Below are 57,671 nucleotides of genomic sequence, written 5' to 3' on the forward strand. Positions count from 1 at the left end.
ACAATTTAACTAACTGAATCAGCTAGTGATTTCAACTACTGATTCGCATTATTTATTATCTTTAGGGCAATAACAATAGATATGAATAATCCTTTTGTGACTAATGGTTATGTTTCTGCCAGGTATTTCTGCGATCGGGAATAAATGAAATAAAGCAAAATAGCGCCAATTGGCGCTATTTTGCTTTATTTCTAACCCTTTTTGAATGATAATTATCCCCTCCTTTTTAGGTGAATCGCCTACCTTTGCCGTATACTATTAAAATTCTATTTTTGAATAAACCATGAAAAACAAAATTATTGCTTTACTGGTACTTTTTACAGTTATTCTCTTTAGTAGTGCACAGGCGCAAACCACTGCCCACAAATTTGAGGCGGGCAAGAACACATTCCTGCTTGATGGAAAACCATTTGTAGTGAAGGCGGCTGAATTGCATTACACCCGTATCCCACAGGCTTACTGGAGTCATCGCATAGAGATGTGCAAAGCATTGGGAATGAATACGATTTGCATTTATATTTTCTGGAATATCCACGAACAGGAAGAAGGAAAGTTCGACTTCTCCGGGCAGAATGATATTGCCGCTTTCTGTAAACTTGCGCAGCAACATGGAATGTACGTCATTGTCCGTCCCGGTCCGTATGTGTGTGCGGAATGGGAGATGGGAGGACTTCCCTGGTGGCTGTTAAAGAAAAAAGACGTAGCTTTGCGCACGCTTGATCCTTATTACATGGAACGGGTAGGCATTTTTATGAAAGAAGTCGGTAAGCAACTGGCTCCGTTGCAAGTGAATAAAGGAGGAAATATTATCATGGTTCAGGTGGAGAACGAGTATGGCTCTTACGGAACCGATAAACCATACGTTTCTGCCGTGCGTGATTTGGTACGTGAATCCGGTTTTACCGATGTGCCTCTGTTTCAATGTGACTGGAGCAGTAACTTTACCAATAATGCACTCGACGATTTGATTTGGACTGTGAATTTCGGAACTGGGGCTAATATCGACCAGCAGTTTAAGAAACTGAAAGAGCTTCGTCCCGAAACTCCATTGATGTGTAGTGAGTTCTGGAGCGGGTGGTTCGACCATTGGGGACGGAAACACGAAACACGTCCTGCAAAAGATATGGTACAGGGCATCAAGGATATGCTCGACCGGAATATCTCTTTCAGTCTCTATATGACTCACGGAGGAACGACTTTCGGTCATTGGGGAGGTGCAAACAACCCTGCTTATTCCGCTATGTGCAGTTCGTATGATTATGACGCTCCGATCAGTGAAGCCGGATGGACCACCGAAAAGTTTTTCTTGCTTCGCGATTTATTGAAAAACTATCTTCCGGCCGGTGAATCATTGCCTGAAGTCCCCGCTGCTTTGCCTGTTATTGAGATTCCCGAAATTCATTTCAATAAAGTGGCTCCACTATTCTCGAATTTGCCGGAAGCCAAACAAACAGTGGATATTCAACCGATGGAACAATTCAATCAGGGATGGGGAACTATTCTGTATCGGACCACATTGCCTGAAGCAACCCTCGCAGGAACCGTTTTGAAGATTACGGAAGTGCACGACTGGGCGCAAATCTATGCCGACGGCAAACTTCTGGCGCGTTTGGACCGTCGTAAAGGAGAATTTACTACGACTTTGCCCGCACTGAAAAAAGGTACGCAACTGGATATTCTGGTGGAAGCAATGGGACGTGTCAACTTTGACAAATCCATTCACGACCGCAAAGGTATCACGGAAAAGGTGGAACTAGTTTCGGGTAATCAGACTAAGGTATTGAAAAACTGGACTGTGTACAACTTCCCGGTAGATTATTCTTTTATTAAAGACAAGAAATATAACGATACAAAAATACTACCGGCTATGCCTGCTTACTACAAGAGCACTTTTAAACTGGATAAAGTAGGAGATACATTTCTGGATATGAGCACATGGGGAAAAGGCATGGTTTGGGTGAACGGTCATGCAATGGGGCGTTTCTGGGAAATCGGTCCGCAACAGACCCTCTTTATGCCGGGTTGCTGGCTCAAAGAAGGAGAGAATGAAATTCTCGTATTGGATTTGAAAGGTCCTGCCAAGGCTTCTATCAAAGGCTTGAAGAAACCTATTCTTGATGTGCTTCGTGAAAAAGCTCCCGAAACGCACCGCAAGGATGGAGAAAAACTGAAACTGGCAGGTGAGAAAGTAATACATGAAGGTGCTTTCACTCCGGGCAACGGTTGGCAGGAAGTACGATTTACTGCTCCGGCGAAAGGACGTTATTTCTGTTTGGAAGCGCTTTCTCCGCAAGCAAATGACAACATCGCAGCAGTGGCAGAGTTCGATGTCCTGGGAGCTGATGGCAAACCGGTATCTCGTGAACATTGGAAGATTCGTTATGCCGATAGCGAAGAAACGCGTAGCGGCAACCGTACAGCCGACAAAATATTCGACTTGCAGGAATCTACTTTCTGGATGACTGTGGATAATGTCCCTTATCCTCATCAACTGGTGATTGACTTGAGTAAAGTGGAAACAGTGACCGGCTTCCGCTATCTGCCCCGTGCCGAAAAAGAATATCCGGGCATGATTAAAGAATATCGGGTGTATGTGAAATCTGCCGACTTTAATTACTAAACTATTGATGTACAAGCATTGAAATGATAATAGATATGAAGAAAAATATAATCCTTTTCGCACTCCTCTTCGTAGGAGTGTTGACTGGATATTGCCAACAATCTGCCTACCTGTTTGTTTATTTCACCGGCAATCGCATGAGTGAAGAAGCCGTCAGGATGGCTGTTAGTCTCGACGGATATAATTATAAAGCTTTGAATGGAAATCAACCGGTACTTGATTCCCGGGTGATTAGTTCAACAGGCGGAGTGCGCGATCCTCATATTTTACGTTGTGAAGATGGGAAGACATTTTATATGGTAGTTACAGACATGGTATCTGCCAATGGATGGAGTTCTAATCGCGCCATGGTATTGCTGAAATCGAAAGACCTTGTACACTGGACTTCCAATATCGTAAATATCCAGAAGAAATATCCCGATCAGGAAAACCTAAAACGTGTGTGGGCGCCACAAACAATTTATGACAAGCAGGCCGGAAAATACATGATCTATTGGTCCATGCAACATGGCAATGGTCCGGACATCATTTATTATGCTTATGCTAACAAGGATTTTACCGATATAGAAGGAGAACCGAAACCGCTGTTTCTTCCGAAAAACGAAAAGTCATGTATTGACGGCGACATCATTTATAAAGACGGGCTTTATCACCTGTTCTATAAAACGGAAGGGAATGGAAATGGCATAAAGAAGGCTACTACTTCCTCTCTGACCTCCGGACAGTGGACGGAATCAGATGACTATAAGCAGCAGACGAAGGACGCAGTAGAGGGTGCGGGCATCTTTCCATTGATTGGCTCGGATAAGTATATCTTGATGTATGATGTGTATATGAAAGGCAAATACCAGTTTACGGAAAGTGCTGATTTGGAGCACTTCAAAGTGATTGACCATGCCGTTAGTATGGATTTCCATCCCCGCCACGGTACTGTTATTCCGATTACTCAAAAAGAATTGCAACGCCTTTTCAAGGCGTATGGTAAACCGGAAGGTTTCTGATCTAAAGGAGGAAGGCCAAAACCCATCTAAATTAGAAATCATCCTCGCCACAGCTTCTTGTCGCGAAGATGATTTCGTTGAAAGGAAATTTGGGCACCTCTCATCTACAAATTCAATGAATTTCAAGCGGGTAATCTTCATTTCCAGATAAATACATTCACCCTTTCGTCTTTTTTTGAGTTATTAAGATAAGGTGGATTCACTAGTGTAATCCAGGAAAATAGTATACGATATTGGAAAAAGTGTATATTTTACCCTTGTTTACTTGTTTCTTATATATTTTTAAGTGTAAAACAACCAATTATAGCTTGAAATATATCAGTTAGAATAATGAAAATCTTAACTTTGCGATTGATAATCTTAATGCAATAGATACCATGAGAAAATTATTCCTGTTTTTAGTTGTCTTGTTTTTGTCGTTTCAGCAAGTCACTTTAGCTGCAATCAAAGAAATGACGAGTACCCCCGATTCGGTTTATCTCTTTTCCTTCGCTACTTCCGGAGACGACGGACGTAGCGGGCTTCGTTTTGCCTGGAGCATGGATAAGGAAAACTGGTTTGAAGTCGGCCGGAACTACGGATATCTCCGGTGTGATTACAGCCGTTGGGGATCACAGAAGAAAATGCTCGACCCTTATTTGAAACAGTCGCCCGCTGGCGAATGGATATGTACCTGGAAATTGAATGATCGTGATGGATACGGTCAGGCCACTTCTAAAGACTTGATAAACTGGACCAGCCAGAAATATCCCCGTACTACTTCCGATTTTAACGGAACAAGAGTGAAAGCCGTAGTTGCCGGAGAGGAGCAGAAAGGAACTATCAACCGGGTAGCGTGGACTTTGGTAGATGGATTAAATAAGAATTATGGCTGGAATCAATATCGGAACTCATTGCATGGAGAACGTCCGGTACAGGATGGAGAACGTTTTGCCGGTTTGAAGCCTGTAAAAGCAACGGTCACCGTACAACCCGAACGTGCCAAGACCATCAGCGATGTCTTGTTGGGTGCTTTCTTTGAAGATATTAATTATTCGGCAGACGGAGGACTCTATGCAGAGCTGATCCAGAACCGTGATTTCGAATATGACCCTTCAGACAGGGAAGGGGATAAGAACTGGAATAGTACTCATTCCTGGACACTGAAAGGAGATAAAACCACTTTCACTATTAACACTAGCGATCCTATTCATGCCAATAATCCGCACTATGCCGTATTGAATGTAGAACGACCGGGAGCCGCGTTAGAAAATACAGGCTTTGATGGTATCGCGCTGAATGTCGGAGAGAAATATGATTTTTCCATATTCGCAAGGGTTCCGCAGGGGCAATCAAACAAATTGCAGGTTCGTTTGGTAGATGGAGAAGGAAATATATGTGGAGAGACTTCTCTGACTGTATCTTCCCGCCAATGGAAAACGTATAAAACAGTGATTACTGCCAAAGTAACCGCAGATACTCGTCTCGAAATCATTCCCCAATCTGCTGGAGAATTGAATCTGGATATGGTTTCCCTGTTTCCGCAGCATACATTTAAAGGACGCAAGAACGGACTCCGCAAGGATCTGGCTCAAGTGTTAGCTGACATTCATCCCCGTTTCATCCGTTTTCCCGGTGGCTGTGTGGCTCATGGTGATGGTCTGAAGAATATCTATCAATGGAAAAATACAGTCGGTCCGTTAGAAGCAAGAAAGGCTCAACGCAACCTTTGGGGGTATCATCAAAGCATGGGACTGGGATATTTTGAATATTTTCAATTCTGCGAAGATATTGGCGCAGAACCGCTTCCGGTATTGGCTGCTGGTGTTCCTTGCCAGAACTCTGCCTGTCACGGTGACTTGAGAGGCGGGCAGCAAGGCGGTATCCCAATGAGCGAAATGGGGGCTTATATTCAGGATATTCTTGATCTGATAGAATGGGCAAACGGCGACGCTAAGAAGACAAAGTGGGGAAAGGTACGTGCCGAAGCAGGCCATCCGAAACCTTTCAACCTGAAATACATCGGTATCGGAAATGAAGATCTCATCACCGATATCTTCGAAGAACGTTTTACAATGATATTTAATGCCATCAAAGAAAAATATCCGGAAATGATCGTTGTAGGTACAGTAGGACCGTTCAATGAAGGTACAGACTACGTAGAAGGATGGAAACTGGCCGACAAACTGGGTGTGCCGATGGTGGACGAACATTATTATCAGACTCCGGGATGGTTCCTGAACAATCAGGATTTCTACGATAAATACGACCGTTCGAAAAAGACAAAAGTATACTTGGGCGAATATGCGACTCATATCCCGGGACGAAAAGCGAATATCGAAACTGCACTGACGGAAGCTCTTTATCTTGCTGCCTTGGAACGTAATGGAGACGTTGTACACATGACTTCCTATGCTCCTCTTCTCGCCAAAGAAGGACATACCCAATGGAATCCGGATTTGATTTACTTCAATAACCGGGAAGTGAAACCGACCACCGGATATTATGTGCAGAAACTCTACGGACAGAATGCCGGAAACGAATATTTGCCGTCGAAGATCACTTTGGATAATAAAGACGATAAAGTGCAGAAACGTTTTGCTTCTTCCATTGTCCGCGATTCGGCAAGTGGAGATGTGATTGTGAAGTTGGTCAATTTACTTCCAGTAGAGGTGAATACTCATGTCGACCTTTCCAGAATCGGTGCGGTACAGCCTTCTGCAAAGAGAACCGTACTGACCGGTAAACCGGCAGATACTCCGCTACCTGTTGAAGATACGGTGGAAGTGGCAGAAAAGTTTGATTGCCAATTGTCTGCCTACTCTTTTACGGTGATCCGGATAAAAAAGGCAAATGAGAAATAACAGGAAATAAATGAAGAACATAATAACATGAATAATATGAAGAAGATAATAAGCACTCTACTGGTGGCTGGTTGCTGTCTGACTTCGCTGATGGCACAAGACGTGGTCGTGAAAGGACCGGATGAAAAACTGCAATTGGTTGTCTTTACTTCCCCTGCCGAAAAGCCAAGTTATTCCATTACCTATAATGGGAAAACCATGCTGGAGAAATCACCTTTGGGTATGAACACGAATATCGGTGACTTTGCTAAAGGAATGAAACTGACAGGGCATACGGTCACCCCGATTGATACCGTCTACCATCAGGATCGTATTAAAACCTCACAAGTGCATTATCAGGCAAACGAACTGAACTGTCATTTTGAGAATCCGAAAGGGCAGAAAATAGATGTTGTCTTTCGTGTCAGCAACAATGATGTAGCTTTCTGTTATACCCTGCCGCGTCAGGATGGAAAAGGAAGTGTAACGGTGACTGCTGAAGAAACCGGCTTCCGTTTCCCGCAACAGACTACTACTTTCTTGTGTCCGCAAAGCGATGCCATGATAGGATGGAAGCGTACAAAACCCAGTTATGAGGAAGAATACAAGGCAGATGCTCCGATGAGCGACCGTTCTCAATACGGGCATGGTTACACATTCCCTTGCCTGTTCCGTATCGGTGACGATGGTTGGGTGCTGGTTAGCGAGACAGGACTGGACAGTCGATATTGCGGCTCACGTTTAAGCGATGTGAGCGAAGGTAATCTGTATACGGTTGCTTTCCCGATGGCAGAAGAAAATAACGGCAACGGAACGGTTGCTCCGGCATTTGCCTTGCCGGGAGCTACTCCCTGGCGTACTATCACTGTCGGCGAGACTTTGAAACCGATTGTGGAAACAACTGTTGCGTGGGATGTCGTGCGTCCTCTTTATGAAACAAAATATGACTACCGTTTCGGACGCGGCACATGGAGCTGGATTCTTTGGCAGGATGGTAGTATCAACTATGACGATCAGGTGCGATATATTGATTTTGCTGCGGCAATGGGATATGAGTATGCATTGATTGATAACTGGTGGGATACGAACATCGGTCGCGACCGCATGAAGTCTTTGGTAGAATACGCACGTAGTAAAGGCGTGGAACTCTTCTTATGGTATAGCTCTTCCGGTTATTGGAATGATATTGAGCAAGGACCGGTTAATCACATGGACAACGCCATTATCCGCAAACGCGAGATGAAATGGTTACAGAGTCTCGGAGTAAAAGGCATCAAAGTCGATTTCTTTGGTGGCGACAAGCAAGAAACGATGCGCCTGTATGAAGATATCTTGAGTGATGCCGACGATCACGGCCTGATGGTGATCTTCCACGGTTGTACAATCCCTCGCGGATGGGAACGCATGTATCCGAATTATGTAGGTAGTGAAGCCGTACTGGCATCCGAGAATATGGTATTCAACCAGCACTTCTGCGATAAAGAGGCTTTCAATGCTTGTCTGCATCCGTTTATCCGTAATACGGTGGGTAGCATGGAATTCGGCGGCTGTTTCCTGAACAAACGACTGAACCGCAACAATGACGGAGGAACTACGCGTCGCACTACTGATATATTCCAACTGGCCACTACCGTATTATTCCAGAATCCGGTACAAAACTTTGCGCTTGCTCCCAATAACCTGAAAGATGTTTCTCCTGTTTGTATGGACTATATGAAAGCGGTTCCTACCACTTGGGACGAGACACGTTTCATTGATGGATATCCGGGGAAATATGTAGTCTTGGCACGTCGTCACGGTGACACTTGGTATGTGGCGGCCATTAATGCCGGGAAAGAAATAGTAAAGTTGAAACTGGATTTAGAGATGTTTGCCGGAAAAACGGTTACCCTGTATAAGGATGATAAGAAAGGAGAGCCACAGCTTGTGCCGTTGAAAGTGAAAGAGAACGGTAAAGTGCAGCTGGAGATTCTTCCACAGGGAGGTGCTGTATTGGTAAACAAATAGATGATATCTCTATCGTTTGTTGTGGGATCATGTGGCAATGATTGTTCGGTAAAAGTTTGATAGAATCAATATTTATAGCATAATTTATGTAGCACTTTTTATGCTACACAAATTGTGCTATGAATAATTGTTTGAATATAAACAATATAGACTGCTTTCTTTATTCTTTGAATGAAACCATATTTGAGAAATGTTTCGTGGATATAATTCATTCAGTTGTGGTTGCAGACATTGCCTTACGCTGGTATACTAAAATAATCATATTCAAGAAAACACCCTTCACCTTTCACAATGCCCTGTTCATCGGCATTAGCGGGTGAAGGGCTGGCTTTCACCTTCCTTTCACCTTTCTATTCTGGCTTTCACAGCTTGTCCAGTCTTCTGCTAACTCTTTCATCTATAGTTGGCAGAAGAAGTGTTAATAGATAGCTTCCAAACTATTATAGGAAAACTTCTTTTCTATAAGGGATAAACTTCCTTTGTATAGGACCCAAACTTTCTTTGCATTATAAGAAAACTATAAATGCAAGCTTTGATTATATAAATGAAACTTCCATTTATATAATTGCAAGTTTTGTTTTTATAAACGCAACTTTCATTTATAGATTGCATTTATTGAAAAGTAAGTTTACATACTGGTAATAGGAAGTTTACCTATAATCAAAAGAAAGTTTGTTATTAATGAAAGAGAGGGTAGTTAGTAATGGATAAGGAAGCAGGTAAGGTATGTTTTCAGAAGCATAGATAGAGAAGTGCCATATAGGATTAGGAAACCGGATTATCAGAAAAGCATTTTATGTGTATATATAAATGACCTGCTCGACCAGAAAATCACTTTGTGTTGAAATCGGGTAGGTTCTTTTTATTGAGTGAACTGATAGGTGAAATCCCTATCCCTATCGTATTATATGGTAAACGCGGGCTAAAATCGAAGTGCAAATGCTCTGTAATATCGTGCATTTAGCGGAGAATGATTGTTTTTTAGTCCTTTTTTGACACATAAGTGTACCTTTATATTTAATGTATCATCTATCTTTGTAAACAAGAAATCTTATTTAATATCATGAATATGAATAGACATTGCAGAATAATCAAGTGTATATTATCAGGAGTCGTTTGTGCGTTGTTACTACCTGTATCAATGCAGGCACAAAAGAACACAGCATTTATCCCCGGACAAGTGTGGAATGATACGGATGGAAATCCGATCAATGCCCATGGTGGCGGACTTCTTTATCACAATGGTACTTACTATTGGTATGGTGAATACAAGAAAGGAAAAACGATTTTGCCGGACTGGGCTACGTGGGAGTGTTATCGTACAGACGTGACCGGAGTAGGTTGTTACTCTTCTAAAGACTTGCTGAATTGGAAATTTGAAGGAATTGTGCTTCCGGCAGTCAAAGACGATCCGAATCATGACCTGCATCCGTCCAAAGTGTTGGAACGTCCGAAAGTCATCTTTAATAAGAAGACCGGTAAGTTTGTAATGTGGGCACATGTGGAAAGTGCCGATTACAGTAAGGCTTGTGCCGGAGTGGCGGTTGCCGATTCTCCTGTCGGGCCGTTCGTCTATCAGGGAAGTTTCCGTCCGAACAATGCGATGAGCCGCGACCAGACAGTTTTTGTGGATGATGACGGACGTGCTTATCAGTTCTATTCTTCGGAAAATAATGAAACTATGTATATTAGTCTTTTGACTGATGATTATTTGAAACCCAGCGGACGGTTTACTCGTAATTTCGTCAAAGAGTCTCGTGAAGCTCCGGCTGTGTTTAAATATAATGGTAAATACTATATGTTAAGCTCCGGTTGCACAGGCTGGGATCCGAATGTGGCCGAAATAGCAGTGGCCGATTCTATTATGGGAACGTGGAAAACGATCGGTAATCCTTGTACGGGACCGGATGCGGATAAAACGTTTTACGCGCAGAGTACTTACGTTCAGCCTGTTATCGGAAAGAAGGACGCATACATCGCTATGTTCGACCGCTGGAAAAAGAAAGACTTGGAAGACTCACGCTATGTATGGCTGCCTGTACTTGTAAAAGACGGAAAGATAACAATTCCCTGGCATGAAAAATGGACTCTTTCCATCTTTGACAAATAAAAAAGAAGATAAGCATGAAACGGATATTACTACTACTTTGCGGAATAATACTTGTTCCTACTCTTGTCTGTTCCCAGCGTTTGGTGGAAGTAGGAAAGGGATATAGCTGTACTTCGGTCAATACGACGGTCTTTCGGAATAACTCGCTGGTGACGCACGGTGAGGAACAATATATCAGTTATTACGATAACGACGGCTATCTGATACTTGGAAAGCGGAAACTGGATTCGAAACAATGGACTTTACACCGTACCCAATATCAGGGAAATGTAAAGGATGCTCATAATGTAATCAGTATGATGGTGGATGGAGAAGGTTACATACACGTGTCTTTCGATCATCATGGACATAAACTGAATTATTGCCGGAGCATTGCTCCCGGTTCTCTGAAACTGGGAGATAAAATACCGATGACCGGAATTGATGAAGGAAATGTAACCTATCCGGAGTTTTATTCTTTATCCGGAGGAGATTTACTGTTTGTTTATCGTTCCGGTTCTTCCGGTCGTGGTAACTTGGTGATGAACCGTTATTCGCTGAAAGAACATAAATGGACTCGTGTGCAGGATATACTGATTGATGGAGAAAATAAACGGAATGCTTATTGGCAAATGTATGTCGATGAGAAAGGAACCATCCATCTTTCGTGGGTGTGGCGCGAAAGCTGGCATGTGGAAACAAACCATGATATATGTTATGCCCGTTCGTTTGATAATGGAGTGACTTGGTATAAATCAAGTGGAGAGCAATATGAACTTCCTATCAAATTGTCTAATGCAGAGTATGCCTGTCGTTTGCCTCAAAACTGTGAGTTGATTAATCAAACAAGTATGAGTGCCGATGCAGAAGGAAATCCGTATATAGCCACTTATTGGCGGGATCCCGACAGTAACGTGCCCCAATATCGTATCGTCTGGAATGACGGGAAAGTATGGCATCAACGGCAGATCACAGATCGCAAAACACCTTTTACCTTGAAGGGTGGCGGTACGAAAATGATACCTATTGCCCGTCCGCGTATTGTGGTAGAGGATGGGGAAGTCTTTTATATTTTCCGCGACGAAGAACGGGGAAGCCGTGTCTCAATGGCACATGCGTCCGACGTCGGCATTAGTAAATGGACGATAACGGATTTGACCGACTTTTCCGTAGATGCCTGGGAACCGTCTCATGATACGGAACTCTGGAAGAAACAGCGGAAGCTTCATCTCTTTGTGCAACACACCCGTCAGGGAGATGGTGAACGCACGGCAGAAATTGATCCTCAAATGGTATATGTATTAGAAACAGATATGAATATAAATAAGTAAAGATATGAAGAAACTATCTGCAACTCTTCTTTTCGTACTCTTCCTAAGTGGTGTAATTCGTGTCTTAATTCATCATCAAGCTCATATATGGCTTTAACGGCTGGAGTATTCTATCGGTTAGTTCACTAATATTCATCTGTATATGTGTACCGGGCAGTCGCTCGGTACTATACATGCACTTCCCTTTACACAGATAATAATAACCGTTATTCACAGACAATTGCTTATCAGACAATTCCAGTTGCATTTCATCTTCGGGGAAAGCCGCGGCATAGATTTGCAGCACTTCTTTGGCATTGATGATACGTGCCATACCCAACGGATGTTGAGGCTGTTGATCTTCGGGAGGTAAGAGTTGAACCATGCGCTTATATCCGGTGTGTTGCCTGATAGCATACAATAGGCTATATTCCACATCTTTATCTTCAGCGCAAAGCTCATTGATAATGATATGTTTGTCTCCTTTATATATAATAGTCACCCCCTTGATTTCGTTTTCTTGTCTGGCTACAAATAAGTATCCTCCGCTGATGGCAAGATCAGTCATAATAACCTGAAAGTCTTCCAGCGTGTGCTGAATACAGCAAGCCCGTTCGGAAAGCTTCTTATTCAAATAAGAATAAATCTCTTCCTGAAATTCCGGAACCACACTGACCGCTATCTCTTTAGCAGGAATAAACTCCGGCAAAACGATCTCTTTAGTTGAATACTTGAATACGGAAGCATATCCCATGCGGGCATAATAGTCGAACAACCAGGGCTCTGCCGGTATCAATGTACTGAAATGTACTCCATTCCGCAGCATCCGGGCGAAAGACTGTGATAAGAGCTCTCGCATGACCCCTTTGCTTCGGAAATCGGGATGCGTACAGGCTCCTGAAATATAGGAAGTCTGCACTGTTTCTCCGCCGAAAGTCATCGGATAAGGAAGCATCTGAAGCGCAGAGATCACCTCATCGCCACTTTGGATGGCGACATTCACCTCTGTTTTATAGCGCAGTCTGAAGTACATTTCAACGAATTCTTCACTATCGTCAAAACAGATTTTCCACAATGCTTTTACTTGCTCCTTTAACATCATATTTATAATGGATTTACCATTTAACCATATTCATGGGATGCTCTTTGAGGCAAGCCATATATTTTTCCAGAATCGTCGCCGGCTGGTAAGACAGTTTGGCTTTGCGCAAACCCTCAATACCTAAATCCTCTTCCCGGTTGATATAGATATATTGTTCGGGAATCCGGTTGGCAAATTCATAATTAATCATGGCATACGCACCTTCAATACTGGTATCCGCTTTTTCTACATGTACGCCGAATGTTTCATGGTTGATAGGCATACCGAATGTGAATGCGACGATTTTACCGTTCACATGTAAGATACCTCCCGTCAGTCCGAGTGCCTCGAAGTTGTGGAGAGCATAAATCAGGGCGCGACGTTCGTTGCCTGTCCCTTCCTGTTGGTCACAATTATTCACTTTACACCACTCTGCTTCCAGATCCAGACATTCCTGAATACGGTCCGGGGTAATCGGTGTGTATTCGTAATCCGGATAAGTGTTGCGGAACCGGTTGATATGATTTCTTTTCGCTTGGAATTTCTTCCCTTTCAGCGTAGATAGATCACTTCTCAAATAAATATAATCCGCATAGTCGCGGTCTTCTGTGAAAGTGAACTGTTCCGGAAGGATAGCTTCGAGATCAGCGCGCATATTGCTGCACACTCCCAGCATACAGAAATGCTGGTTCTCTTTGCGGGCATCTTCTATCAGTTCCCACAATACTGCTTTCAAATCTCCTGTGCCTACGGGCATCATATAAGCAAGTTGTTCTCCCGCCCAGAACTTGAATACCAAAAAGTTGTCGACCACTGCGAATTGAGTGTCATATAAGAACCTCCAGCTGCAAAGATTGGAGAATGAAAGATCGCAATTGCGGCGATCACTTTTCATCGTGAATGAGGTGATTGTGTCTTTGTCTGCTAATGTGATATCTTTAAATGGAATCATAAAATTGCTTTTTGCGTTTAACTCTTTATATAACGGAAAATCAAGAGATTTTGTTTTTACAAGACACCTAATAATCGAAGGATTGTAGGTGTGAGCAGTGCAGTGAAGATTCCATTCAGTGTCAGTCCCAGACTGGCGTATGCTCCATATTTGCTGCTGATATCCATTGCGGTGGAAGTTCCGACAGCATGAGCGGCTGTCCCCATCGAAAGCCCTTGGGCGATCGGACTGCCTACACGCATGATTTTCATGGTCTTAAAACCACAGATCGCTCCTAATAAACCTACTGCCACAACAACTGCCGCCGTCAGTGACGGAATACCGCCAATGGCTTTGGTTACTTCCATCGCAATCGGAGTCGTAACCGATTTGGGAGCCAGAGACAGGATTACTTCTTGGGAAGCTCCCATGAACTTCGCAATCAGCACTACTGAAATAACTCCGACAATGCAGCCTGCCAGTTGAGACAGAAGGATAGGCAGTAACTGCTTTTTTATCATTTCCAATTGAAGATATAAAGGTACGCCTAAAGCAACAACAGCCGGGCGGAGCCAGAACTCGATCAGATGTCCTCCTTTATTATAGGTCTCGTATGAGATATTTGTCATTTTAAGGAAGATGATTAATAGGGCGATGGTCAGCAATATAGGATTTAATAATACCAGTCCTGTTTTCTTCTGAAGCAATTTGGCAAAGAAGAAAATCCCGAAGGTGATAGCCAGCAGGAAGAAATTATTCTCTAAGAAGCTCATTTGTCTTTATTCGTTAAGTTGATTTTATCTTTAAGGTGCAGTTTCTCCGACAGATGGAAATCCGTCAGGTGAAGTTTGCGTGCCAGCTTAATCTGACGTGCCAGCCTGAACTTGCGGACGATTTGGTGCACCCATCCCGTAACGACAAGTACAAGCGCGGTGCTGACAATGGTCGCTGTCACTATCGGCCAGAACTCTGCCGCAATAACATCAAAGTACAGCATAAGAGCCACACCGGGCGGAACGAAAAAGAATCCTAAGTTGGCAACCAGAAAGTCGGACAATCCCTGTACCCAGTGTAGTTTAATCCAACCTAATTTTAAAAAGAGGGTGAGCAGCAGCATACCGATGATGCTGGAGGGGAGCTTGATACCCGTAAGATAAACTATTAATTCACCCAAAGCCAAACAGCCAAATAAAATGGCGCACTGACGTATCATATACTAATAACCTATTGATTTTGTTTGAAAACACTGCAAAGGTATGAAAAATAGGAGTACAGTGTTAAATATTATAATATTTTAGACTTGGGAGAGAAAAATAGCCGAAATTGTAATGTGGATATTGCAAAATTGAGTACTTTTGCACCGCAAATTACAAATTGTAAGGACGTTTTATAATAATATTCAATATATCTATGCTCAATTTAATCAACCAAATCGTGGCGCGTGCGAAAGCAAATCGCCAACGTATTGTTCTTCCGGAAGGAACTGAAGAACGCACATTGAAAGCTGCCAATATGATTTTGACAGACGAAGTAGCCGATCTAATTTTACTGGGTAAACCGGCAGAAATTAATGAACTTGCTACAAAATGGGGATTGGGAAACATCGGTAAAGCTACTATCATTGATCCTGAAACTTCTCCGAAACACGAAGAATATGCGCAGTTATTGTGTGAACTTCGTAAAAAGAAGGGGATGACTATCGAAGAAGCCCGCAAGTTAACGAATGATCCTTTATTCTTTGGTTGTTTAATGATGAAGAATGGTGACGCTGACGGTCAGTTGGCTGGTGCCCGCAACACTACTGGTAATGTATTGCGTCCTGCTTTGCAGATTATCAAGACTGCTCCGGGAATCACTTGCGTATCTGGTGCTATGTTGCTCCTGACTCATGCTCCCGAATATGGAAAGAATGGAATTTTGGTCATGGGTGATGTGGCCGTAACCCCGGTTCCTGATGCTAATCAATTGGCGCAGATTGCAGTTTGTACAGCGCAGACTGCCAAGGCGGTTGCCGGTATCGAAAATCCGAAAGTAGCTCTGTTGAGCTTTTCAACCAAGGGTTCCGCTAAACATGAAGTGGTAGACAAAGTAGTAGAAGCAACTAAAATAGCTAAGGAAATGGCTCCGACTCTTGATTTGGACGGTGAACTGCAGGCAGATGCGGCTCTTGTTCCTGAAGTAGGTGCAAGCAAAGCTCCGGGTTCGGAGGTAGCCGGACAAGCAAATGTACTGATTGTTCCAAGCTTGGAAGTAGGTAACATTTCTTATAAGCTAGTTCAACGTTTGGGACATGCTGATGCTATCGGCCCGATCCTTCAAGGTATCGCTTGCCCGGTAAACGACTTGTCTCGTGGTTGTTCTATTGAAGATGTATATCGTATGATTGCTATCACGGCTAACCAGGCTATTGCTGCAAAGGCAAATAAATAAGTATTAGATATAAAGTAGTAAGTATTAAATCGACAACGACATGAAAATTCTGGTATTGAACTGCGGAAGTTCATCTATTAAATATAAATTGTTCGATATGACCAGCAAAGAAGTGATTGCGCAAGGTGGTATCGAAAAAATCGGTCTGAAAGGATCTTTCTTGAAACTGACTTTGCCGAATGGTGAAAAGAAAATTCTGGAAAAAGATATTCCTGAACATACAGTAGGAGTTGAGTTTATCCTGAATACGTTGATTCACCCCGAATATGGCGCTATCAAATCTTTGGATGAAATCAATGCCGTAGGTCACCGTATGGTACACGGAGGCGAGCGTTTCAGCGAATCTGTATTGCTGAATAAGGAGGTATTGGAAGCCTTTACAGCTTGCAATGATCTGGCTCCGTTGCACAATCCGGCTAACTTGAAAGGTGTGAATGCAGTTTCTGCTATTCTTCCTAACATTCCGCAGGTAGGTGTATTTGATACGGCTTTTCATCAGACCATGCCGGATTATGCCTACATGTATGCTATTCCTTATGAATTGTATGAAAAGTATGGTGTGCGTCGTTATGGCTTCCACGGAACATCTCATCGTTACGTGTCCAAACGTGTATGCGAATTCTTGGGTGTAAATCCGGTAGGAAAGAAAATCATCACTTGTCATATTGGTAATGGTGGTTCTATTGCCGCTATCAAAGATGGTAAATGTATAGATACTACTATGGGCTTGACTCCATTGGAAGGCTTGATGATGGGTACTCGCAGCGGTGACATTGATGCCGGTGCAGTGACGTTTATCATGGAAAAAGAAGGCTTGAATACTACGGGTGTTTCCAACCTGTTGAACAAGAAGAGCGGTGTACTCGGTATTTCAGGTGTATCAAGCGATATGCGTGAACTTTTGGCTGCTTGTGCGGCTGGCAATGAGAAAGCTATCCTTGCAGAGAAGATGTATTATTATCGTATCAAGAAATACATCGGTGCTTATGCTGCTGCATTGGGCGGTGTAGATATCATTCTGTTTACAGGTGGTGTAGGTGAAAATCAGATGGAATGTCGCCGTGAAGTTTGTAAGGATATGGAATTCATGGGTATCGAGCTTGACAACGATGTGAATGCTAAAGTTCGTGGTGAGGAAGCAATTATTTCTACTCCTGCTTCTAAAGTGAAAGTAGTAGTGATTCCGACAGATGAAGAACTGTTGATTGCGTCTGATACAATGGATATTCTGAAGAAGTAACAGATTTACTGATTAATAAATAAAAAAGATGGATTCAATTTCGAGTCCATCTTTTTTTATGAAGTCATCAAATAGTTATAGTCATCTGAATGTAACTTTTGACAGATTATCCTTTAGGTGATATAGTCGTTTTAAACAACGATAAGCTCAATACCCATTTCTTCAATCGCTTGCGCCATTGACTGGGAAATGCCGGAGTCTGTGATTATCACATCGATGCAGTCTAAACTACAGATTTTACCGAATCCACGTCGCCCGAATTTGGAAGAATCTGCCAGGATGATAGTACGCAATGACGCTTCTATCATTTTCTTGTTGAGGACAGCTTCTTCAATATTAGAGTTTGTGATTCCGTACTCCAAGTCGATACCGTCTACTCCTAAAAAGAGTTTTGAGCAAGTGATTTGTTCAAAAAACAAAGAAGTGTAGTCGCCAATGACGGAAAAAGAATTCTTCCGTACGATTCCCCCGAGCTGGATTACTTCGATATTATTAATGGTATTTAATAATAAGGAGGTTTTCAGAGAAGCTGTAACTACAGTTAAGTGGTTGATGGGAGTGATATGCTCGGCAAACGTATGTACGGTAGAACCGGAAGCGATGATAATAGAATCGTTTTCTTCTATTAATTTAGCTGCGGCAGTAGCGATTCTTTTCTTTTCTTCTTTTCGAAGCTTTTCTTTTTCGTGCACATCAATATCTGATGTTAATGGGTTGACCGGACTTGCACTTCCATGAGTACGGTAGAGAAGTTTTTTTTCTTCCAGATGTTTTAAATCTTTTCGGATCGTTACAGGAGTAACTTCCAATTCTTTAGCGATTTCGTTTACTTTGATGAAACCGTTTTTCGCTAAACTTTCAAGAATATACTTATGTCTTTCAGCAATACTTGTCATAATTCCCAATTTTTATCACAAAGATAAACTAAATATTAATATGTGGCAAATAAAAAGATGAAAAGTTTCATTCTATGATATAAAGCTTCCGTTTTATATATAAAATGGTCTGCTAATGAAAAATAATTTGCTTTTTGTGTTGGATGATATTTCTTTTTGTGTATTTTTGCAGTGCTGATTTATAAATAAAGAAAGAAAACGAAATATTTATAAGGAATGAAACGAAGTGATTTGCTTGAGAGGATGCTCAATTGGAAATGTGAATGTGATATCCTGGTGATCGGTGGTGGGGCTACCGGATTAGGGGCTGCAGTGGATGCAGCCTCCAGAGGGTACAGAGTTATTCTATTGGAACAGCATGATTTTGCTAAGGGTACTTCTTGCCGCAGTACGAAGCTGGTACATGGAGGAGTTCGGTATCTGGCGCAGGGAGATGTCTCTATGGTAGTTGAAGCATTACATGAACGTGGGCGTATGAGACTCAATGCTCCTCATTTGGTGAAAGATATGCGTTTTATAATCGGTAATTACCGCTGGTGGGAAAAGCCTTTTTATGCGGTGGGGCTGACTTGTTATGATTTACTGGCCGGACGCAAAGCATTGGGACGTTCGTTACCGATGTTAAAACGTTCTGTATTAAAAGAAATACCTTCTTTAAAGCATGAAGGATTGAGAGGTGGAGTGGTATATCATGACGGGCAGTTTGATGATTCGCGCATGGCTATAACGCTGGCACTGACCGCTATTGATAAAGGTGGAATGTGCTTGAATTATATGAAGGTGAATTGTTTGCTGAAAGATGCCGCTGGGAAAATAAATGGGGTGCATGCTGTCGACACACTTGACGGGAAAGAATATCAGATCAAATCGAAAGTAGTAGTGAATGCTACCGGAGTCTTTGTGGACGATGTGATGAAGATGGATGAATGTGATACGCGAAGGAAGGTACGTCCCAGCCAGGGAGTGCATTTGGTGGTTGATAGTAAATTCTTAGGTGGCCGTTCGGCACTAATGATACCTAAAACGAAAGATGGACGTGTCCTTTTTGGAGTGCCCTGGCACGGCAAGGTGGTGCTTGGCACCACGGATACTCCTCTGAATGAGGCTTCTTTGGAACCGAGGGCATTGGAAGAAGAGGTTGATTTCATTTTAGATCAGGCCGGACAGTATCTCGACCGCAAACCGACCCGTGCCGATGTGCTTTCGATTTTTGCCGGTTTGCGTCCTTTGGCTGCGCCAACGCATGCTGATTCGAAGAAAACGAAAGAGATTTCACGGAATCATAAAATCTATCGTTCGAAATCGGGGCTTTTGACAATTACCGGAGGGAAGTGGACTACTTATCGTGCAATGGCTGAAGATGTCATCAATCAGGCCATCGTAATAGGAGGGTTGTCTCCTGCGGAATGTGTGACGAAGAATTTGAGGGTTCATGGATATACAAAAGAGCAATTTGATGAGAATGATTGGAATTATGTGTATGGCAGCGACGCGGGCAAAATACAAAAGATGATAGAAAAAGAGCCTTCTTTTGCTGAAAAGTTGTATGAAGGTTATACTTTTACAGCGGCGCATGTTGTGTGGGCGGCTCGTGAGGAGTTTGCGCAGAATATAGAAGATGTGTTGGCCCGCCGGGTGAGGATGCTATTTCTGGATGCCCGTGCTGCTCTTAAAATAGCTCCGAAAGTGGCATCGGTATTAGCGGCGGAACTGGGAAAGGACAAAACCTGGGAGCAGGCGCAGATAGCCGACTTTAATCGGTTGGCAAGAGGGTATATCTTGAATTAGAAGAAAAAATTACTTTAATTGTTGTTTGTAAATAAATGCTTATGAAAAGTTGTATGGTTTTGCGGAGAGGACTCGTAGCCTCATTGATGTTTCTTCTGTTGTCAGGGATACAGTCTGTGTCGGCGCAGGGAAAACTACATCTGTTAAAGTTTGACGATGTCACACAATTGAGAGACTTCTTTAAATATGCGGGAAATGGCTCAATCATTGTAAGCGGACATCGCGGTGGGTATGAAGAAGGATATTCGGAAAATTGCATCGAAGGTTTGGAAAATGTGCTGAAGCAGATGTCGGCTTTCTTCGAAATCGATCCTCGTCTGACAAAAGATAGCGTGATTGTATTGATGCATGATGCTACTTTGGATCGTACAACAACAGGAACGGGAAAAGTTTGCGATCATACCTGGAAAGAGTTGCAGAAGCTTCGTCTGAAAGACCATTCGGGAAAAGTGACCAACTGCAAGATTCCTACTTTGGAGGAAGTAATCAAATGGAGCAGAGGTAAAACGATTATCAACCTGGATAAGAAAGATGTGCCGATGGCTATGATTGCGGCTTTAATCAAAAAGCATAAGGCGGAGGGACATGTGATGCTGACTGTGCATACCGGTGCCCAAGCCAGATATTATTATGACCGTTTCCCGACGATTATGATGTCCGCTTTCGCCCGTAATATGAAAGAGTTTGAGGACTTGTCGATATCAGGTGTGCCATGGGAAAATATGATCGCTTATGTAGGGCATAGTATAACACCCGAAAATAAGAAAATCGTTGAAATGCTACATGCTCGTGGCGTACGTTGTATGATTAGTGTGGCACCTACGCACGACAAATTGCCTTCGAAAGAAGAACGGGCTTTGAAATATAAAGAAGAGATAGATAAGAGACCGGATATTATAGAATCTGATATACCGACAGAAGTATGGACAGTTTTGCAATCTCGATAGATTGTTGCCCTGATATGGTGCAACGTCTGTTTACTATCGTAAAGGAAAATCCGGTTAGTGAACTAACAATTAATACTGTGAAAATGTCAAAAGTAGAACAAGCATTGAAAGCTGCGAATGAGACACGTGCTCTTCGTATAGGAAGCGGAATATTAAATGAAGTAGCCGGACTGTTTAAGGAACAGTTTGCAGGAAGAAAGGCTGTAATGGTAGCTGATGTAACTACCTATCGTGTTGCCGGCGAAAGAGTTGAGAAAGAGTTGCGTAATGCGAATATAGAATTATTACCATCTTTTATTTTCACTGATTCCGACCTGTATGCGGAATATTCGTATGTTGACCGTCTGGTCGAATCGTTGAAAGTGCATGATGCTATTCCGGTAGCTGTCGGCTCCGGTACGATTAATGATTTAACGAAGTTAGCTTCTCATCTGGTCGGAAGAAGATATATGTGTGTGGCCACTGCCGCTTCCATGGATGGATATACTGCATTCGGCGCTTCCATTACTGCAAATGGCGCTAAACAGACTTTTAGCTGTCCGGCACCGCAAGCTGTATTGGCTGATATTGAAATCATAAAGAAAGCTCCCAAGCCGATGACGGCATCAGGATATGCCGACTTGTTTGCCAAAGTGACGGCTGGTGCCGATTGGATTCTGGCCGATTGGATGGGCGTGGAAGATATTGATGAAAAGGCATGGTCGATTGTGCAGGATGGATTGCATGATGCGCTTTCGAATCCTGAAGGCGCGGTGGCCGGAGACGAAAAAGCGGTGTCACAACTTATTGAAGGATTGATGCTGGGCGGTTTTGCCATGCAATGGTCTAAATCGAGTCGTCCGGCTTCGGGAGCGGAACATCAGTTCAGCCATCTTTGGAATATGGAACATCATTTAAATCAAGGTGAGCATGTTTCCCATGGCTTTCAGGTGAGTATAGGTATGTTGGCTGTAACGGCATTTTATGAACAAGTGTTGAACACCCCATTAGAGAAACTGGACGTGGAAGCGTGCTGTGCGGCATGGCCCGAACCGGAAATAGCCGATAAGGTAGCTCTTGATATGTTTGTCGGTACTGATTTTCCTACTATCGGTCTGCAGGAGACGAAAGCGAAATATGTGACACGAGAGCAATTGGCTATTCAGTTGCGGCAGTTGAAAGAATACTGGCCTGAAATCCGTGAACGTTTGTCCAAACAGTTGATTCCTTACAAAGAAGTGAAACAATCCCTGCGGCAGGTAGGTGCTCCTGTAGAACCGGAACAAATCGGTATTACACGGAAACGTCTGCGTGAAACGTTTGTTCGTGCACAATTTATTCGCCGTCGTTTTACTGTCCTCGATTTAGCTGTACGGACAGGATATATGGACCAGTGGCTGGATGGATTGTTTGGTAAAGGTAAAATATGGGAAATAACAGATTAATCACGATAGGAATGGAACTACAAGGAATGGCGCCCGAAGTGGCAAAGAAATTTAAATACTGGCAGACACGGACGATCATAGCAAGTATGATAGGCTATGCTCTATTCTATTTTGTTCGTAAAAACTTGAGTATTGCAATGCCTGCCATGCAGGATGATTTGGGAATAACCAAGGGAGACTTGGGATTATTTCTGACCTTACACGGATTACTGTACGGAGTTTCCAAGTTTGCCAACGGTTTTGTTGGCGACCGGGTGAATGCCCGCTATTTTATGGTGACAGGTTTGGTGCTCTCTGCAGCATGTAATATTTGGTTTGGGTTTAGTTCTGCTGTGGTGATGTTTGGCATTGTGTGGATGCTGAACGGATGGTTTCAGGGAATGGGATTTCCCCCTTGTGCCCGTTTATTGACGCATTGGATACCTCCTACGCAGTTGGCTACAAAGATGTCGGTGTGGAATACCTCACATTCTGTTGGCGCAGGTTTAGTGGTGATTGTTTGTGGATATATTGTCAGTCTCGGATGGCGCTGGTGTTTCTGGTTTCCTTCTATTATAGCCTTGGTGGGTGCAGTCGGTTTGTGGTTTGCTTTGCGCGATACGCCTCGCTCGGTAGGTCTTCCGGAGCTCAACTCAAAAACGGGCGCAGAAGAAAAAGAAGATACTTCTGCCGAATTTAAGCAGTTTGTGCGTAAGAATGTCTTTGGAAATCCGGCGATTTGGGTACTGGCTATTGCCAACTTTTTTGTGTATATCGTGCGCTATGCTGTACTTGACTGGGGACCGACTCTTTTGGGAGAATGGAAGGGAGTTTCTATTCATCATGCAGGTTGGATGGTGGCAGCCTTTGAAATATCCGGAATTGTAGGTATGCTGGTAGCCGGTTGGGCAACCGATCGTTTCTTTGGTGGACGTGGTCCACGCGTTTGTGTGATTTGCATGGCACTGGCTACGGTGTTCGTTGCTTTATTCTGGGGAATATCCCAACCTCCCATGTGGCTTGCTACGCTTTTATTGGGAGCCGCAGGATTCTGTATTTATGGTCCGCAAGCTTTGGTAGGTATTGCTGCGGCTAATATAGCCACAAAGAAAGCAGCCGCTACGGCAGTCGGATTCACAGGATTGTTCGGATATGCCAGTACGTTGGTCTCCGGTTGGGGATTAGGATTGTTAGCTCAACATTATGGTTGGAATATTGCAGTGGGTGCATTAATCCTGATTGCTATAATGGGAACTTTGATATTTATGGCCGCATGGTCGGCAAAAGCGAATGGGTATGATAATGATTAATGAGGTAGAACATAAACTGAACGCGGAACTTATGGATCGTATTCGTCGGATCAAGCATATTGCTTTGGATATGGATGGAACGATTTATAACGGAAACACGTTATTTCCTTTTACGATTGCTTTCCTGGATAAAATGAAAGAATTGGGAATTGGTTACTCGTTTCTGACGAATAATCCTTCCAAAAGCACGAATGATTATCTTCGACACCTATCCGGCATGGGGATTAAAGCAGTGAAAGATGAATTTTATACATCGGCCCAGGCGACCATAGATTACATACGTGTACATCATCCGGAGTGTAAACGGCTTTTCTTGTTGGGCACTCCCAGCATGATAAAAGAGTTTGAGGAAGCCGGATTCGAGTCTACTGACGACAATGCTGATGATGAACCGGACGCAGTGGTTGTCAGTTTTGACATGTCGCTTGTTTACTCGCGTTTATGTCGTGCTGCGTGGTGGATTAATCAGAAGAAACTCTATATTGCCACTAATCCGGATCGTGTGTGTCCTACGGATAAGCCTTTAGTATTGGTGGATTGTGGCTCTATTTGCTCCAGTTTGGAGTATGCTACGGGGCGGGAGCCGGATGTTGTGATTGGAAAGCCCGATCCGCGAATGTTGAACGGAATAATGGAACGTCATAACTTGCGTGCGGATCAGGTAGCTATGGTGGGCGATCGTATTTATACCGACATATTGATGGCGCAGAAAGCAAAAGCTTTGGGAGTGCTGGTACTTTCCGGCGAAACGACGTATGAAACAGCTATTGCTGTCCGTCCTAATCCGGACTTGATTCTGCGTGACTTGGCAGAGCTTCAGCAAATGCTTTTATTGGCTCATGAAATAGATTAGATTGGTGCATGAAAATACAATAGTATATTTATTTTTAGTGTTTTTGATAGGTATGATGTTACGGACAGTTCTACTGTCCGTAACATTTTTTTTGATAAAGAAGATTGCATTTTGTAGTAAGAAAGCTATTATCAGGGAAGTTCATTTTCTCAACTATACTCACTCCTATGAGAAAAAATACTCATTGCTATGAGAACTTTTTCTCATTACAATGAGTATTTTTTCTCGTTACGGTGAGAATAACTCTTTGCCAGAATAGGATAAAACTGTGTTTTTTTGTTTAAATCGTACAGATCTAAGTCGGATAATTCTGTTAGCGAATTAAATCATTTACTCTTGTAATGGGTTGCGCAATTCAGACCATAAAATTGCCATCTTTTGAATTGATATTGAAGCCTGTCTAAATAGTCTTCCCAATTTTTGTGCTCTGGGCTACTCCAGCCTATTTCGGCAACAGCATTGGCGCGGGGGTATGCCATGTATTCCACTTGCTCCGGAGTTTTTATGTATTCTGTCCATACATTGGCTTGTACTCCTTTTATGTGTTTTGCTTCTTGTTCCGTCAATTCCTTGGGAATCGGGTTGTACCCGTATGTCCATTCGAGTGCGCAGATTCGTCCGTTTGCTAAAGGAGATATATCCATGCTTGCCTGGTAGTGGTCAAGATATACATAAGTGTTAGGAGTCATGATGACCGGATGCCCTGATTTTGCCGCGGTAATTCCTCCGGCAACACCTCTCCATGACATCAACGCTGCATTAGGGGCTATTCCGCCTTCTAATATTTCATCCCATCCAATCAGCTTCTTCCCATTCTTATTCAAGAATTTTTCAACTCTTCTGATGACATAGCTCTGAAGTTCATGTTCGTCTTTCAATTTCAGTTCTTTTATTTTCGATTGGCATTTCGGACAGGATTTCCAACGTGTTTTCGGACATTCGTCTCCTCCTATATGTACATATTCTCCGGGAAATAACTTGAATACCTCCAGCAGGACATCTTCAATGAAAGGATAGATGTTTTCATTACCGGCACAAAGTACATCGTTGTAGATTCCCCATCTTGTACCTACCTCATAAGGTCCTCCCGTGCATCCTAATTCGGGATAAGTAGCCAGTGCGGCGAGCATGTGTCCCGGGAGATCAACTTCGGGGATGATGGTAATATAACGTTCTTTGGCATACGCCACTATCTCTTTGATTTCTTCTTGTGTGTAAAATCCTCCATAAGGTGTACCGTCGTATATTCCCGGAATTGCGGCAGAATATCGGTTGATGATTGTTTCTTTGCGCATGGAACCGATTTCGGTCAGCTTCGGATGCTTCTTGATTTCTATCCTCCATCCTTGATCTTCTGTCAGATGCCAATGAAAACGATTCATTTTTTGCATAGACATTAAGTCAATGTATTTTTTGATAAAAGAAACAGGATATAAATGTCGGCCTACGTCTAAGTGTAATCCTCGGTATTCAAATTGTGGTATATCCATAATGTTCGCTGCGGGGATACTCCATTCGTTTGTGTATGCTGTTGTGTTGGAGTAGATTTCCGGTGGAAGCAGTTGCAATAAAGACTGTATGGCATAGAAGAATCCGGCTTCTTTGTCTGCCAGTACCTGTATCTGTTCGGTAGAAATATTGATTTTATAACCTTCATTTCCTAATGTAGGATCGTTGGCACGGCTGAAAATCAAATAGTTACCGGAAATGTTTTTAGTGCTCTTCTGTATTTTTAGAGGCAATTGTGCTATCCGAGTTAATCTGTCCGTCAAGAATCGTAAAGGCGCTTCGGCATTTTTATCTTTTAGTATAATGCGGGTTTCTTTATTAAAGATGAATTTGCCTTGCTTCTCTTCGAGAGAGCGTGGGGCAGGGATGATGTTATACATGTTTTGAGATTCTGTTCCTACCATATAATCCATACCACGAAGGCGGAAAGCATACTCTAGTGGCTTTTTCTCTGTATTGAACGCATTTTTGATGCTTGCACGCAATGTGTATTGAGGAGATTTGATATCGTCACCATTCAAAAACAAAGTAGTTTGGTTCATTGGAGACAGGGTCACTTCTTTTTGTTCCGGTTTTAAATTATCGCATTGGGTTATATGAATGTGATAAGGGATACTGCTTTTGTTGGTGACATCAACTACCATACGGGTATTATTATTGATAAGACGGGTGCGTATATCCAAAGAAGAGTTTATTAGCTTCTTTAGCCATCTTTCCTCGCCGGAAATTGTGTCGTTTAATAATTCTACAAAGCAGTGATCTAACAAAGCATTGCGGAGATATCCGTCACTCCTTTCACGTGCAAACACTAGAGTAGTTTTGTTTTTGTCTTTTATATTATCTAGTATGGTTTGACATTTTGACATCGTATATTTGCTGACAGCTACCATTCCTTTGTTTGTAGCATAGCTCGCCAGTTCTTTGTTGTTGATGAAAATACCGTTTAATCCTTTCTTGAAGGCTCCGTCTATTGCATCTTTGCTTTCGACGGGAGAGCTCAAATCGCATTTTAACAATACGAAGTCAAATAATTCCGGAGTAGATAAACTTTCTTCTTTGTTTTGTGAAAATGTAGTTAATGTGGTGAAAAGACAACACATTATACATAATAGTTTCTTGCTCATACGGGAGTCGTTTTTAAAGGGTTATATAGATTTAATACTTAATTAGGTTTTTACTTCGTTTTCTTTAGTGGCTTATTTGAAGCAAAGATAATTATAAAAGGTTATAAAACGAAACTAATTAAGAGATATTTTCTTTTTTAATTGCTTTTTCTTGTTGTTTGCTTTTGAATATTATACTTTTGTGTTTCCTTTATTTCTCTGTTTGCTTTTTATTATTAATGCTAATTTTTAAAACCATGACTCAAAAGAAACTAATTGTAAGTGTGTATGTGTTCGTTTGCTGCGTTGTTACTGCAATGGGGCAGAGTTTGAAATATTATAATGCAGATGATTTTCCGCTTATTGGTAAGATGTCTGACGATACGGAAGGGCGTTATGCCCGTTTACCTCTTTCCTGTAGGGGGGAAAGTAAAAAGTGGGTATGGATATTGGGGCAGGATACACCCGGACTGGCTGTACGCTTTGCGACCAATTCAACAGCGATTGCTGCCAAATGGGTAACAAAAAGGAATAACAGTATGTCACACATGGCCATGGTAGGCGTAAAGGGACTTGATCTTTATGTGCTAAAAAGTGGCAAATGGCGTTATGTGCGTTGTGCTCGTCCAAAAGGCAAGGAGAACGAGGGAGTTATCATTTCTGATATGAAAGGTGAAATGAATGAGTATATGCTTTACCTGCCCCTTTATGATGGTATTGAAACACTTGAAATAGGAATAGAAGAAAAGGCTGTGATTCGCCAACCGCAAGTGGAATCACCCGTAACAGAACGTCCTGTTATCTGTTATGGAACAAGTATCACTCAAGGCGGTTGTGCAACGCGTCCGGGGATGGCCTATACAAATATCCTTTCCCGTATGCTAAACAGGGAAGTTGTGAATTTGGGTTTTAGCGGACATGGGCATTTGGAATATGAAATAGCAGAATTGATGACACATCGAAATCCTTCTGTTATTGTGATGGATTTTATTCCCAATGTGAGTGCTTCTATGTTGAATGAGCGTATTGAACGATTTATGAGTATTATTGAAGATAAAATACCGGGAGTACAGATTTTGTTTATAGAACACGTTCCTTTTCCATTGGCAGAGTTTAATTTGAAAAAAGGGGAGTGGGTGGAAGAGAGTAATGAGGCATTGCGAAAAGCATTTAGGGAGTTAAAGAAGAAAGGTTATCAGAATCTGCACTATTTAAAATCGGAACATTTATTGGGCGAGGATGGAGAGAGTACGGTTGACGGCGAGCATTTTACAGATTTAGGATTTGATAGGTTTGCAAAAGGAATTTATCCGGTGGTGAAAAAGCTTATAAGGCATGCGGAAAGATGAGAGGAAAGCCTCTTCGACCACCGTTAAGGTAGAAGAAGAGGCTTCTTTTTAATAAATCCGGACTGGGGGTATGCCCTATTTATTATAACGAATAGCAAAATAATTCATGGCACTGGTTGCATCACCCTTTACCGAAATCGTAGCTCCCTTATCAACCCAGGAAGCACCGTTGCTGGCTTTGTTGTTCTCGGGCATTAAACGAATATACACATTCTCTTTACCCAGCAAGGTCAATGGCAGCTCCACATCAATGGCTTTATAGCCCGGACACTGTGATAACAACGTGTTGGCCCATACTACCATATCAGGTACGGTATAGGAGGTGATGTAATGCCAGTCGGCTTCATTGTCCATATCACCGGTCAATGACCATTCGGCTTTCCAAAAGCGAGGTTTGCTTACTTGGTTACCGGCATTATTGCTGACACTAAGCTGCATGGAAAGATGATTGGTTGTGATGTTTTTAGTCGAGAAGTTTACAATCCAGGCATACCCGCGATTGTTCTCTTCATCCCACCAGTAGGGGTTCGCCCAAGCCAGCCAGGCATTGCCGCCTGTATTGCCTTTACCGTCAGTGTTGGTATCTTGATAATTCTTCTGATAGTCTGTTCCATCTTCAAGAATAATACCGAACCCGTTTACATTACCTCTATTGTCTCCAAAAGGACCGGTTGCGCTATTACCTACAGGACCAAGATATGTGTAATCACCACTACCATTTCCACGCAAACCGTTACCGATCTGATGTTTGGTATAAGTGTGACGGAAGCGACCTCCATCTCCATAGGTAGAAGGGAAAGAACCATCTTCTTTGATGATGCCATTGGTGTTGATATAACGGAATTCAGTAATTAAGCCTGAAAAACTGTTTTTGAAATCATCTGCCATCTTAAAGTCGGATCTCGACATGTGGCGAATCTGATAACGACCGATGTCGCCGGCTTTTTCTTCATCAATCAATCCGTTTGCTGCTTCCAGGTATTCGAAACGAGTGAAAAGCTCATGTACGATAACACCGGACATGTTACCTGAACCATAAGGCAAACGAGTACCGTCACGGCGATAAAGGCAAGTCGTATTGGTGTAGATATACATGCTGTTACCATTGATATCACGCATCAGCGTTGCATATTTGGCACAGCGATGGGCACCACCGGCATTGGCATAACCTTCGTTGATCGGAGTCAGGCTGCCTTTGCGGACAGGCAGTTCACAATCTTTCAGTGTGACATAAGTATAGATGTCTTCGTCCGTCAGATCTCTCATATATTTTTCTTTTACAGGCAAATCCGACGCAGTACCTTCAGTGGACGACATGACCATAGAAGCTGTTACTCCGGAAATCGTGTAACGTTCGGGATCTTCTTGCAGGATTACCTTGGTTCCTTTTAATAGGATCTGCACTTTGCTGTAACGTGAGAACGTATTGTCGTCCACTGTGGGAGTTTCAATACAAAATCCGTAACGTCCGTCAAGGCTCTCGATATAAGCGGTCTTCTGTGCGATAGTATAGTCAATTGAATTTTGGGTAGTCTGTATGTTATCGCCTACATTGCCGGAGTTGCGGTCGCTTACTACATATCCGGTAATATAAATATCATCGGTCACCTTCATGCCGTCCGTATCACCCAAATTGCGAACATCTATAAACGAAACCTCAACGCCCAACTCGTCCTTTGCATTTGCTTGCATTAGGAAAAGTTGTTGTTTGTTTTCGACTTCCCAACCGTCAATGAAAACCAAATTAACGGTAGCAGTACGTACTGCGCGTTCGTCGGGATTCGGATCGGTCTGGATGATAAGAAAACCATTCTCATAAGTGATATCCCTGACCCAACCATCCTCTTTGTCGAGCACTGTCATAGCTGCTTCGTCACTTGTGTAATCTACACTGATATGGAGATCTTTTATGTCGACATTCATATCAAGCTCTGCTCTAACTTCGCCTCCATAACCATGTACAGTCATATTAGGCTTGGCTAATTTAAATGTCGGGGTTTTCACGCCTTTCTGTTTCAGGTAGATCGTATCTGAAAGGTTTGCACTAGTGGCAGTCAGGCAGATCTTCGCCATACGCGGGAAGCCGTCGTTAAAATCGTACTCTACATGGAGTGTGCCGTCTCCCGAAAGATTTCTTTCGGCTACTGCTACCCATTCACCGTTATTATCTTCAAGCGCAATGTTATAATTCTGGTTTGAATAGACTTTAATTGCCAAGTCGCCAGCATCAGAAGAGAGCGTATAGGTTTTTCCGTCGGCTCCAAATTCTTCAAAGTTGGCTTCATCTCCATTGTCCAATTCGCAGGCGGACAATGAAAGCATGAAAGCTCCTAAAAAAGTGACCAGTTGTATTGGTCTGTATTTAATAAATTGTTTCATATTAGAGTCATTGTATTTAACTGATAAACACTAATTCTTTTATTTTCATTCCTTTCCCAGTTGGGTAATCGTAGTGCTGGTTGTCACTACTTTCTGACCACCATTAATTGTATTGGCGGGGATGGAAATTGCTAAACGCACTTGGGCGCTGCGGGGCTCATAAGCAGGATTGGCAGCCAGTTTGATATGAAGTTTTTCGCTATCATAGGATACTTCTTCAATCCAATTTTCTTCGGGGTTTTCGGAGCTATACGTTACGAGATACCTGATGCGGTAGAGGTCGTACTTTAGATTCGTGTCGAGCTCCAAGTCGAGTGTAGTGGTGGAAGCTGGCGTTTCTACTGTCTGTTCATTGATGATAAGACGAGCGTCACTTGACGAAATTTCGCCGCTCTGTACCAATGTTATTGTATCACGAAGATGCTCTTCGGTTTCAAAAGCCAGTTGCACTTTACGGTTTACACCATAGTTGGCAGCGTATGAGAATATGATTTCGCTGTTCTCCTTACCAGAGAGGCGGTCGATAGAAGCCCAGTCCACTTTCTCCACGAAATGAGCATTCCAGTTCTTTGTGGCATACACTAAGATGTGGGTGGTTCCTGTGCCCGAAGATAAAATCAGATTCTTCTGTGTGAAAGCCAGTGGAAGTTCCCATTCAAAATCTTTCTCACAGCTTGTAAGTATGAAGCTGAATGTCGAGATTATCAGTAGGAGTGAATGATATAAGTATTTTCTTCGTATCATAATTGTAAATTGTTTCATTAATTATAGTAACAGTTCTATCATTTTTCCCAAGTCATATAGACCGGACGATGGTCGGAGTATTTCTTGGTAAAGTCGTCGATGATAAAGTTCCCTCTGGTGAAAGCGGACTTCAAGTCAGGCGAAATATAGATGAAGTCAATACGTGCCCCGAAATTTTTCTCCGAAAAGTTTTTATCGAGACGTGCCGAATCAATAAAACCGAAATCAAGAATACGTTGATGCACCGAGTAGTCGATTTCTCCATTTACGAGATTCTTTAATGCAGGGCGCTTTTCTTCTTCTTTGCGAAGGCGGTCGGCCAGGCGTCCGTCGGCATATTTTCCGGCATCGACGGGGGATACGGAATTGAAGTCACCCATGATGAGCCATTTCTCGAATGGTCCATTTTGGCGGATGGTTTCGAGAATAAGGTCAATGTCAAGCTGGCGGCTCTCATAACGGTGTGGACTAAGGTGCAGCGAAATAATGTGGTAACCATTTATCGTACCCATTACGAATCCATGCCACATGTTGTTTTCCACCTTCATGATGTTCACGATAGGATATTTAGATGTTATGGCAGTCGGAAATCCTTTCTCTTTCTGCAACACTGCATAAGGGTGCCCATAGGAGGCAGCTAATGCTTCAAGTGATTTCTGCGTAAATTTATTGGCTTCCTGCAGACATACGATGTCGGGATCCTGGTTGCGCATCCATGTAGAGAATATGGTCTTTCCTGCGGTGGTATCGGCACGCATACCATATTCTATGTTGTAAGATATAATTTTCATGGTCTGTTTTCCTCGTTTGTCTTTGGCAAACCCAGGCAAAGCCATCATTAATGCAAATAGTGTTATTCCTAGACAATTAAGTTTCATATGATTTGAATATCTGGATAAATTATTATTGAGGAGTAGTTGAACCATAGTAAGCATCATAAGCTTTGTTATCGAGTGCATAGCCGGAATAAACGACCTGCGTGTCCGGAATCGGATAGTATTCATGACAAGGACGGATATTCTCTTTTAAACTTGATGAACCGGTGTTTTCATAAGTCTGCGTATACCAGATTCCCCAACGAACCAGGTCGAATTTACGCTGGAACTCACCAATCAGTTCGCGTCCGCGCTCTTTTTGGATTTCATCCATCAATCGTGCCCAAGTGCGGAATTTCGGGTAGTCACCAATGCCTGCACGGTTGCGGGTCATATTCAGATATTTCATGGCAATGTCAGGATCTTGCTCCAGCTGGCAGTAACATTCTGCTTTCATTAACAGTGCGTCGGCATAGCGGAATATCTTATAATTATTTCCGTCGCGGCTACTGTCAAGATATGGACACCAGAATTTCGGGCCCGGCCAGGGGGCAGTGCTTACACTTTTGAAAGCATGGCCGTTGTATTCCCAAGCCATATTATATTTGGCACGTAAGTCACCGCCAATCTTTGTTTGCAGATTCTGGCAGAAATAAGCAGTGGGACGCCAGGGAGTCCAACAAGTAGACTTGTCGCCCAATTCCGGAATTTCCACGCCGTCATATTCGCAGGTACCTGAACGGCGGGTGATAGGCATACAAATGCTGGCAAGGTTGGAGGTATAGTTCAAACCACCGGCTACATAAGAGTGCTGGATTTCAAAGATTGATTCAGGCGTATTCTTGTTACGGAACATTACATCTTCGAGTGGATATTGACCGAGGTCGCCATAAATCTCTTCGAGCTTGGATATTGCGTCAATCGCTGTATCCCACTTCTTGTTCCACATCGCCATTTTGGCAATCAGCATCCATCCTGTGGCAGCACCCGTACGATTGGAGGCCACTTCTGACGAACGTACCTGATCCATCAGGGGAACAATTGCTGATAATTCCTTTATTAGATATTCACGCGTTTCCACAGCCGACATACGGCCCAAGCGTCCTATCTTTTGCTGTGTTTCCACATCTGCCACATGTTCTGTATAAAAAGGCACATCGCCAAAGAATGAAGTCAGTAGGTAGTAATAGAACGCACGCATGATTTTGCCTTCGCCTAACAGAGGAAGTTTCTCATTCTCTTCGAGTGGAGAGTTTTCGATTCCATTGATGGCAGCGTTGCAGTACATTACGCCTTTGTAGCCATTGTTCCAAACGGTTTCACCGTGGCGGGGCTTTGCGGGGGAAATATCCAGACGGGAATCCAATGTACCCGAATTGATATACATGAGGTCGGTGCAAGACTCTGTAGCGATAAAGAGTGTATAGTTATAAGTTCCGTTTAAAGGAATGTAACACGAGTTGAGTGCAGAGAGACATTGTTCCTTCGTCTGATAAAAGTTATCGGGTGTAGAAAAACTTGACGTATCTTCTTCCAGACTACAGGAAGCTAGCACGAACATTGACAGAAGAGCGGTCAACCAATTTTTTCTTTTCTTCATTATCATAGTTTTCATATTATTGCATTAATTAATATCTGATTTGGGCACTGAACGTAATGGTACGCGGTTTTGGGTATGCACCCAAGTCCATACGTCGTAGGGTAGAATCGCCGCTGGTTGATACGTCAGGGTCGAATCCGTTGTATTTCTTCCAGAGGTAGAGATTCTCACCGTTTACACTCAAAGTCAGATCACGGATACATTTCGTTTTCTTGTAAAGGTTGAATGTGTAGCCGATGGAAATACTCTTCAAGCGCAGGAAGGTTGCATCATGAATTTGCAAGTCACTGGGTACGTGTGTATCAATACTCCCGGCACGAGGAAGATCGGAGTTCGGGTTACGAACCGGATGCCAAGAGTCGAGCATGTAACGGTATTGGTTGGTAAACGTACTTCCCGACATATAGAGTTCGGCATAGTTGTAAATTTTGCCACCCAGGGAGTAGTTGAAGTAGATACCCACTTTTAAGTTACCGAAACGGAAGGTGTTCTGCAAACCTCCATAAATCCAAGGATCGGCATTGCCCAGATAAACCAAGTCGTCCTGACTAAGCGTTCCGTCGTGGTTGATATCGTAGTAACGCACCGAACCGTTTGAAGTTGTAGAAGGAGATGCGTAGGCAAAAGTAGCTTTATTACGGTTCACTTCGTCTTGGTTTTTCCATACACCACCATATTTGAATCCCCATAGGGCGTTCAAGGGGTAACCTTTTACATAACCATACATCATGTATGAGTTGTTGCCTGGTGCACCATAAGCTTTCACGAAATCTTCCGTACCGATGTCATCCACATTTTGTTCATTGTGAGCAATGGTGAAGGTAGTCGACCATGAGAATTTCGGTTTCTCGATATTACGGCTCTCGATGGTTAGTTCGATTCCCTTGTTTGAGGTCTTGCCAATGTTGGTCAGGCGGGAAGAATAACCGGTTTGTGTCGGTGTCTGTAAGGTTAGCAACAAGTCTCTGGTTTTCGAAATGTAGGCTTCGGCAGTCACGAACAAACGGTTGTTCAGGAACGCCAGGTCAATACCAAGATTGTAGAGGTCGGTCTTTTCCCAAGTCAGGTTAGGGCTTGCCAGACGCGAAGGATAGTATGCCGCAGGTTGTGAACCACCAAAAAGATAACCATTTGTGGTACTGGAAAGAGCGGCCAGCGAACGATAGGTGCTGATTGCGTCATTACCGGTACGTCCGGCACTCACGCGGATCGCCATTTCATTAACCCAGTCGACCCCTTTCATAAATTCTTCTTTAGCAGCATTCCATTTCAAAGCTGCGGAAGGGAAGAATCCCCACTTGTTATTAGCGGCAAAGTTGGAAGCACCATCATAACGGCCAGTTACAGTTAAATAGTATCTCTGTTTGTAGTTATAGTTGAAACGAGCCAATAGAGACATTTTAGTACGCTTGCTGGTGCTCGATGAGGCCGAGTATGTTTGTTTGTCTTGTACGGCATTCATGTTGTTCCATTTTACGTTGTCGTCCATATACCCTTTGCCATTCAGCGAGAAATCATTTGAAGAAAGGCGCTGTCCCGTGAAACCAAGAAGCCCGTCGAATGTGTGGCCCGAGTCCAATGTTTTTAAATAAGACAGGGTGTTTTCGGTCAGGAGGTTGTGGTCGTCATACTCGGCGCGATAGGCTTCGCCTCCCTCTCCTTCAACCTTGGCAGGCAAGGTGCTTGGATAGTAGCGGTAAGTGTGACGCTGGTACATATAGTAGGTGAACTGACTTTTAAACCTCAAATTCTTAATGGGTTCGATTTCGATGAAACCGGTATGGTTAGTAGAGTGGCGTACCTGATAATTGGTGTTGAGCAATATGGTAGCCAACGGAGTGTTGATCTTCTGTCCGGAATAATAGAACGGGTTATAGTCATCCATTGGTTTAATGGTAGGACTCAAATAGATAGCGGAGTTCCACCATCCTGTACCACCGATAGAAGCTAAATTCTCGTCGTTGTGTCGCCAAGTGTAATTGCCGGTATATCCCACTTTCATCCAATTAAAAAGTTGGTGGGTAAGTGAAACACGCCCCGTGATACGTTCCTGACCGCTGCGGCGAATTACCCCCTCGGTGTTGTTGTAGCTTAAAGAAACATAATAAGACGTTTTCTTTGTTCCTCCTGACAAAGAGAGTGCGTAATTCTGGTACATGGCTGTACGTCCGATCGTATTTACCCAGTCGGTTCCTTCGCCCAAAGAGAAGGGATCGGAGTAAGGGTATGATGACAGGGGAGTGCCATCGGTAATCTCATCATTTCCATCCGCGGTATTAAAATAAGCATAATCGTTACGATATTGTGCCAGTTCAGATGCATTCATGATGTCGAGCTTCTGTGGAATTTTGGAGAAACCGATATCTGTTTTGAAGCTAATACTCGGTTTGTCTGCATTTGACAGTCCCTTCTTGGTGGTGATGATGATAACACCATTACTACCTTTCGAACCATAGATAGCCGTAGAAGATGCATCCTTCAGTACAGAGATGGATTCGATATCGGCGGTGTTCAAGTCGTTCAGGTCATGAACGGCGTCCATAACACCATCGACTACGATCAGCGGTTCATTAGAGGCCGAGATTGACCGTGTACCACGGATACGGATAGAAGTCGTGGCACCCGGTTCACCGGTCGTTGACATGATATCCGCACCGGCAATACGTCCTTGCAAAGCCTGGTCGATAGAAAGTACCGGAGCGTCTTGGATATCTCCCATTTTAACATTCGATACGGAACCGGTCAAATCGGCCTTCTTAACAGCTCCATAACCGATAACTACAACTTCGTCCAAGGCTGTTTTCTTATCTGGTAAGAGCTTTACATTGATCTTTTCGCGTCCCGTCACATTGATTCTTTTCTTTTCATAGCCGATAAAGCTAACCTCCAGGGTGCCATTGGCAGGGACCTGTATCTCATACCACCCGTTAAGGTCGGTCAAGGTGCCGACATGTGTTGTGGCTTCCCTGATGGTTGCTCCAATCATGGGCAAGCCTTCTTCGTCGAATACCGTTCCGGTCACTTTGATTTTTCGATTTGCGTTCTGCGCCACTGCTTCCGGAAGCAACAGGCAACATGCCACCAGCATGAGCAAAGCATTTCGGAAAGTATTCCGATAGAGCGATGCATTGTATTTATTTACTAATTGTCTCATGTGCTTTTATAGATTAAGCGCTTTCTTAAATAAGTTTATTCATTATAAATGCGGCAAGTTACCGTCACTGGATAGTGATCGGAATAGTTGTCGGTGAAATTGTCCATCAAGATCTGGGCATTGAGCATGTTGCGCATAGCCTCTCCTGATGCATAGATGAAATCGATGCGCGAACCTTTATAAGATTCGGTGGGACCTGTCCATCCTCCGTAGATGGTAGGGCAGCTGCGCACAAAGTTGATATTCATCTCACGGACAGGATCTCTATATCCATTGTCGAGAATGGTTTGATGCACCTGATAATTGATAGTGTTTCCCCCGGAAAGATCGTTTTTATCAAGTGGGGAGAACGAATTGAAGTCGCCCATCATCAGCCAGTATTTTTCATCAGGATACTTGCGGATAGTATTGTCGAGATACGTTTGAACCTCTTCCAAACGGTAAGCGTCGCCATTGGCGGCATTTGAACCGGAGGGGGTATACGAGAAAGGGTAAAGATGAAGTACCAGAATGTTGATACCTTTGATCTTGACATGAATACCTCCGTGCCATACCCCATCCAAAATGCGGCTTACCACTTCAATGGGATATTTGGAAGTGATAGATACGGGATAGCCGCTTTCCTTGCACATTTCGGCATAGGGGTGTCCCCAACGAGCTGATAATGCTGTTAGCTTTTCTTTGGTAAATCCATTGGTTTCTTCAATGGCCATAATGTCGGGGGCCTGTTCGCTGACCCAAGTTACAAAGTTGTTGTAGTCGTTGGCTTTATCCAACTTCATTCCTTCAAGTACGTTGTAACTCAACACTTTTAATGTTTCAGTCGTCACACTGGAACCGCTGTTTAATTCGAGGTCTCCAGTCGGCAGTTCTTCATCATCGCTACAACTGAAGTTGCATACAGCCATTGCCAATGCCATTGCAGCATAAAGTATTTTGCTAAATTTATTCATTGTACGTTATCTATTTATTTGTTATAGCGAATGCTTACATACATTAGTCCACTTGTGCTGTTGTTGTTAATTACAGCTGTGTCATAAGTAGTGGTTGTTCCGGCTTTATTAGCTGAAGGAATCAGGCGCAGATAGACAGTGCTTTTACCCAACAAATCAAGAGGTAACTCTATATTAGTATTTTTCCATGCATTCAATTGTTCGTAGAGTGTATTTCCCCATTGTACTACGTCAGGAATTGTGTACTCACCAACTTTCGTCCATTCGCCATCTTCGTTCCCATGTTCAGACCATTCTACATTCCAGTAGCGAGGTGCGCCAACGCTGTAATTCAATGTGGCAAGTTGTAGTGATACGTGTGTGCCGGTGATGCCAGAAGTCGAACACTTAATCATCCAGCTATTTGCTTTTCCTGTAGAAGAGTTCCACCAGGTTTTAGCTTGGAAGGCCAAGTTCTTGCTAGCGGATATAATACCTTTTCCGTCAGTTACTCCGTCAATAACTCCCAGATAACCATAATCGGTTGAGGCTGTTGGAGTTACGGCAGTATGCCATAATTCACCATTTCCTTCAGAAGGAAGTACTTTCGTACCTGAAAGCTTAAATGCATTCCATTCAGCAATAATAGTAGAAAAACTATTGTTTTTCGATTGGTCGATTTTAATGTCTTCACGCGAGAGATGACGCATCTGATAGTGTCCGATATCTCCACCATTCTCGAAACGAGTGTATTCTTCATGTACAATGACGCCTGATATTGTTCCTGAACCTTGTGGCAATATATTGCCATCGCGACGGTAAGGACAATCAATATTTGTCATCAAAAACATACTTTGTCCCTGATTGTCGTGCATTAATAAAGGATAACGGTCAACACGTTTCTGATTGTAAGTGGGACAGTAACCCTCATTGAAAGGTGTAAACGGCCCTTTACGAATAGGAAACTCACAGTTTTTCAATGTTACAAAAGTATACACATCATTATCAGTAAGTTCAGACATTGTGCGTTCTTTCTTTACCAACTTCGTAGCATCACCTTCTTCTTTAGAAATAAAGCTCTTGAAAGTCATGTCTGTCAACGTGTAACGTTGAGGATTATCTTCTTTCTTTAAAGTCAGACCTTTCAACCAGATTTTCACTTTATCGAAGGGAACAAGTTCATTCAGTTCTTTTGTATCAAAAACCAAAGCAAAACCATACTTTCCATCTAAACTCTGCACATAAGTAGTGCGATAAGTAGTACTTAGGTCGATATCTGTTTTAGAAAGCTGCGTATTAGCTGCATTATTAGCACCGGTAGCATCGCAAACGACTATCCCCTCAATAGCCACATCCTCCTCAATTTTTTGAGAACCAGTCGCATCGTTCACTAGTTTGCGAACCTCGGCAAATGAAATGGTTTCGGTTTGCTTGGTACCTCCCATCTCCATCTGACCTATATTAAAATCTGTAGTATGAGCTTTTCCCCAGTCATCAACATACGTAATATGTAGTGTAGCATTACGTTCTCCCACTTCAGGCTCATTGGCAGCAACCTTCACCTGCATTTTATTCATTTCTTTGTTAAATAAAAGCTGTGATACCCACTCTTCGCCTTTGTCATAATCCACAGTCATCGCAATACGAGTACTGTCACTAGCAGGAATATTAGTATTCAAATTCACTTCCAATTCTTTACCTACTGCAGAAACACGGGCTTCTTTGTCTGGAAAAGCGATAGAAGGAGATACACCATATTGATAAATATAGATAGTATCTGCTTTTACTTTATTGGCAAGTTTTACAATCACTTTACCTTTACGAGGAAATTTTTCATTAGCTCGCCAAACTAAATTAAAACTTCCGTCTCCTTCTCCACTCTTACGCTCAATATTGACCCATTGACGGGTTAATGAATCGCGCTCCACCGTCCATGCACATGTCGCTGTCAAAGGGACTTCACGCCTGCCTGCTTCTGACGAAATATAAATATTGGACGCATCACCAATGGTTACCACTTCCAGTTCTTCATCATCATCACATGAAAAACAGGAAAGTGACAAGGTCACGATACTAAGATATAGAAATATGTTTTTCATTACTTTGTTTTTATTCATCTAATAAATAATAATATACATCGTCCAAGCGATAGACATAGAAATTATCTACAAATACACGATTATTGCCTGTAGTGAGAGTGTAGTCACCACCAATGATTTGAAATTTGGTATTAGCAGTAACAGGGCGTTCAGGAGGACTTACCACATAAAAATTATGGCGTCCTTTATTCCACATTGTAGTAAGTACATCAGGATCAAGAGGGTCATAATAATCCAGATCGATCGTTTTTGTCGTAGTGTGGGTGTCAGCAAATTCGCCTCCATTCAATATGTTGATAACTAATTTATTATTATCTTTTGTCCCATCCTCTTCAGTATAAGCAACTGCATCAAATGAAACAAGCAGTACAGAGTCTCTTACAATGTCAGTAATGTAGGGTGTGATAAGATCAGCACCATGTCCTTGATCGTCACCAAGGCGGATAAAGCCGAATTTACCATAACAATAAGCTTTGTCTTCCTCCTTTGCGATAGTTGACGACCACTGATACTCTTTCTGTGCTTCCGTCCAGTCGCCAATCAATTTCTCATTCGTAGTCACATTGGGAGAGGCGGTAGATGAACCATACTTCAGCCATTCAAAATCTTCACCTAGCCGGGTTGTGAATCCCTGGCGAATGTTGATAAACCTACCGTAGTCGACCTCGGGGGAGGTGATTGAAACGGTTGCGATACGGCGTTTGTAATCTTTGGTTTGTGCTTCCCATGCGAGATGCCATTCGTCTTCACCAGTCGCTTCGTTCCGGCCCACTTTTTCTGCTTTCAACCAATTTTCAATTACTTCTTCTTCCTCCTGTTCGTTAGCAGGAACTTTGCTTTGTACTAAAACTGAATAATTCGTATTAGTCTTAACAAAGATTGAAAGCTGTCCTGCCTTAGGAGGAATATTGAGAGCTTCATCAGGCTTCATCTCTACTTTCTCTCCTGTCTGGTTGTCCACATGACTCACACTAATAAACTCGTTTCTTCCTTCTTCGCTGTCATCGCAACTCCAGTAGGAAGGAAGTAATAAGAATAAGGTTAACAGAGGTAACCACCGCCTCCATTTTACATTCTTGGGCAAATGTTTGCACAATAAATTAATTTCCATCATATAAAATATAAATTAATTAAAAATAAAATACTCTTTGTTTTAAGTGCAAATGACTATATAATATATTGCTTAATAATGACGGAGGATTTACAGTTCTGTTAAGAGGTTATCTATTAGAACAAAATCGGAATAATTTAGCATGGGTTTCATGCAAAATTCACATCGGTAAAGTGATAAGTGTTTCTTTCTTTTCATAGCGTTTGTAGTTTCTACTTTTATCTTTTATTATAGGTTGACGCCACAAATATAAATATAAAAAGCATATAAACAAACTTTTTAGAAAGAAAACGAAAGAAAATAGATGCAATGGAAAGAAAAAGAAAGGGAAGGCACATGAAAAATAACTTTTTATTGTGATAGATTGTTTTCTTGGAGATGATTTATCGAAGGTGTTTGCCACAAAAAACAAAAGCTACGGGAGTTTCCCCGAAGCAAAAGTCTTGAAGCTTCGGGGATGTTTTTTATATTGATGGAAAAAGTATTGTGGTAGCACGAAACATCGTCGGTGCTACATATTCTTGTTTATTACTTGTTTTCACCTTCGGACGAATATAGTTGGGATAGTGGTCAGACAATGCATGCGTATTCTTTTTCACGTCTTTGTGGATGAACCGGCATAAAGCCGACGTAGATAACATATTTACCTATCTTTATGTGTTGACAAAAAATAAGGCGATCGATATGAAACGAAAAGAAGTGCGCTGGGATTATCTGACTTTAGAAGATGTACACGATGACTTATTTCATTGTTCAGTTACTCCGGAAACCACCATCGTTTCGAAAGAAGAAATCAGCCTGATTCATTCAATCATTAAAAGCTTGCCGGAGAAAAGAAGAAATGTGTTAATGCTAATCAAGTATCATGGTCTAAAGAATAAAGAAGTGGCGGAAATCTTGGGTATTTCGGTTAAAACAGTAGATAATCATTTGGCTGCGGCTATTCGCGACGTACTGGAGGCATTACAAAAGCAAGATATAGATTCCGGTAGCCGGATGAGGCTTATGAGTTGGTTACTTTAGTTCTTCTTATAAAATTGCGGAGACGAATCCTCGTTCCATTTATTTTTCGTCAATCTAAGAAGCTGTTTCCTTTTTTTTGTCTTACTTTGCATATCAAATAGTTATATTCCATTTTTGATATGCGTTACTCCGTCATAATCCCCGTTTATAATCGTCCCGATGAAGTGGATGAATTATTGCAAAGTCTTACCATGCAACACTTTAAAGATTTCGAAGTCGTTGTTGTAGAAGATGGTTCCTCCATTCCCTGTAAAGAAGTAGTAGAACGGTATGCAGGCCGGTTGAATATAAAATATTTCTCTAAACCTAACTCCGGTCCGGGACAAACCCGTAATTACGGGGCAGAACGTAGCGAAGGGGAATACCTTATTATATTAGATTCTGATGTCATTCTTCCCGAAGGATATTTCGATGCGGTAGAGAAAGAACTTCTCGCTTCTCCTGCCGATGCTTTCGGTGGTCCCGACCGTGCGCACGATTCTTTCACGGATATCCAAAAGGCGATAAACTATTCCATGACTTCTTTCTTTACGACCGGAGGAATCCGTGGCGGGAAAAAGAAGATGGACAAATTCTATCCCCGTAGTTTTAATATGGGAGTTCGCCGGGCAGTGTATGAGGCTTTAGGCGGATTCTCAAAGATGCGTTTTGGAGAGGATATTGACTTTAGTATCCGTATCTTTAAGAACGGCTATACTTGCCGGCTTTTTCCGGATGCCTGGGTGTATCACAAACGCCGCACTGATTTGAAGAAGTTCTTCAAGCAAGTGCATAACTCCGGCATTGCCCGTATTAATCTTTATAAGAAATACCCGGACTCTCTGAAACTGGTGCATTTACTTCCTGCTGTATTTACGCTGGGAGTGGCACTCTTATTATTAGGAACCCCATTCTGTCTTTTCAGTTTTACGCCGATCATTCTTTATGCATTGCTGGTATGCATGGATTCTACTATTCAGAATAAGAGTCTGACTATTGGCATATATTCCATAGCCGCTGCATTTATACAACTTATCGGCTATGGTACAGGCTTTTGGCGTGCATGGTGGCAGCGTTGTGTCAGAGGAAAAGATGAGTTTGAGGCTTTCCAAAAGAATTTTTATAAGTAACCTACTTTTAATTTGTTTACTACCATTTCTATTTTTACTTAAAAGGAATGTTGTACGACACCCGGGTCTCAATACGTCTGACACCCGGGTCTCATGCTACTCAACACCCGGGTGTCAGGTATGCTGAGACCCGGGTGTCGTACAACTTGTCTCTGCATAGAAAAAAGAAGAAGTCTGCAACCAATTTTTTTCTCATTGCCTCTATCATTAAATTAAATAAGCCTACCTTTACACCTTCAAAACATAGCAAATGGAAAGTAAACACAAACTATCCATCAACCAATGGGCACTGGAGGACCGCCCACGGGAGAAAATGATGGAAAAGGGAGCAGCAGCATTGAGCGATGCCGAACTACTCGCTATATTAATCGGCTCCGGAAATACGGAAGAAAGCGCTGTTGAACTGATGCGACGCCTGCTCCTGTCTTGTGATAACAATCTCAATTCTCTAGCGAAATGGGAAGTCTGCGATTATTCCCGTTTTAAAGGTATGGGACCGGCGAAGAGTATTACAGTGATGGCAGCATTGGAACTTGGAAAGCGTCGGAAACTGCAAAACACAAAAGAAAGGCCTCAAATCACCTGTTCAAAAGATATTTATGATATCTTTCAACCTTTGATGTGCGACCTCGAACAAGAAGAATTCTGGGTTCTTTTATTGAATCAGGCAACGAAACTGATTGATAAGGTGCGTATCAGTACCGGTGGAATAGATGGAACATACACCGATGTACGCACCATCCTTCGGGAAGCATTGCTGCAAAGAGCCACCCAAATAGCTGTGGTCCATAATCATCCTTCAGGGAATATCCGTCCTAGTCAGCCTGACAAAACACTGACAGAACATATTCGTAAAGCGGCAGATACAATGAATATCCACCTGATAGATCATGTCGTCGTTTGTGAAGACGGGTTCTTTAGCTTTGCGGATGAAGGATTGCTTTAATTTTCTCTACATCTTTATTCCCTTTTGCAACAATTTACCATCTGGGTACGTTTTTCATATTAGTGAAGATAGAGAATAGATGTAATATTCTTTAGGTACACGATGCTCATTCCGTACCTAATTTTTTATGTTTCATTTTTTATCTCTATCTTTGCGATACATAACAAAATGAGAAGACGTATGGAAAAGATTGAAATAGAAGAAAAGATTGTAGCCATGCTAAAAACGGTGTACGATCCGGAAATTCCGGTGAATGTATACGATCTTGGACTGATTTATAAGATAGATGTCTCCGATACTGGAGAAGTGGTACTTGATATGACATTGACAGCCCCTAACTGTCCGGCTGCTGATTTTATCATGGAAGATATTCGTCAGAAAGTGGAATCGGTGGAGGGTGTGACTGCGGCTACCATTAATCTGGTGTTTGAACCGGAATGGGACAAAGATATGATGAGTGAGGAAGCGAAACTCGAACTCGGTTTTCTCTAGTTACGAGTGATAACCTCATAATCAATCTCTTATAACTAACAACTCAAAACTCATGAAGAACGTTTATTTCCTTTCCGATGCGCATCTTGGGTCCCGTGCTATTGAGCATGGACGCACGCAGGAACGGCGTTTGGTGAACTTCCTTGATAGTATAAAGCACAAGGCTTCTGCTGTTTATCTGTTGGGAGATATGTTTGATTTCTGGTATGAATTCCGGCTGGTCGTCCCCAAAGGATATACCCGTTTCTTGGGAAAAATCTCCGAACTGACGGATATGGGAGTGGAAGTGCATTTCTTTATTGGCAACCATGATATATGGTGTGGGGATTATCTCACCAAAGAATGTGGTGTCATTATGCACCGTGAACCGCTGACTACCGAAATATACGGAAAAGAGTTCTATCTTGCTCATGGTGACGGGCTGGGCGACCCGGACAAGAAGTTCAAACTGCTTCGTTCCATGTTTCACAGCAAAACATTACAAACATTGTTTTCCGCTATTCATCCCCGATGGAGCGTGGAACTTGGTTTATCATGGGCGAAACGCAGCAGGCAGAAACGGACTGACGGAAAGGAACCGGATTATATGGGGGAAAATCAGGAGCATCTGGTACTATATACAAAAGAGTATTTGAAAAGTCATCCCAATATAAACTTCTTTATTTACGGACATCGCCACATTGAACTTGATTTGATGCTAAGTGTCACTTCACGTGTGCTGATACTTGGAGACTGGATTAATTTCTTTTCTTATGCCGTATTCGACGGCGAGAACCTTTTTCTTGAAGAATATATAGAAGGAGAGACGCAGGTTTGAGGCGGATAGTTTCATCCCGGTTTGAAACAAAAAGTTTCCCGGTGTGAAACGGAATGGTTTCTCGGTGTGAAACACTTCGTTTCTCGGTGAGAAACAAACAGTTTCAAGGCATGAAACAACTAGCTCGCTTAAAAGGATTGAAAAAGAGCTCATGCTTGAAGAGAAAAATCTCTACCGATAAGAAATAATTAAAGCAATAAATCCCTGCTCCAACATTGTGGAACAGGGATTTATTACATTATTATGGGTTGTTTTCTATGATAACTCTGATTACAACCGTTCAATCAATTGTTTACTGGAAAGTTGGTGTATAACTTGAAGCTATTAGCAGGTATAACAACAGGCTGTTCAGAACTGTTAGTCACATTCAATGTTTCACCATTCAATTCATACCAATCTCCCGTGTTACCAAAGTACACACCTGTATTAATCTGTTCATTCTTGAAATTGCCTACTACAACCAGTTTCTTTGTAGTGGATTCCAATCTTAGATAACGACCTTTGTCCCAATCGGAAACACCTACTTTCCAGTCTTTGAATGCGTTGTCGCTGAATAAGTCCGGATTATCATTGCGTAATTTCAGCAAAGTGCTATAAGTGTCGTATAATCCTTTCCGATATTGGTCAGTAAGATAATCCCATTTCACAGGCTTGGCATCAGTATTCTTTTCAGTTCCCATTGTTCCATCGTACTTATACATTATGGAATAATCATATCCTAGTTCGCCAAACTGCCAAATCATTTTCGGTCCTGGAACGGTCAGGAAGAAGGCTGCATTTGTTCCCAGTTGTTTCATGCGGATATCAAGACCTGCATTTTGAAGATTGCCAAAAGCAGTTTGCTTGTATGCAACTCTTTCTTCATCATGGCTTTCCATGAAATTAACCCATCCTTCAGCAGGCATTCCGCTATTTCGCATGTATGAAAAATCAGAATTGCTTGATTCTCCCATTCCGGATTGGCAATAGCTTTCATTCATATTATGCCATAGTTTCATCCCTGCTTTAGCCAATTCTGACTCTTCATCCAAATTGCAGAAGTGTTCGAGAATCATCACTGCATTAGGATTGGTCGTATTCACTGTTTTATAGTAATCTTTCAAGATAACAATACGGGAGTCATCTTTGTTGCTTGCCGTTGATTCATTGCTCTTGTTTTGAGTAAATCCTTTGGTTAAGTCAAAACGGAAACCGTCAAACTTATACTCTTCCAACAAGAACTTCAAGTTACGTTTTACAAATTCACGTACAAGCGGCGATTCGTGATTGAAGTCATGGAATACGCTGAATGGATGCGGAGCATCGACATTGAACCACGGATTATTCTTGGCTGTCTTGCTTTCTTTCGAATTCCAATAAAGTTTAGCAAATGGATGACTGCCAGTAGCATGGTTGTAGACTACATCCAGTAATACTGCAATGCCTTGTTTATGACATTCATCAATGAATTGCTTATATTCCTCTTTCGTTCCATATGCTTTGTCCATTGCAAAATAATAACATGGATTGTATCCCCAGCTATTATTCCCGTCGAATTCTTGTATAGGCATCAGTTCAATCGCATTCACTCCCAGACTCTTGATGTAGTCCAAATGTTTAGTAGCCTCTTTGATTGTACCCGTAGCAAGTTCGGAACCTACTTGTGTGAAGTCACGGAATAGTAACTCATAGATTACCATATTGTCAGGATTATCAATCTTGAAGTCGGATACTTGCCAATTGTAGGATGCCGGTTTTGTTTGGAATACGGAGACAATGCCTGTTGTCTTTCCATTCGGATACTGTATGGCACTAGCCGGATAAACTCCTTGTTCTACAAGATATTTATCGTTCGAGCCATCCAGCACTTTTTCACAATAGGGGTCGCCAATACGAACATTGCCGTCTTTTTCACTACCCATGTAATATTGGAAACCATACTCTTTGGCGGGGTCGATGCCTGTAACGGTGTACCACCAGAAGTGTTTGTCGTTATCACGCTTCATCTGATATTCAGTACTAAGTTCCCAATCATTGAAGTCGCCAATGAGACAAGCATAATCCTTGTAATTGTTATCCGTATCCAAATCGTATAGTGCGAAAGTCACAGACGTTCCGTCAGCCGATGGATGGATACCCGCTTCTTCTACCGGGCAGGCAGCTATCTCTACCGGAGCCGGTGTGAAAGTCTTGTCTCCTGTTACTGTGATAAAAAAGTCGCTGGTTTTCTTTTCGTCAGTCAACGCTTCATCATTGCGGAAGAGGATGCAGACATTTTGAATGTTTGCTGCATTTTCCGCGCCAAACCATTCGCGTACTGTCGGGGCAAGTGTAAAGCACCAAATATTATCCGCCACTTTCTCTGCCTTGTATTTATCTTCATTTACACCCCATTCCGTAGGAACATACATCCAGTCATTGATACCGATGTGAACATATACATCACCTTCATAGCCGTACAAGTCGTCACCGGCTGCTGCTTTATACCAGATTTTACCTTGCTTGTCGCCCTTGAATTTAGTAGGGTAATTATTGATTCCTTCTACCAATTCTTCGATAGACGGCTCGTGATCCAGTTCGGGGATTTCCGGACCGGTGATTAACATCTCATGGTTTTCGTCGGAACATGCTACTATCGTGAATAGACAGAGCAGCATCCAGAATATATGTTTTATATCTTTTTTCATAATGTATTTTCCATTTATTATTCTTTAATGAGGACTAGTCTACCGTTCAGATAGAATTTGATGGTATAGTTACCGGTTGCGTCCATTGAAATATTATCTCCAGTAAAAGGACTGGGTGTATCTAATGTTCCCCCGAAACTAACACCGGAATCCCAACTGGAATTGACGCGGAGTTTAAATTCACCCACAGTCATTTCAGTCTTTGCAGTCCAGCATTTTTCTGTTGCATCATAAGTTAATTCTTTGCCGTTTTCCCATCCTCCTGTGGCTGTACCTATAATATCCATAGATGTTATTTCTGTTGCAGAGGCATACTTGTCGTCCAAATTGACTACAATGTAATAAATACCCTGTGGTAAAGATAAGTTTCCACCATCATTTGTCATACCTTCTTTCGAGGTAAAATAGTCATATCCATAATCAAGTCCGCCATTCGAACCATCCGGCCAATAGGGCTGTGCGGTAAACTTAAAGCCACCGTTCAATTCCGACATTCCCCAATAAGCATTGTTTCCTTCTGGCTTATATAAAGTCGGTGCTTGTGAAGGCTTCCATTCCTGATGATTTCCTGGTATCCATAAATGAGGTGCATCCATTGTTTTCTCAATCTTGTAAGTGCCTTCCATCATGTTGATGGAGATTCTAACTGATTTATAATCGCCACCGGATATTTTGATAGGATTTGCTGTTTCTGATAAAATGAGATTGCCTTCTGGAGCATCGTTGTCTGCATCAACCGCGCCAAGTGATTTGCCTGAGTTGGATTTAATCAGGAAATAGGCATCTTTTGCACCGGTGTTATCTGTAACCAGAGCAGGAACTGTTGTTGTAAAGACTGAATTGGTATAAGGATCACCACTTGTATTAACAAATGCTACATTCTGTTCCCAAGTCAGAGAGCCATTAATATAATAAGCGCTTTCAATAACCGGTGCTTCCGGAGTAACTTTCAACTCATAGCTTTCAGCCGGTGCCGCATATACTGTCTTTCCGACAGCCACGTATGACGTTAATACTGCATTCATGGTACGTTCTACCGGACGGATACCATATATTTGCGCCACTGCATTCTGCAAATCTTCCGTTGCTACGTATCCTTTGTCGTCTACAATTAAAGTCACTTTATTATCTAACTTCATTTTATAGGATAAAGTGGCTTCTTCTTCAACGGCAGGAGCTGTAAATACGGCAACCGCTACGGATTCTTCCTCGACATTTCCAATATTAATCGGGGCTACACCTGTAGCTGTAAAAGTTATTTTGCCGGCAGCTTCTTCCTGTCCGTAAGACTGTGGGGAAGCTACCCCTTCATTAAAATCTTCGTTGCAGGCTGTTAGTGCGGCAGCCAGTAACACGGTTATATATATTGATAATTTTTTCATATCTATCTGCATTTAAGATTAATCTATTTTGCTTTGAAGTAATAGCACTCGTCCAGTTCGTTGAACAGTACAGTATAATCACCCGGTTTGCAACTGATGGTAGCTCCATCAACAAATGAGCCAAACGGGAATACCTCTCCACCCCAAGTCTTGTCGCCGGAAGTAAATTTGGCTTTGCAGCTTGCCGCGATTGTTATGTCGGCATACCATACATGTGAATGCTCCATGGTAACTTTGGTCATGTTTACAGATTCCGAACCATAAATCAATGTGACGGCATCATATTCTGTCGGTTGAGTTTCAAAAGTAGTAGCTTTCATTGTCAGTTTATTTTCAAGCGTATTGAGATGAAGTGTGTACCAGCCGGCCGCATTCACTTTAATATTTTGAGAGTTCTTGTCATTTACCAAATTGGTGAATCCTTCGCTGTCAGCATTTCCCCATTGGTCGTCCCATGCACCGGGAGTAGCCACTACCTTAAATCCTTTATCTGCTGGGATATATCCTGTGTAGGTAAATTCTCCTTTACCAGTATTGGCATCATACGCATATCCTTTTACCAGTGACATCGAGAAATAAGCGGTACCTGCTGCCATTGTCGGATTTCCCCAGGGAACTTCACCGATGAAATCGCCCAGTAAATAATAAGTGGCAGGAACGGCATCAGATATATCCATATAATAAGGTATAACTTTCAATTCAATCGAATTGGAATGTATAGGATACCCTTTATCTCCGATATGTGCGTACAAACGTACAAATACACTCATCGGTTCGCCGTCATAATCATTCTCCGATGTCCAGCCGGCAAGTTTTACGATTGCCTTATTCAATTCCTGTGTGTTGGCATCCACTTTGGCTGATGTAGATATGGAAGGTAGTGTCAGATAAGAGGCGTCTGCCGTTTCCGTTTCATCAGTCCATTTGTCTGTTAAATCCGCTTGCATGGTGTAAGTCACTACGGCAGGGTAGCCATAGTCCGGTTGCATACAAGTCAACTCGATATTCTTGGATTGATTTAGGTCATAGACGTTGTACGTTGCATTGGCAGGGGTGTTCAATACAAAAGTAGTAGGTTCCTGTATGGTAGGATTTGAGTCCCTGTCATCCTCGCAGGCGGTCAGCAGGGCTGTCGCTACTAGTATGGACGTCAATATATTTATTTTTTTCATATTACTCTGTTTATTTAAAAGTATAACTTCGGTCTGATTTAATACTCGGGATTCTGATCCAGATTTGTATTCGCATTGATATCATTGGCAGGAATAGGATAAATGTTGCGGAACTCTTTTATTTCAGTACCTTGTTTTTCTCCACCTTTCCAATCCCAGTTATAGTCGGTGTGTCCGCCGAAATCGCCGAAACGAATCAAGTCAATGCGGCGGCGACCTTCAAACCAGAACTCACGTGCCCATTCGTCACGGATGTCCGTCAATGTATATGAATCAGATTCGGCGGCGTTCGCACGCTTACGGATTTCATGCATAGCGTCTATGGTCTCCTGAGTAGAAACACCATTGTTGGCACGGATGCTGGCTTCTGCTACAATCAGATAAGCTTCTGCCATACGAAGAAGAGGTATATCCATATCAGGATTATCCGTATCGCTTGTCAGTCCGTTGTCTGCACGGATGTTCGAGAATTTGGCACATGCGAATCCGTCCGTAAAGCTCATATTGTCTCCTGTCGACGTACTTCTCTGCACTCCGCACATCAAGGCACGGTCATCTTTTGCTGCCACTACCATCTGGTCTTCCAATACGGAAGGAGCATCATTTACGTTTGGGAAGAATTTGGCTACCATTGCCTGACGACAATGCGGGCCGCCCCATCCTTGCTTACTTCCCCAGGGATTCATGCCTGTGTCACTTTTGTGCGTACCTGCAATCAAGAACAGCGAACCACCCCAACTCTTGGTTCTCACACCATCCTGCAAAATGGGAAGTATCACTTCCTGTCTTGCCTTGTTGACATTGCTGCCATCATTATCTGCCATGAACAGGTGTTTGTAGACGGGAGCCAGTTTATAGCCGGAACCAATCACTTTTTGGGCATATTCCTTGGCTTTTCCCCATTGAGGCGTGCCGGTATAGACTTCTGCGTTGAGATACATACGTGCCAGCAATAACCAGGCGGCAACACGGTCTACACGGCCGTAAGTCGTTTGAAGCGGCTGTGCCAGTGTGGCGGTAGCGTCGTCACCGATTTCTTTCAACTCTTCTTCAATCTTCGCGAAAAGATCCGCACGTTGTATTTGCTGAGGCTTCTCTGTCGATACTTTATCGCAATAAGGCGGATTGCCGAACATATCCATCAGGTAATAGTTATTCAAAGCACGGATAAAACGTACTTCTGCACGTTGGCGTGTCGTTTCATCATCTGTCAGTCCTTCCGTTTGTTCCAGGAAGTAGTTGCACAATGTGATGTCAAATGTCAGACGGTAATAGAGTCCTGTCACGATTTCATTGGAAGAACTCCAACTGCAATCGGCAATAGTAGCGACACCGGCATCGTTCCATGAATTGACAATCGCTTCATCTGTCATCAATTGGTTGGCACACCAAGTCATACGGTAGAAAGAGGAAGTACCTTCGTCGATGTCGTCCAAGTCACCGCTTCCGTCGGGGCCTTTCTGACCTGTCAGTCCGAGGGTTCCATATATCTTGTTAAAAACGCTTGCCTGGTCGAATGTCATCACTATATTCGGGTCGATAGGAGTCGCATCCAGGTCACCGATACATGAAGTCACGCTGACTGCCAGTAATAGTGAGGCAGCCGATAGGATTGATTTTATATATCTGAATTTCATAATTGGTATTTTTAGTAGGTTTAGAAATTAAGGCTTAAACCGATTAATGTAGTCAGAGGACGCGGATAAATATTGTTATCCAATCCCTTTTCTACTTCAGGGTCAAGTCCTTTGTATTTGGTGATAGTGAATACGTTCTGTACGGCTGCATATACGCGTCCGCCAATCGGAGCGGCAAACAGCTTTTTGAACGAATATCCCAAAGTGATATTGTCACATTTCATGAAGGAGGCATTCTGTACGAAGTAATCGGACAGTAAGGTGTTGTCGTTCTTGCTTTGGATATTGTTTGCCACTCCCATCAACGGGCGGTTGTTGAGTGCGCCGAATGAATAGACTGAGGTCGGGTTGCAGTCGGAACCGCCTGCTTCGACAGAGTTATACACATAGTTGTTCAGGCTGGCGCGCAGTGAGAAACTGAAATCCCATGACTTGTATGAAAGACGGGAAGTAAGTCCCATAAGTACGTCGGCTGTCGGCTTTTTGTAGAAGTAGCGGTCGTCACCGTTAATCGTTCCGTCTCCGTTGCGGTCTACAAATTCGTTCTCTATAGGCTTTCCATTCTCGTCATACACTTGCTGGTAAACATAGAAGGAAGAAGCCGGATGTCCTACGGCGTGCGCCATTGCTTTCATATCACGTCCGCCACCGATATTGTCTCCGGCAGCAACATAATAATTTTCGCTATCTCCGGTAGTTAATTTGGTGATTTCGTTTTTGTTGTAAGTGATATTGAAGCCAAGATCCCATGTCCAGTCGGTAGTTACAACCGGTTTTGAATTAATGGAGAATTCGATACCTGAATTTTCTAATGAACCGACGTTGGACAATACCTTGTTTTTGAAGTTCGTTCCGGCAGAAACGAATACGCTGTTCAGCAAATCGGTGGTCTTACGATAGTAATAATCCACAGCACCGTTGATGCGGTTGTTCAGGAATCCGAAGTCCAGACCTACATTATAAGTGGTCGTCTTTTCCCATTTCAAGTCCGGGTTGTATGCATTCGGGCGGTAAGTGATTCCCTCTCCCAGGATAGGATAGTAAGCCCCGTCTTTGTTTGTCTCATAAACAGCCAGGTACGGATAGTCGCCCGAATTGATATTCTGCTGACCGGTAATACCATAGCCAAGACGAAGTTTTAAATCCGAAAGTACATCAACATCTTTCAGGAAAGCTTCTTCTTTCAACTTCCATCCCAAGGCAAAAGACGGGAACAATCCCCAACGGTTGTTTTTGTGGAAACGGGAAGAACCATCCTGGCGTACGGTTGCCGTAAACAGGTAACGGTCCAGCAGTGTGTAATTGACACGACCGAAGAAAGATACCAGATAACTTTCCGTAGCCGAACCACTTGAGGTATTGTTGTAACGCTGACCTCTGTTCTCTACCACGTTGTTCGACAGCGGATAGAGTCCCCAATATTCCTGGTCGGACGTATCATGGAAGTGCTGCCATTCATAGCCTGCCATTACATCGAAACGATGTTTGTCAGTAAAATCTTTGCTGTATTGCAGGTAAGCATTCAAAGAGAGGTTGTACTTGTCTTTCTGTTCCCAGCCATAGCTGCCATAATAGTTGTTGGTCGAAGAATAGGGAGAGACATCCGTATATTGCTTACCCGTAGAGAGGTCCATGCCACCGTTCACGTGTGCGTGCAAGTCCGGCAAGAAATGAAACTTATAATCCAGTTCCAGATTACCGATTAAAGATTTGGAGATGGCACGGTCGTCCTTTTCTTCCAACAAGGCAACCGGATTACCCGGAGCATTGCTGTTGAAAGTACGTTTCCATGTGTCGTCATTCAAAGAAGAAGCGTCCGTATTCCATTGGAAATATCCGTCGAAATAATATTGATGGTAAGGATCGTCGGAGCGGACGGACTGTGTAGGGTCAAAGCTGACCGCAGAACCTACCGCACTACCGTCAGCGTAGCGGTTCTTGGCAATCATACCTTTCAGGTTGGCATTTACTTTCAGATGGTCTTCAAAGAAAGAAGGAGCCAAGCTGACAGAAGCCGTATAACGTTCGAACTTGGATGTTTTCACAATACCGTTCTGGTTGGTATAACCGAACGATACACGGTAAGGCATATTCTTCAATCCACCGGAAATGGTGAGGTTATGGTCTGTACTTACGGCTGGGCGGAATATTTCTTTCTGCCAGTCGGTGTTGGCATTTCCTAATTTGCTATAAGCTTCGCTGTCTTCTCCCCAAATGTCTTTGATGAAAGAACGGAACTGGTCTCCGTCCATTACGTCGACGGTAGATTTTACAGTGCTGACAGATACATTGCCGTCATAAGAAATGGTAGGACGTGCGCCTGCCTGACCTTTCTTCGTTGTAATGATGATAACGCCATTAGAAGCACGCGAACCGTAGATGGCGGTAGCCGAAGCATCTTTTAATACGGTAAAGCTTTCAATATCATTCGGATTGACCATAGACAGAGGATTGGCCAAACCTTTCACTCCCTTATTATCCATTGCCAGACCGTCGATTACAATCAGCGGGTCGTTTTCTGCAGTCAGTGAAGAACCGCCACGAATACGAATCGTTGCGCCCTCGCCCGGAGCTCCGCCTTTGCTGATAACGCTTACACCGGCAATCTTACCAGTCATCATATCCTGTGCGTTGGTAATCAAACCTTTGTTTAGTTTGTCCGGTTTGATGGCCGTAACCGAACCGGTCATATCGTTCTTTTTCACCGAGCCGTAGCCGATAACGACTACTGCGTCCAGTACTTGAGAATCATCTTCCAATGTAACCATTACAGTAGAAGCCGCTTTCACTTCTGCTGATTTATAGCCGACGAATGAAACGGAAAGAATGGCATCTTTCGGTACATTCAACATAAAGTTACCATCGAAATCAGTTATTGTTCCATTGGTTGTACCTTTCACCAGTACGTTAGCACCGATGACAGGCTCACCCGTTGTGTCTTTCACATGCCCCTTGACAGCTATTTGCTGAGCAAATGCTCCAATGGAAAGGAAGAGTCCCACCAATAATGTGAGCAGGGCTTTTAGTCTTAAGCTCTTTTTCATGTCTCTAATTTAAAGTTATTTTATCAAAATCAAATATATCTCTCTAAAAAATACCTACTGAAAACTATATTCTCTTCAATCTTATTCCCTAAAATTTCTTTAGTCCTTTTACTTCCGCTTTATCCTTTACTTCCTTGATACTGATGGCATAACCGCCACCGTTGGCAGCGCGCAAGTTCAGTTTGCTTTTGTTTGTCAGGATACCTTTTTTGATGGTATAAGCTTGCGGATTTTCTTTCCAGTCGGCATCTTTAGCATCCGCATAAACAGTGGCAATGTATTGTTTTCCCGGTGTGAGGAAGTCGAATACCAGTTTGGAAGTATGACCGTTCTCACCGGCTGTACAACCTACATACCAGTCGCCTGTACCTTTTGCCTTACGGGCGATAGTGATATATTCTCCCGGTTCTGCTTCCAGATAGTTTGTCTCGTCCCAGTCGATTGCCACGTCTTTGATAAATTGGAAAGCATCCATGAAACGTTCGTAGTTTTCAGGAATATCGGCAGCCATTTGCAGCGGGCTGTACATGGTCACGTACAAGGCTAACTGGCGGGCGATGGTAGAACGTACCTGTGAATTGTTTGCAGGATTCATCTTGTTACAATGAGTTTCGAAGATACCCGGAGTGTAATCCATCGGGCCGCCGACCAAACGGGTGAAAGGAAGTATAGTTGTGTGATATACTTTGTTTCCGCCGAATGATTCGTATTCGGTTCCGCGTGCGGATTCGTTGCCGATTAAGTTAGGATACGTGCGGCAGATACCTGTCGGGCGGGTTGCTTCGTGAGCATTTACCATGATTTTGTAGTCGGCTGCTTTCGTCACTGCATACAGGTAGTGGTTGTTCATCCATTGTCCGTAGTGGTGTTCGCCGCGCGGAATGATATTGCCTACATAACCGCTCTTTACAGAATTGTAACCGTTGTCTACCATAAACTGGTAAGCCTTGTCCATATGGCGTTCGTAGTTGCGGACAGATGCGGAAGTTTCGTGGTGCATCATCATCTTGATACCTTTGCTCGCTGCGTAACGATGTACTTCTTTTACATCGAAATCCGGATACGGAGTGACGAAGTCGAATACATAGTCCTTGCTATTGCCGAACCAGTCTTCCCAACCTTCATTCCAGCCTTCTACCAATACAGCGTCGAACCCGTTTGCTGCGGCGAAGTCAATATAGCGTTTCACGTTGGCAGTGTTGGCAGAATGTTTGCCGTTCGGCTTAGTTTTGGAGTAATCCGTTTCTCCCAGTTTTACGCTGGTCAGTTCGTCGGTATAAGCCCATGAACCTTTTCCGGTAATCATATCCCACCATACGCCGATATATTTCACAGGCTTCACCCATGAAGCGGCATCTGCGATTTTGCATGGCTCATTCAGGTTTAGAGTGATGCGGGATGCAAGAATATTGCGGGCATCATCGCTGACGATAACGGTACGCCACGGAGTATTGCAGGGAGTTTGCAGATAACCTTTGTCTCCTTTAGCATCCGGAGTCAGCCAGGATTCGAATACCATATTATTGTCGTCCAGATTCAGGTGCATGCAAGAGTAATCGATAAGAGCTGCTTCGTGAAGATTGATATATAAACCGTCATCCGTTTTCATCATCAGTGCAGTCTGTACGCCTGTCTGTGAGAAAGGAGTCTGAGAAGAGTTCGGAGTAATGGCTTCTTTCATCAAACCTCTGATTTCTGACAGGCGGGAGATAGTGTAATCATATTCCTGAGTGTCATAGTCGCCCGGTATCCAGTAAGCGATGTGGTCGCCTGCCATTGCAAACTGGGAATGTTCTTCTTTGATGATGAAGTAGTTCAGAGATTTCTGCTGCGGGAATTCGTAGCGGAATCCTAAACCAT

40 protein-coding genes (1 of these 40 running past the window's edge) are annotated in these 57,671 nt (G+C 42.9%); 19 read left to right on the top strand and 21 right to left on the bottom strand.

Features of this window, described 5'->3' with window-relative positions; genetic code table 11:
- Positions 1–283 precede the first annotated feature (283 nt).
- The 6 genes from DW173_RS21175 to DW173_RS21205 all read left to right on the top strand — a co-directional run bounded on the left by DW173_RS21175 (position 284) and on the right by DW173_RS21205 (position 11,870).
- A complete protein-coding gene (locus DW173_RS21175; protein ID WP_120145168.1) occupies positions 284–2,620 on the top strand; it encodes a beta-galactosidase in 2,337 nt (778 codons plus the stop codon).
- Positions 2,621–2,643: 23 nt separating this feature from the next.
- Entirely contained in the window at positions 2,644–3,621 is a 978-nt protein-coding gene (locus tag DW173_RS21180) for a glycoside hydrolase family 43 protein (protein ID WP_087321584.1), read from the top strand.
- A 377-nt stretch (positions 3,622–3,998) separates the two neighbouring features.
- A complete protein-coding gene (locus DW173_RS21185) occupies positions 3,999–6,464 on the top strand; it encodes an alpha-L-arabinofuranosidase C-terminal domain-containing protein (RefSeq protein WP_120145169.1) in 2,466 nt (821 codons plus the stop codon).
- A 36-nt stretch (positions 6,465–6,500) separates the two neighbouring features.
- Entirely contained in the window at positions 6,501–8,450 is a 1,950-nt protein-coding gene (locus DW173_RS21190; protein ID WP_120145187.1) for a glycoside hydrolase family 97 protein, read from the top strand.
- A gap of 1,069 nt (positions 8,451–9,519) precedes the next feature.
- Positions 9,520–10,560: a glycoside hydrolase family 43 protein gene (locus tag DW173_RS21200; RefSeq protein WP_022276528.1), complete on the top strand. Its 1,041-nt coding sequence runs from the start codon at positions 9,520–9,522 to the stop codon at positions 10,558–10,560.
- 14 nt (positions 10,561–10,574) lie between these two features.
- A complete protein-coding gene (locus DW173_RS21205; RefSeq protein WP_120145170.1) occupies positions 10,575–11,870 on the top strand; it encodes a BNR repeat-containing protein in 1,296 nt (431 codons plus the stop codon).
- 64 nt (positions 11,871–11,934) lie between these two features.
- On the opposite strand, the gene DW173_RS21210 is transcribed toward DW173_RS21205, so the two are convergent.
- From DW173_RS21210 to DW173_RS21225, 4 genes are read right to left on the bottom strand one after another with little or no spacing between them, the layout of a single operon-like run.
- A complete protein-coding gene (locus DW173_RS21210; protein WP_118196109.1) occupies positions 11,935–12,951 on the bottom strand; it encodes a GNAT family N-acetyltransferase in 1,017 nt (338 codons plus the stop codon).
- Positions 12,952–12,964: 13 nt separating this feature from the next.
- Positions 12,965–13,882: a DUF2156 domain-containing protein gene (locus DW173_RS21215; RefSeq protein WP_004305058.1), complete on the bottom strand. Its 918-nt coding sequence runs from the start codon at positions 13,880–13,882 to the stop codon at positions 12,965–12,967.
- A gap of 56 nt (positions 13,883–13,938) precedes the next feature.
- Entirely contained in the window at positions 13,939–14,634 is a 696-nt protein-coding gene (locus tag DW173_RS21220) for an LrgB family protein (RefSeq protein ID WP_004305057.1), read from the bottom strand.
- The gene (locus tag DW173_RS21225) at positions 14,631–15,074 is read right to left on the bottom strand and encodes a CidA/LrgA family protein (RefSeq protein ID WP_008024417.1); all 444 of its coding nucleotides are present in this window, start codon (positions 15,072–15,074) and stop codon (positions 14,631–14,633) included. Before DW173_RS21225 ends, DW173_RS21220 begins: the two co-directional genes overlap by 4 nt.
- Positions 15,075–15,271: 197 nt before the next feature.
- Here DW173_RS21225 and pta point away from each other — a divergent pair, with 197 nt between their 5' ends.
- Complete coding sequence (pta, locus tag DW173_RS21230; protein WP_120145171.1) at positions 15,272–16,291, top strand: phosphate acetyltransferase; 1,020 nt, start codon at positions 15,272–15,274, stop codon at positions 16,289–16,291.
- 40 nt (positions 16,292–16,331) lie between these two features.
- On the top strand, positions 16,332–17,531 hold the full coding sequence (locus DW173_RS21235) for an acetate kinase (RefSeq protein ID WP_004314424.1): 1,200 nt from the start codon (positions 16,332–16,334) through the stop codon (positions 17,529–17,531).
- 131 nt (positions 17,532–17,662) lie between these two features.
- On the opposite strand, the gene DW173_RS21240 is transcribed toward DW173_RS21235, so the two are convergent.
- On the bottom strand, positions 17,663–18,427 hold the full coding sequence (locus tag DW173_RS21240) for a DeoR/GlpR family DNA-binding transcription regulator (protein ID WP_008645897.1): 765 nt from the start codon (positions 18,425–18,427) through the stop codon (positions 17,663–17,665).
- Between the two features lie 216 nt (positions 18,428–18,643).
- On the opposite strand from DW173_RS21240, the gene DW173_RS21245 reads away from it, so the two are divergent.
- From DW173_RS21245 to DW173_RS21265, 5 genes are all read left to right on the top strand, one after another.
- The gene (locus DW173_RS21245; protein WP_120145172.1) at positions 18,644–20,215 is read left to right on the top strand and encodes a glycerol-3-phosphate dehydrogenase/oxidase; all 1,572 of its coding nucleotides are present in this window, start codon (positions 18,644–18,646) and stop codon (positions 20,213–20,215) included.
- A gap of 41 nt (positions 20,216–20,256) precedes the next feature.
- On the top strand, positions 20,257–21,162 hold the full coding sequence (locus DW173_RS21250) for a glycerophosphodiester phosphodiesterase family protein (RefSeq protein ID WP_120145189.1): 906 nt from the start codon (positions 20,257–20,259) through the stop codon (positions 21,160–21,162).
- Between the two features lie 83 nt (positions 21,163–21,245).
- Complete coding sequence (locus tag DW173_RS21255; protein ID WP_120145188.1) at positions 21,246–22,586, top strand: sn-glycerol-1-phosphate dehydrogenase; 1,341 nt, start codon at positions 21,246–21,248, stop codon at positions 22,584–22,586.
- 11 nt (positions 22,587–22,597) lie between these two features.
- Positions 22,598–23,875 (top strand): MFS transporter, encoded by a 1,278-nt coding sequence (locus DW173_RS21260; protein WP_055235296.1) that lies wholly within the window; start codon positions 22,598–22,600, stop codon positions 23,873–23,875.
- Positions 23,862–24,728 carry an HAD-IIA family hydrolase gene (locus tag DW173_RS21265; RefSeq protein WP_369904810.1) on the top strand — a complete coding sequence of 289 codons (867 nt, stop codon included), beginning with the start codon at positions 23,862–23,864 and terminating at the stop codon, positions 24,726–24,728. Before DW173_RS21260 ends, DW173_RS21265 begins: the two co-directional genes overlap by 14 nt.
- A gap of 326 nt (positions 24,729–25,054) precedes the next feature.
- On the opposite strand, the gene DW173_RS21270 is transcribed toward DW173_RS21265, so the two are convergent.
- On the bottom strand, positions 25,055–27,361 hold the full coding sequence (locus tag DW173_RS21270; RefSeq protein ID WP_120145173.1) for an Sb-PDE family phosphodiesterase: 2,307 nt from the start codon (positions 27,359–27,361) through the stop codon (positions 25,055–25,057).
- 236 nt (positions 27,362–27,597) lie between these two features.
- On the opposite strand from DW173_RS21270, the gene DW173_RS21275 reads away from it, so the two are divergent.
- Positions 27,598–28,689, top strand: coding sequence for an SGNH/GDSL hydrolase family protein (locus tag DW173_RS21275; RefSeq protein WP_120145174.1), 1,092 nt, complete (start codon positions 27,598–27,600; stop codon positions 28,687–28,689).
- Positions 28,690–28,764: 75 nt separating this feature from the next.
- Here DW173_RS21275 and DW173_RS21280 read toward each other — a convergent pair whose 3' ends face one another.
- The 9 genes from DW173_RS21280 to DW173_RS24020 all read right to left on the bottom strand — a co-directional run bounded on the left by DW173_RS21280 (position 28,765) and on the right by DW173_RS24020 (position 42,164).
- Positions 28,765–31,068, bottom strand: a complete 2,304-nt coding sequence (locus DW173_RS21280; protein ID WP_120145175.1) for a DUF5689 domain-containing protein — start codon at positions 31,066–31,068, stop codon at positions 28,765–28,767.
- A gap of 45 nt (positions 31,069–31,113) precedes the next feature.
- Positions 31,114–31,812: a BACON domain-containing protein gene (locus DW173_RS21285; RefSeq protein ID WP_158593291.1), complete on the bottom strand. Its 699-nt coding sequence runs from the start codon at positions 31,810–31,812 to the stop codon at positions 31,114–31,116.
- Between the two features lie 38 nt (positions 31,813–31,850).
- Entirely contained in the window at positions 31,851–32,690 is an 840-nt protein-coding gene (locus DW173_RS21290) for an endonuclease/exonuclease/phosphatase family protein (protein ID WP_233562269.1), read from the bottom strand.
- A gap of 25 nt (positions 32,691–32,715) precedes the next feature.
- Positions 32,716–34,227 (bottom strand): RagB/SusD family nutrient uptake outer membrane protein, encoded by a 1,512-nt coding sequence (locus DW173_RS21295; RefSeq protein WP_233562271.1) that lies wholly within the window; start codon positions 34,225–34,227, stop codon positions 32,716–32,718.
- A 28-nt stretch (positions 34,228–34,255) separates the two neighbouring features.
- Positions 34,256–37,381, bottom strand: coding sequence for a SusC/RagA family TonB-linked outer membrane protein (locus DW173_RS21300; RefSeq protein ID WP_192918788.1), 3,126 nt, complete (start codon positions 37,379–37,381; stop codon positions 34,256–34,258).
- A gap of 35 nt (positions 37,382–37,416) precedes the next feature.
- Positions 37,417–38,334, bottom strand: coding sequence for an endonuclease/exonuclease/phosphatase family protein (locus DW173_RS21305; RefSeq protein WP_120145179.1), 918 nt, complete (start codon positions 38,332–38,334; stop codon positions 37,417–37,419).
- A 14-nt stretch (positions 38,335–38,348) separates the two neighbouring features.
- A complete protein-coding gene (locus DW173_RS21310) occupies positions 38,349–40,412 on the bottom strand; it encodes a DUF5689 domain-containing protein (RefSeq protein ID WP_008645137.1) in 2,064 nt (687 codons plus the stop codon).
- A 10-nt stretch (positions 40,413–40,422) separates the two neighbouring features.
- Positions 40,423–41,526 (bottom strand): hypothetical protein, encoded by a 1,104-nt coding sequence (locus tag DW173_RS21315; protein ID WP_008645140.1) that lies wholly within the window; start codon positions 41,524–41,526, stop codon positions 40,423–40,425.
- Positions 41,527–41,987: 461 nt separating this feature from the next.
- Positions 41,988–42,164 (bottom strand): hypothetical protein, encoded by a 177-nt coding sequence (locus tag DW173_RS24020; RefSeq protein WP_008645144.1) that lies wholly within the window; start codon positions 42,162–42,164, stop codon positions 41,988–41,990.
- On the opposite strand from DW173_RS24020, the gene DW173_RS21320 reads away from it, so the two are divergent.
- The 5 genes from DW173_RS21320 (at position 42,133) to DW173_RS21340 (ending at position 45,910) form a co-directional block, all read left to right on the top strand.
- The gene (locus DW173_RS21320; protein ID WP_120145180.1) at positions 42,133–42,546 is read left to right on the top strand and encodes a sigma-70 family RNA polymerase sigma factor; all 414 of its coding nucleotides are present in this window, start codon (positions 42,133–42,135) and stop codon (positions 42,544–42,546) included. The genes DW173_RS24020 and DW173_RS21320 overlap by 32 nt on opposite strands.
- Before the next feature lie 119 nt (positions 42,547–42,665).
- The gene (locus tag DW173_RS21325; RefSeq protein ID WP_120145181.1) at positions 42,666–43,655 is read left to right on the top strand and encodes a glycosyltransferase; all 990 of its coding nucleotides are present in this window, start codon (positions 42,666–42,668) and stop codon (positions 43,653–43,655) included.
- A 250-nt stretch (positions 43,656–43,905) separates the two neighbouring features.
- Positions 43,906–44,601 (top strand): RadC family protein, encoded by a 696-nt coding sequence (gene radC / locus DW173_RS21330; RefSeq protein ID WP_004314429.1) that lies wholly within the window; start codon positions 43,906–43,908, stop codon positions 44,599–44,601.
- 180 nt (positions 44,602–44,781) lie between these two features.
- Positions 44,782–45,093: an iron-sulfur cluster assembly protein gene (locus tag DW173_RS21335; RefSeq protein ID WP_004314431.1), complete on the top strand. Its 312-nt coding sequence runs from the start codon at positions 44,782–44,784 to the stop codon at positions 45,091–45,093.
- A 52-nt stretch (positions 45,094–45,145) separates the two neighbouring features.
- Positions 45,146–45,910 (top strand): UDP-2,3-diacylglucosamine diphosphatase, encoded by a 765-nt coding sequence (locus DW173_RS21340; RefSeq protein WP_004314435.1) that lies wholly within the window; start codon positions 45,146–45,148, stop codon positions 45,908–45,910.
- A gap of 284 nt (positions 45,911–46,194) precedes the next feature.
- Here the strand turns inward: DW173_RS21340 and DW173_RS21345 are convergent, their stop codons facing one another.
- The 6 genes from DW173_RS21345 to DW173_RS21370 all read right to left on the bottom strand — a co-directional run.
- Positions 46,195–48,576: an alpha-amylase family glycosyl hydrolase gene (locus tag DW173_RS21345; RefSeq protein WP_120145182.1), complete on the bottom strand. Its 2,382-nt coding sequence runs from the start codon at positions 48,574–48,576 to the stop codon at positions 46,195–46,197.
- Between the two features lie 17 nt (positions 48,577–48,593).
- Positions 48,594–49,958, bottom strand: a complete 1,365-nt coding sequence (locus DW173_RS21350; RefSeq protein ID WP_225450259.1) for a DUF5115 domain-containing protein — start codon at positions 49,956–49,958, stop codon at positions 48,594–48,596.
- A 23-nt stretch (positions 49,959–49,981) separates the two neighbouring features.
- Positions 49,982–51,130, bottom strand: coding sequence for a SusE domain-containing protein (locus tag DW173_RS21355; RefSeq protein ID WP_120145183.1), 1,149 nt, complete (start codon positions 51,128–51,130; stop codon positions 49,982–49,984).
- Between the two features lie 38 nt (positions 51,131–51,168).
- Positions 51,169–52,767, bottom strand: coding sequence for a RagB/SusD family nutrient uptake outer membrane protein (locus tag DW173_RS21360; protein WP_008016762.1), 1,599 nt, complete (start codon positions 52,765–52,767; stop codon positions 51,169–51,171).
- Positions 52,768–52,787: 20 nt separating this feature from the next.
- Complete coding sequence (locus DW173_RS21365; RefSeq protein WP_120145184.1) at positions 52,788–55,811, bottom strand: SusC/RagA family TonB-linked outer membrane protein; 3,024 nt, start codon at positions 55,809–55,811, stop codon at positions 52,788–52,790.
- A gap of 88 nt (positions 55,812–55,899) precedes the next feature.
- Positions 55,900–57,671 carry the 3' portion of a glycoside hydrolase family 97 protein gene (locus DW173_RS21370; RefSeq protein WP_120145185.1) on the bottom strand. Its footprint extends 439 nt past the window's final position, so 1,772 of the gene's 2,211 nt are visible here — the last part of the coding sequence; the start codon falls outside the window, past its right edge; its stop codon occupies positions 55,900–55,902.

This window comes from Bacteroides sp. AM16-13 (assembly GCF_003602705.1).
In the GTDB taxonomy this organism is placed as follows: domain Bacteria; phylum Bacteroidota; class Bacteroidia; order Bacteroidales; family Bacteroidaceae; genus Bacteroides; species Bacteroides xylanisolvens.

Bases quoted from the DNA above. Each gene is read 5' to 3' on its own strand.
- DW173_RS21175 (WP_120145168.1), top strand. From the start codon at position 284: ATGAAAAACAAAATTATTGCTTTACTGGTACTTTTTACAGTTATTCTC.
- DW173_RS21180 (WP_087321584.1), top strand. From the start codon at position 2,644: ATGATAATAGATATGAAGAAAAATATAATCCTTTTCGCACTCCTCTTC.
- DW173_RS21185 (WP_120145169.1), top strand. From the start codon at position 3,999: ATGAGAAAATTATTCCTGTTTTTAGTTGTCTTGTTTTTGTCGTTTCAG.
- DW173_RS21190 (WP_120145187.1), top strand. From the start codon at position 6,501: ATGAAGAAGATAATAAGCACTCTACTGGTGGCTGGTTGCTGTCTGACT.
- DW173_RS21200 (WP_022276528.1), top strand. From the start codon at position 9,520: ATGAATAGACATTGCAGAATAATCAAGTGTATATTATCAGGAGTCGTT.
- DW173_RS21205 (WP_120145170.1), top strand. From the start codon at position 10,575: ATGAAACGGATATTACTACTACTTTGCGGAATAATACTTGTTCCTACT.
- DW173_RS21210 (WP_118196109.1), bottom strand. From the start codon at position 12,951: ATGATGTTAAAGGAGCAAGTAAAAGCATTGTGGAAAATCTGTTTTGAC.
- DW173_RS21215 (WP_004305058.1), bottom strand. From the start codon at position 13,882: ATGATTCCATTTAAAGATATCACATTAGCAGACAAAGACACAATCACC.
- DW173_RS21220 (WP_004305057.1), bottom strand. From the start codon at position 14,634: ATGAGCTTCTTAGAGAATAATTTCTTCCTGCTGGCTATCACCTTCGGG.
- DW173_RS21225 (WP_008024417.1), bottom strand. From the start codon at position 15,074: ATGATACGTCAGTGCGCCATTTTATTTGGCTGTTTGGCTTTGGGTGAA.
- pta (WP_120145171.1), top strand. From the start codon at position 15,272: ATGCTCAATTTAATCAACCAAATCGTGGCGCGTGCGAAAGCAAATCGC.
- DW173_RS21235 (WP_004314424.1), top strand. From the start codon at position 16,332: ATGAAAATTCTGGTATTGAACTGCGGAAGTTCATCTATTAAATATAAA.
- DW173_RS21240 (WP_008645897.1), bottom strand. From the start codon at position 18,427: ATGACAAGTATTGCTGAAAGACATAAGTATATTCTTGAAAGTTTAGCG.
- DW173_RS21245 (WP_120145172.1), top strand. From the start codon at position 18,644: ATGAAACGAAGTGATTTGCTTGAGAGGATGCTCAATTGGAAATGTGAA.
- DW173_RS21250 (WP_120145189.1), top strand. From the start codon at position 20,257: ATGAAAAGTTGTATGGTTTTGCGGAGAGGACTCGTAGCCTCATTGATG.
- DW173_RS21255 (WP_120145188.1), top strand. From the start codon at position 21,246: ATGTCAAAAGTAGAACAAGCATTGAAAGCTGCGAATGAGACACGTGCT.
- DW173_RS21260 (WP_055235296.1), top strand. From the start codon at position 22,598: ATGGAACTACAAGGAATGGCGCCCGAAGTGGCAAAGAAATTTAAATAC.
- DW173_RS21265 (WP_369904810.1), top strand. From the start codon at position 23,862: ATGATAATGATTAATGAGGTAGAACATAAACTGAACGCGGAACTTATG.
- DW173_RS21270 (WP_120145173.1), bottom strand. From the start codon at position 27,361: ATGAGCAAGAAACTATTATGTATAATGTGTTGTCTTTTCACCACATTA.
- DW173_RS21275 (WP_120145174.1), top strand. From the start codon at position 27,598: ATGACTCAAAAGAAACTAATTGTAAGTGTGTATGTGTTCGTTTGCTGC.
- DW173_RS21280 (WP_120145175.1), bottom strand. From the start codon at position 31,068: ATGAAACAATTTATTAAATACAGACCAATACAACTGGTCACTTTTTTA.
- DW173_RS21285 (WP_158593291.1), bottom strand. From the start codon at position 31,812: ATGATACGAAGAAAATACTTATATCATTCACTCCTACTGATAATCTCG.
- DW173_RS21290 (WP_233562269.1), bottom strand. From the start codon at position 32,690: ATGAAACTTAATTGTCTAGGAATAACACTATTTGCATTAATGATGGCT.
- DW173_RS21295 (WP_233562271.1), bottom strand. From the start codon at position 34,227: ATGAAGAAAAGAAAAAATTGGTTGACCGCTCTTCTGTCAATGTTCGTG.
- DW173_RS21300 (WP_192918788.1), bottom strand. From the start codon at position 37,381: ATGAGACAATTAGTAAATAAATACAATGCATCGCTCTATCGGAATACT.
- DW173_RS21305 (WP_120145179.1), bottom strand. From the start codon at position 38,334: ATGAATAAATTTAGCAAAATACTTTATGCTGCAATGGCATTGGCAATG.
- DW173_RS21310 (WP_008645137.1), bottom strand. From the start codon at position 40,412: ATGAAAAACATATTTCTATATCTTAGTATCGTGACCTTGTCACTTTCC.
- DW173_RS21315 (WP_008645140.1), bottom strand. From the start codon at position 41,526: ATGATGGAAATTAATTTATTGTGCAAACATTTGCCCAAGAATGTAAAA.
- DW173_RS21320 (WP_120145180.1), top strand. From the start codon at position 42,133: ATGAACCGGCATAAAGCCGACGTAGATAACATATTTACCTATCTTTAT.
- DW173_RS24020 (WP_008645144.1), bottom strand. From the start codon at position 42,164: ATGTTATCTACGTCGGCTTTATGCCGGTTCATCCACAAAGACGTGAAA.
- DW173_RS21325 (WP_120145181.1), top strand. From the start codon at position 42,666: ATGCGTTACTCCGTCATAATCCCCGTTTATAATCGTCCCGATGAAGTG.
- radC (WP_004314429.1), top strand. From the start codon at position 43,906: ATGGAAAGTAAACACAAACTATCCATCAACCAATGGGCACTGGAGGAC.
- DW173_RS21335 (WP_004314431.1), top strand. From the start codon at position 44,782: ATGGAAAAGATTGAAATAGAAGAAAAGATTGTAGCCATGCTAAAAACG.
- DW173_RS21340 (WP_004314435.1), top strand. From the start codon at position 45,146: ATGAAGAACGTTTATTTCCTTTCCGATGCGCATCTTGGGTCCCGTGCT.
- DW173_RS21345 (WP_120145182.1), bottom strand. From the start codon at position 48,576: ATGAAAAAAGATATAAAACATATATTCTGGATGCTGCTCTGTCTATTC.
- DW173_RS21350 (WP_225450259.1), bottom strand. From the start codon at position 49,958: ATGAAAAAATTATCAATATATATAACCGTGTTACTGGCTGCCGCACTA.
- DW173_RS21355 (WP_120145183.1), bottom strand. From the start codon at position 51,130: ATGAAAAAAATAAATATATTGACGTCCATACTAGTAGCGACAGCCCTG.
- DW173_RS21360 (WP_008016762.1), bottom strand. From the start codon at position 52,767: ATGAAATTCAGATATATAAAATCAATCCTATCGGCTGCCTCACTATTA.
- DW173_RS21365 (WP_120145184.1), bottom strand. From the start codon at position 55,811: ATGAAAAAGAGCTTAAGACTAAAAGCCCTGCTCACATTATTGGTGGGA.